Source organism: Stenotrophomonas sp. 22LJNL06-5-1, assembly GCF_056861455.1.
Genome location: NZ_JBSPUE010000005.1, coordinates 229,039 through 286,709 on the forward strand (window position 1 = coordinate 229,039; position 57,671 = coordinate 286,709).

Annotated in this window: 49 protein-coding genes, 1 tRNA gene and 1 other RNA gene (2 of these 51 only partly in view); 27 read left to right on the forward strand and 24 right to left on the reverse strand. The window is 66.2% G+C overall.

Annotation, left to right across the window (positions count from 1 at the left end; genetic code table 11):
* The 6 genes from AC13GF_RS12905 to AC13GF_RS12930 all read right to left on the reverse strand — a co-directional run.
* On the reverse strand, positions 1-666 hold the 5' portion of the coding sequence (locus tag AC13GF_RS12905) for an AAA family ATPase (RefSeq protein ID WP_483004860.1). The gene continues 360 nt to the left of window position 1, outside the view; the window shows 666 of its 1,026 coding nt (coding positions 1-666); it begins with the start codon at positions 664-666; its stop codon lies off the left edge, out of view.
* A 231-nt stretch (positions 667-897) separates the two neighbouring features.
* Entirely contained in the window at positions 898-2,871 is a 1,974-nt protein-coding gene (locus AC13GF_RS12910; RefSeq protein ID WP_483004861.1) for a type IV pilus secretin PilQ, read from the reverse strand.
* 21 nt (positions 2,872-2,892) lie between these two features.
* Positions 2,893-3,399 carry a pilus assembly protein PilP gene (locus AC13GF_RS12915; protein ID WP_010484064.1) on the reverse strand — a complete coding sequence of 169 codons (507 nt, stop codon included), beginning with the start codon at positions 3,397-3,399 and terminating at the stop codon, positions 2,893-2,895.
* Positions 3,400-3,425: 26 nt separating this feature from the next.
* Entirely contained in the window at positions 3,426-4,082 is a 657-nt protein-coding gene (locus AC13GF_RS12920; protein ID WP_483004862.1) for a type IV pilus inner membrane component PilO, read from the reverse strand.
* Positions 4,079-4,975 (reverse strand): PilN domain-containing protein, encoded by an 897-nt coding sequence (locus tag AC13GF_RS12925; RefSeq protein ID WP_483004863.1) that lies wholly within the window; start codon positions 4,973-4,975, stop codon positions 4,079-4,081. The genes AC13GF_RS12920 and AC13GF_RS12925 overlap by 4 nt, the downstream gene beginning before the upstream one ends.
* Complete coding sequence (locus AC13GF_RS12930) at positions 4,975-6,033, reverse strand: pilus assembly protein PilM (protein ID WP_006388916.1); 1,059 nt, start codon at positions 6,031-6,033, stop codon at positions 4,975-4,977. The genes AC13GF_RS12925 and AC13GF_RS12930 overlap by 1 nt, the downstream gene beginning before the upstream one ends.
* Before the next feature lie 219 nt (positions 6,034-6,252).
* On the opposite strand from AC13GF_RS12930, the gene AC13GF_RS12935 reads away from it, so the two are divergent.
* Together AC13GF_RS12935 and AC13GF_RS12940 are read left to right on the forward strand one after the other, a co-directional pair.
* The gene (locus AC13GF_RS12935; RefSeq protein WP_483004864.1) at positions 6,253-8,676 is read left to right on the forward strand and encodes a penicillin-binding protein 1A; all 2,424 of its coding nucleotides are present in this window, start codon (positions 6,253-6,255) and stop codon (positions 8,674-8,676) included.
* 286 nt (positions 8,677-8,962) lie between these two features.
* On the forward strand, positions 8,963-9,607 hold the full coding sequence (locus AC13GF_RS12940; protein WP_483004865.1) for a hypothetical protein: 645 nt from the start codon (positions 8,963-8,965) through the stop codon (positions 9,605-9,607).
* A gap of 117 nt (positions 9,608-9,724) precedes the next feature.
* Here AC13GF_RS12940 and AC13GF_RS12945 read toward each other — a convergent pair whose 3' ends face one another.
* The 7 genes from AC13GF_RS12945 to AC13GF_RS12975 all read right to left on the reverse strand — a co-directional run bounded on the left by AC13GF_RS12945 (position 9,725) and on the right by AC13GF_RS12975 (position 21,189).
* Positions 9,725-10,468, reverse strand: coding sequence for a hypothetical protein (locus tag AC13GF_RS12945; RefSeq protein WP_483004866.1), 744 nt, complete (start codon positions 10,466-10,468; stop codon positions 9,725-9,727).
* 69 nt (positions 10,469-10,537) lie between these two features.
* Positions 10,538-14,731 carry an ESPR-type extended signal peptide-containing protein gene (locus tag AC13GF_RS12950; protein WP_483004867.1) on the reverse strand — a complete coding sequence of 1,398 codons (4,194 nt, stop codon included), beginning with the start codon at positions 14,729-14,731 and terminating at the stop codon, positions 10,538-10,540.
* A 62-nt stretch (positions 14,732-14,793) separates the two neighbouring features.
* On the reverse strand, positions 14,794-15,504 hold the full coding sequence (locus tag AC13GF_RS12955) for a pilus assembly protein (RefSeq protein ID WP_483004868.1): 711 nt from the start codon (positions 15,502-15,504) through the stop codon (positions 14,794-14,796).
* A gap of 18 nt (positions 15,505-15,522) precedes the next feature.
* Positions 15,523-16,668, reverse strand: coding sequence for a CfaE/CblD family pilus tip adhesin (locus AC13GF_RS12960; RefSeq protein WP_483004869.1), 1,146 nt, complete (start codon positions 16,666-16,668; stop codon positions 15,523-15,525).
* Positions 16,665-19,394, reverse strand: a complete 2,730-nt coding sequence (locus AC13GF_RS12965) for a TcfC E-set like domain-containing protein (RefSeq protein WP_483004870.1) — start codon at positions 19,392-19,394, stop codon at positions 16,665-16,667. Before AC13GF_RS12965 ends, AC13GF_RS12960 begins: the two co-directional genes overlap by 4 nt.
* Before the next feature lie 60 nt (positions 19,395-19,454).
* Positions 19,455-19,952 carry a CS1 type fimbrial major subunit gene (locus AC13GF_RS12970; protein WP_483004871.1) on the reverse strand — a complete coding sequence of 166 codons (498 nt, stop codon included), beginning with the start codon at positions 19,950-19,952 and terminating at the stop codon, positions 19,455-19,457.
* Between the two features lie 448 nt (positions 19,953-20,400).
* On the reverse strand, positions 20,401-21,189 hold the full coding sequence (locus AC13GF_RS12975; protein WP_483004872.1) for an alpha/beta fold hydrolase: 789 nt from the start codon (positions 21,187-21,189) through the stop codon (positions 20,401-20,403).
* A 92-nt stretch (positions 21,190-21,281) separates the two neighbouring features.
* Here AC13GF_RS12975 and AC13GF_RS12980 point away from each other — a divergent pair, with 92 nt between their 5' ends.
* Positions 21,282-22,055: an AraC family transcriptional regulator gene (locus tag AC13GF_RS12980; RefSeq protein WP_483004873.1), complete on the forward strand. Its 774-nt coding sequence runs from the start codon at positions 21,282-21,284 to the stop codon at positions 22,053-22,055.
* Positions 22,056-22,180: 125 nt separating this feature from the next.
* Here the strand turns inward: AC13GF_RS12980 and AC13GF_RS12985 are convergent, their stop codons facing one another.
* From AC13GF_RS12985 to AC13GF_RS12995, 3 genes are all read right to left on the reverse strand, one after another.
* A complete protein-coding gene (locus AC13GF_RS12985) occupies positions 22,181-23,458 on the reverse strand; it encodes a citrate synthase (RefSeq protein WP_126928523.1) in 1,278 nt (425 codons plus the stop codon).
* Positions 23,459-23,754: 296 nt separating this feature from the next.
* Complete coding sequence (locus tag AC13GF_RS12990) at positions 23,755-23,997, reverse strand: type B 50S ribosomal protein L31 (RefSeq protein WP_005418951.1); 243 nt, start codon at positions 23,995-23,997, stop codon at positions 23,755-23,757.
* Between the two features lie 88 nt (positions 23,998-24,085).
* The gene (locus tag AC13GF_RS12995) at positions 24,086-25,024 is read right to left on the reverse strand and encodes a nucleoside hydrolase (protein WP_483004874.1); all 939 of its coding nucleotides are present in this window, start codon (positions 25,022-25,024) and stop codon (positions 24,086-24,088) included.
* A 227-nt stretch (positions 25,025-25,251) separates the two neighbouring features.
* Here AC13GF_RS12995 and AC13GF_RS13000 point away from each other — a divergent pair, with 227 nt between their 5' ends.
* Entirely contained in the window at positions 25,252-26,580 is a 1,329-nt protein-coding gene (locus AC13GF_RS13000) for a Fic family protein (RefSeq protein ID WP_483004875.1), read from the forward strand.
* Between the two features lie 53 nt (positions 26,581-26,633).
* Here AC13GF_RS13000 and recG read toward each other — a convergent pair whose 3' ends face one another.
* The 5 genes from recG to gmk form a co-directional block, all read right to left on the reverse strand.
* Complete coding sequence (gene recG / locus AC13GF_RS13005; protein WP_483004876.1) at positions 26,634-28,745, reverse strand: ATP-dependent DNA helicase RecG; 2,112 nt, start codon at positions 28,743-28,745, stop codon at positions 26,634-26,636.
* Positions 28,746-28,752: 7 nt separating this feature from the next.
* The gene (locus AC13GF_RS13010; protein ID WP_005410875.1) at positions 28,753-29,139 is read right to left on the reverse strand and encodes a RidA family protein; all 387 of its coding nucleotides are present in this window, start codon (positions 29,137-29,139) and stop codon (positions 28,753-28,755) included.
* A gap of 147 nt (positions 29,140-29,286) precedes the next feature.
* Positions 29,287-31,449, reverse strand: coding sequence for a RelA/SpoT family protein (locus AC13GF_RS13015; protein WP_483004877.1), 2,163 nt, complete (start codon positions 31,447-31,449; stop codon positions 29,287-29,289).
* Between the two features lie 106 nt (positions 31,450-31,555).
* The gene (rpoZ, locus tag AC13GF_RS13020) at positions 31,556-31,855 is read right to left on the reverse strand and encodes a DNA-directed RNA polymerase subunit omega (RefSeq protein WP_005410877.1); all 300 of its coding nucleotides are present in this window, start codon (positions 31,853-31,855) and stop codon (positions 31,556-31,558) included.
* A 110-nt stretch (positions 31,856-31,965) separates the two neighbouring features.
* Complete coding sequence (gmk, locus tag AC13GF_RS13025) at positions 31,966-32,631, reverse strand: guanylate kinase (RefSeq protein ID WP_014038334.1); 666 nt, start codon at positions 32,629-32,631, stop codon at positions 31,966-31,968.
* Between the two features lie 290 nt (positions 32,632-32,921).
* On the opposite strand from gmk, the gene fdnG reads away from it, so the two are divergent.
* The 8 genes from fdnG to selD all read left to right on the forward strand — a co-directional run bounded on the left by fdnG (position 32,922) and on the right by selD (position 43,455).
* Positions 32,922-35,990, forward strand: coding sequence for a formate dehydrogenase-N subunit alpha (gene fdnG, locus AC13GF_RS13030; RefSeq protein WP_483004878.1), 3,069 nt, complete (start codon positions 32,922-32,924; stop codon positions 35,988-35,990).
* A gap of 10 nt (positions 35,991-36,000) precedes the next feature.
* Complete coding sequence (fdxH, locus tag AC13GF_RS13035) at positions 36,001-36,918, forward strand: formate dehydrogenase subunit beta (protein WP_012481154.1); 918 nt, start codon at positions 36,001-36,003, stop codon at positions 36,916-36,918.
* A complete protein-coding gene (locus AC13GF_RS13040; protein WP_483004879.1) occupies positions 36,915-37,562 on the forward strand; it encodes a formate dehydrogenase subunit gamma in 648 nt (215 codons plus the stop codon). The genes fdxH and AC13GF_RS13040 overlap by 4 nt, the downstream gene beginning before the upstream one ends.
* Before the next feature lie 327 nt (positions 37,563-37,889).
* Positions 37,890-38,873: a formate dehydrogenase accessory protein FdhE gene (gene fdhE, locus AC13GF_RS13045; protein ID WP_483004880.1), complete on the forward strand. Its 984-nt coding sequence runs from the start codon at positions 37,890-37,892 to the stop codon at positions 38,871-38,873.
* 3 nt (positions 38,874-38,876) lie between these two features.
* The gene (gene selA, locus AC13GF_RS13050) at positions 38,877-40,301 is read left to right on the forward strand and encodes an L-seryl-tRNA(Sec) selenium transferase (RefSeq protein WP_483004881.1); all 1,425 of its coding nucleotides are present in this window, start codon (positions 38,877-38,879) and stop codon (positions 40,299-40,301) included.
* The gene (gene selB / locus AC13GF_RS13055) at positions 40,298-42,229 is read left to right on the forward strand and encodes a selenocysteine-specific translation elongation factor (protein WP_483004882.1); all 1,932 of its coding nucleotides are present in this window, start codon (positions 40,298-40,300) and stop codon (positions 42,227-42,229) included. Before selA ends, selB begins: the two co-directional genes overlap by 4 nt.
* A gap of 24 nt (positions 42,230-42,253) precedes the next feature.
* Positions 42,254-42,349, forward strand: a tRNA-Sec gene (locus tag AC13GF_RS13060).
* Positions 42,350-42,375: 26 nt separating this feature from the next.
* Positions 42,376-43,455, forward strand: a complete 1,080-nt coding sequence (selD, locus tag AC13GF_RS13065; protein WP_483004883.1) for a selenide, water dikinase SelD — start codon at positions 42,376-42,378, stop codon at positions 43,453-43,455.
* 57 nt (positions 43,456-43,512) lie between these two features.
* On the opposite strand, the gene AC13GF_RS13070 is transcribed toward selD, so the two are convergent.
* Positions 43,513-44,373, reverse strand: a complete 861-nt coding sequence (locus AC13GF_RS13070; protein ID WP_019661992.1) for a YicC/YloC family endoribonuclease — start codon at positions 44,371-44,373, stop codon at positions 43,513-43,515.
* A gap of 124 nt (positions 44,374-44,497) precedes the next feature.
* Here AC13GF_RS13070 and rph point away from each other — a divergent pair, with 124 nt between their 5' ends.
* From rph to pepQ, 7 genes are all read left to right on the forward strand, one after another.
* Complete coding sequence (rph, locus tag AC13GF_RS13075) at positions 44,498-45,223, forward strand: ribonuclease PH (protein WP_005410889.1); 726 nt, start codon at positions 44,498-44,500, stop codon at positions 45,221-45,223.
* Positions 45,220-45,609 carry a VOC family protein gene (locus AC13GF_RS13080; RefSeq protein WP_483004884.1) on the forward strand — a complete coding sequence of 130 codons (390 nt, stop codon included), beginning with the start codon at positions 45,220-45,222 and terminating at the stop codon, positions 45,607-45,609. Before rph ends, AC13GF_RS13080 begins: the two co-directional genes overlap by 4 nt.
* On the forward strand, positions 45,606-46,202 hold the full coding sequence (gene rdgB / locus AC13GF_RS13085; protein ID WP_483004885.1) for an RdgB/HAM1 family non-canonical purine NTP pyrophosphatase: 597 nt from the start codon (positions 45,606-45,608) through the stop codon (positions 46,200-46,202). Before AC13GF_RS13080 ends, rdgB begins: the two co-directional genes overlap by 4 nt.
* Before the next feature lie 56 nt (positions 46,203-46,258).
* The gene (hemW, locus tag AC13GF_RS13090; RefSeq protein WP_483004886.1) at positions 46,259-47,491 is read left to right on the forward strand and encodes a radical SAM family heme chaperone HemW; all 1,233 of its coding nucleotides are present in this window, start codon (positions 46,259-46,261) and stop codon (positions 47,489-47,491) included.
* A gap of 165 nt (positions 47,492-47,656) precedes the next feature.
* Positions 47,657-49,936: a DUF1631 family protein gene (locus AC13GF_RS13095; protein ID WP_483004887.1), complete on the forward strand. Its 2,280-nt coding sequence runs from the start codon at positions 47,657-47,659 to the stop codon at positions 49,934-49,936.
* A complete protein-coding gene (locus tag AC13GF_RS13100; RefSeq protein ID WP_010484030.1) occupies positions 49,933-50,307 on the forward strand; it encodes a PilZ domain-containing protein in 375 nt (124 codons plus the stop codon). Before AC13GF_RS13095 ends, AC13GF_RS13100 begins: the two co-directional genes overlap by 4 nt.
* A gap of 75 nt (positions 50,308-50,382) precedes the next feature.
* Entirely contained in the window at positions 50,383-51,714 is a 1,332-nt protein-coding gene (pepQ, locus tag AC13GF_RS13105; RefSeq protein WP_159360537.1) for a Xaa-Pro dipeptidase, read from the forward strand.
* Between the two features lie 536 nt (positions 51,715-52,250).
* On the opposite strand, the gene AC13GF_RS13110 is transcribed toward pepQ, so the two are convergent.
* Complete coding sequence (locus AC13GF_RS13110; protein ID WP_483004940.1) at positions 52,251-53,573, reverse strand: aminopeptidase P N-terminal domain-containing protein; 1,323 nt, start codon at positions 53,571-53,573, stop codon at positions 52,251-52,253.
* 5 nt (positions 53,574-53,578) lie between these two features.
* Positions 53,579-54,127, reverse strand: coding sequence for a YecA/YgfB family protein (locus AC13GF_RS13115; protein ID WP_483004888.1), 549 nt, complete (start codon positions 54,125-54,127; stop codon positions 53,579-53,581).
* A gap of 153 nt (positions 54,128-54,280) precedes the next feature.
* Here AC13GF_RS13115 and AC13GF_RS13120 point away from each other — a divergent pair, with 153 nt between their 5' ends.
* The 8 genes from AC13GF_RS13120 to AC13GF_RS13155 all read left to right on the forward strand — a co-directional run.
* Positions 54,281-54,502, forward strand: a complete 222-nt coding sequence (locus tag AC13GF_RS13120; protein ID WP_005410898.1) for a TIGR02449 family protein — start codon at positions 54,281-54,283, stop codon at positions 54,500-54,502.
* Positions 54,499-54,795, forward strand: a complete 297-nt coding sequence (locus AC13GF_RS13125) for a cell division protein ZapA (protein WP_005410899.1) — start codon at positions 54,499-54,501, stop codon at positions 54,793-54,795. Before AC13GF_RS13120 ends, AC13GF_RS13125 begins: the two co-directional genes overlap by 4 nt.
* Before the next feature lie 152 nt (positions 54,796-54,947).
* A non-coding RNA gene (gene ssrS / locus AC13GF_RS13130) (6S RNA) lies at positions 54,948-55,133 on the forward strand.
* Between the two features lie 83 nt (positions 55,134-55,216).
* On the forward strand, positions 55,217-55,810 hold the full coding sequence (locus AC13GF_RS13135) for a 5-formyltetrahydrofolate cyclo-ligase (RefSeq protein WP_483004889.1): 594 nt from the start codon (positions 55,217-55,219) through the stop codon (positions 55,808-55,810).
* Positions 55,807-56,286 (forward strand): EVE domain-containing protein, encoded by a 480-nt coding sequence (locus AC13GF_RS13140; RefSeq protein ID WP_049446548.1) that lies wholly within the window; start codon positions 55,807-55,809, stop codon positions 56,284-56,286. Before AC13GF_RS13135 ends, AC13GF_RS13140 begins: the two co-directional genes overlap by 4 nt.
* Before the next feature lie 22 nt (positions 56,287-56,308).
* Positions 56,309-56,956 (forward strand): ribose-5-phosphate isomerase RpiA, encoded by a 648-nt coding sequence (rpiA, locus tag AC13GF_RS13145; protein ID WP_006389802.1) that lies wholly within the window; start codon positions 56,309-56,311, stop codon positions 56,954-56,956.
* A 21-nt stretch (positions 56,957-56,977) separates the two neighbouring features.
* Positions 56,978-57,421: a DUF192 domain-containing protein gene (locus AC13GF_RS13150; protein WP_154264322.1), complete on the forward strand. Its 444-nt coding sequence runs from the start codon at positions 56,978-56,980 to the stop codon at positions 57,419-57,421.
* 180 nt (positions 57,422-57,601) lie between these two features.
* Positions 57,602-57,671: the beginning of a SirB1 family protein gene (locus AC13GF_RS13155; protein WP_483004890.1), read on the forward strand. 776 nt of this gene lie beyond the right edge of the window; 70 of the gene's 846 nt are visible here — the first part of the coding sequence; it begins with the start codon at positions 57,602-57,604; the stop codon falls past the right edge of the window.

Sequence of the window (57,671 nt, forward strand, 5' to 3'; positions counted from 1 at the left end):
CTTCTCCGGTGCCGGCGCGGCTTCGCCCAACGCGCCACGGGCGCGCTCGCGGGCCAGGCGCAGGATCTCCGATTCGGCGGCCTGATCGGGGTAACTGATGCGCACATGCATCAGGAAGCGGTCCAGCTGCGCTTCGGGCAGCGGGAAGGTGCCTTCCTGCTCGATCGGGTTCTGCGTGGCCATCACCAGGAACAGCGGCGGCAGCGCGTAGGTGTGGCGACCAACGGTGACCTGGCGCTCGCCCATTGCTTCCAGCAGCGCCGACTGCACCTTGGCCGGTGCGCGGTTGATTTCGTCGGCCAGCAGGATCGGGTGGAAGATCGGGCCAGGTACGAATTCGAAGCGACCTTCCTGCGGGCGCCAGATCTCGGTGCCGGTCAGGTCGGCCGGCAGCAGGTCCGGGGTGAACTGCACGCGGGCGAAGTCAGCCTCCAGGCGCGAGGCCAGCGCACGGATCGCCGTGGTCTTGGCCAGGCCCGGAGCGCCTTCCACCAGCAGGTGGCCATCGGCCAGCAGCGCGATCAGCAGGCGTTCGACCAGTGCCGCCTGGCCGACGATCTCGGCCGACAGGGCATCGCGCAGCTGGGTGAAGGCGCCATGCAGGCGGGAGGCGGCCGGCGCGGGCGGCGGCGTGGCGGATTCGGGCATCGGCGGTGGCAGGTTCATGGGGGCCTTTGACCGGCGCGGGACGGCACGGGTTCCCGACATCATCGCAGGGTGCTCTGCGATTGGCATCAAGAACGGCTGAACGGCCCATCCACGCATGGCGTGGATCTACTGGGCTATCCACGCATGGCGTGGATCTACTGGGCTATCCACGCATGGCGTGGATCTACTGGCGGAAACGCAGAAGGGCCGCGCATGGCGGCCCTTCTGCGTTTCGCGGGTGGCGCGGGCTCAGTTCTGCTTGGCCACGCGCAGCACCTTCGGGGTGACGAACACCAGCAGCTCGGCCTTGTCCTTGTTGCGGCCACGCTTCTTGAACAGGTTGCCCAGGAACGGCACGTCACCCAGGAACGGCACCTTGCTGATGCTGCTGCGGTCGGTGAACTCGTACACACCACCGATGACCACGGTCTGCCCATCCTCGACCAGCACCGCGGTGTTGACCTCGCGGCGGTTGATCGACGGCACCGTGCCGTAGCCCTGCAGTTCGATCAGGCGGTCGACTTCGTCCTTCTTCACCTGCATGTTGAGGAACACGCGGTTGTCGTTGGTGATGGTCGGGGTCACCCGCAGTTCCAGCACCACTTCCTTGAACTGCACGTTCGGGGTGGAACCGGCGCCACCGGCAGCACCGGTGCCGCTGATGGTGACGTAGCCGATTTCCTTGCCCTGCTTGATCATCGCCTCGCGCTGGTTGGTGGTGACCACGCGCGGGTTGGAGATCACCTCACCTCGCGACTCTTCCTGCATGGCCGACAGCTCCACGTCCAGCAGGTAGCCTGCGTTGAGGATCGACAGCGCCAATGAGCCCGGATTGCTGGCCGTAGCCACCGGCAGGTTCCAGTTCAGGCCGCGTTTGATGGTCGGGCCACTGGGAATCGGCGCCGGGCCGACACTGCCACCGGCCTGCCACTCACGGACCGCCTTGGCGTTGGCCAGTGCAGTATCGACCTGCGACTTGCGGGTTTCCTCGTTGGCAGCGAGGCTGCCGCTGAAGTACACATTGTCGCGGCTGCCGCTGATGCCGAACTTCGCACCCAGCTCGCGGGCGAAGGTGTCGGTCGCGATGACGATGCGGCTTTCGATCAGCACCTGGTCGACCGGGCGGTCGATCACACCGATCAGCTCACGCATGCGCGCGATCTTCTTCGGGATGTCGCTGATCATCAGCGTATTGGTGCGCTCGTCGGCCACGATACGGCCACGCGAGGACAGGAAACCACTGTCTTCCTGCGACGAGCCGCCACCACCGCCATTGCCGCCACCGCTGCCGCCACCGATGCCCTTGGCCTCGGTCAGCGCTTTGAAGATCTGCGTGGCGCTGTGGTAGTTGATCTGGACGTAATCGGTGACCAGGTCTTCGCGGTTCTCGATGGCGATGCGCGCGTCTTCCTTCTCCTGCTCGAACTTGGCCAGCTCAGCCTGCGGAGCAACCCAGATCACGCTGCCATCGCGACGCTTGTCCAGGCCCTTGGCGCGCAGCACGATGTCCAGCGCCTGGTCCCACGGCACGTTGACCAGGCGCAGAGTCACATTGCCCTGTACCGAATCGGAGGCGACCACGTTGAGGTTGGACTCCTCGGCGATCAACTGCAGCACGGTGCGCACCGGCACGTCCTGGAAGTTGAAGGTCACCGGCTTGCCGGTGAAACCGCGCTGGCCGACAGCCTTGGCCGCCTGGGTGACGCTGCCGGCAGTGACGGCACCGACCGCGGCCGGAGCCTGCCGCGGGCTGATCTCCACCACGTACTCGTTGCCGCTCTGGTAAGCCAGCGACTCCACCGCGCCACCGGTGCTGAGCACCAGCTGGGTACCGGCACCGGACGGCTTGGCGTCGATGCGCTGCACCGGCGTGGCGAAGTCGGTGACGTTCATCGGCTTCTGCAGGTTGGCCGGCAGTCGGGCATTGCCGACATCGACCACCACGCTGTTGCCCTGCGTACGCAGGTCCGGGACCGCGCCCTGGCCGTCGAACTGGACGATCAAGCGCCCGGCGCCATCATCGCCGCGCTTGAAATCGATCTTGGCCACCGACAGGCCCGCCGGCGCTGCCGCCGATGCCACAGTGGCGCCCACCGGCTTTTCCGCCGGTGCGGCGGCCAGCGCCGGAGCGCAGGCCAGCATCAGCGCGACTCCCAACGCGCTGACACGGTTCAAGGTAGAGCGCCGGATGGGACGCAGCCCCTTGGCTTGGTGAAAGGTCATCGTGCTATCCCCAGTAAACGATCATTGATCTTCAAGCGAGAGCGTTGCCGGCCGTTCCAGCCAGCCACCCGCGCCATCCGGCACCAGTTCGATCAGCTCCACGTGGTCCTCGAAGACCGCCGTGACCCGCCCGTCGCTCTGCCCAAGGTACCCACCCGGGCGTACCCGGTAGGTCACCTTGTCCGGCCCCATCACCAGCGCCACGGTGGCGGCTCCGGTGCCGATGGTGCCGACCATGTCCAGTGCGTCCAGCGGGAAGCCTTCCAGCGGCTCCTTGCGCCGGTTCGGATCCGGACGCAATCCGCCATTCCCCTGCTGCGGATTGGTCCAGGCATCGGTGAACGGGTCGCGCAGACCCTGTGCGGAGTACTCGAAGGTTTCGAACTGCTGCATCACCGGCAGCGGCTCCAGCGGCTGCGCCGGTCGCGCACGCTCGCCTTCCACCCACTTTTCAAGATTCGGCGCATCACCCGGCGTGCTGGTCACATCGCGGCCGCACGCGGCCAGCATCAGCACGACGGCAGCCATCCCACAACGCGCAAAGAGGGAACGGATCACTTCTTGTCCTCCTTGCCGGCGTCAGCCGCCTGCTGTGCCTGTACCTCGGTCTCGTCCAGGTAGCGATAGGTCTTGACCGTGCCGGACAGCTCCAGCGCACCGCTGCGGACGTTGCCGCTGGTCTTGTCCTTGGGCTTGAGGTTGATGTCGTGCATGGTCAGGATGACCACCCGCGGCAGCGACGCCACGCCACTGACGAAGGCACCGAACTGGTGGTAACTGCCCACCATGCGCAGCTTGATCGGCTTTTCGGCGTAGAACTCCTTGACCTGCTCCTGCTCCGGCTCGAACAGCTCGTTGGTCAGGCCGCTGGACAACGCAGTCTGCGAGATGTCGATGATCAGGTCAGGCATTTCGGTCTTGCTGGGCAGCTGCCGCAGCATCTGCTGCAGTACCTGTTCCATCTGCGCCAGCTGCTGCTTCAGCGGCGCCAGGTTCACCGCGCGCTCCTGCTGCTTGGTGAACTCGGCACGCAGCTCGACTTCCTTCGATTCCAGGCCGGCCAGTTCCTCGCGCTTGCCACTGATCAGCAGCATCCACGCCACGAACATGATCACCAACGCCAACAGCGAGCAGAAGACGATCTTGGCCTTCTGCGGCCAGTTGCCGATGTCGTTGAAATCCAGGTTCTTCAGATCGATTTTCTGGCTCATGCGCGATCCCCCTGCAGCGGGGCGTTGAAGGCCTGCGGCGGCTGCGCCAGGCGGCTGCCCTCGGGCTTCGGCGCAGGCTTGGCAGCCGGAGCTGCCGGCTGGTTCGGCGTGGCCGGGGTGGCCGCAGGTGCGTTGACCGGAGCGGCGGCGGGTGCAGGTGCGGGTGCAGCCGGTGCAGCAGCGGGCTGGCCTGCGGCCGGTGCAGCGGGTGCCGCTGCGTCTGGACCAGCTGCAAGCGGTGCCACTGCGGGCGCGGCCGGCATTGCCACCGAACCATCCGCGTTGAGGCCTGGCGTACCGGCCACTTCCTCACTCTGTGCCGGCAGCTTCACCTTGACCACGAACACGTAGGGCAGCGCCTTGATGTCCGCAACCGGGCCGGTCTTGCCGTCCTTGTCCTTCTCGGGATCACGCGCTTCGATGATCGACAGTTCCGGGTTGGTCATCCAACCGGAGGTCTCCAGGTTGCGCATGTACGCCGAAACACGGGCGTTGGACTGGGTGCGGCCTTCCAGGGTCAGCACGTCGCCTTCCTGCTTCAGCGCGGTCAGCACCAGGCCATCAGGAATCGTGCGCACCAACGCATCGAACAGGTGCACCATCTGCGAGCGCTTGGCCTGCAGCTCCTCGATCACCTTCTTGCGGGCCAGCAGGCGTTCCTTCTGCGCGTCGAGGCGGTCGATCTCCTTGTTCTGTTCCTTGACCTTCTCGATCTCGGCTTCCAGATAGGCATTGCGGTCCATCTGGCCGCTCACCTGGCGGTCGTAGTAGAACCAGATCACCAGCGACAACAGCAGGCCACCGATCGCGGCCATGCCCAGCATTGCGTAGAACTCGCGCTGGCGTTGCTTGCGCCGCTCGGCGCGCCAGGGCAATAGATTGATGCGTGCCATCAGTCGAAGCTCCTCAGCGCCAGACCGGTGGCGATCATCAGCGCGGGGGCATCCTGGGCCAGCGCATGCGCGTTCACCTTCGGCCCCAGGGTCATCTGTGCCAGCGGGTTGGCGATCACGGTCGGCACGCCCAGCTGCTCCTCGACCATTTCCGGCAGCCCGCCCAGCACGGCGCAGCCGCCGGCCAGCACGATGTGATCAACGCGGTTGAACTCACTGCCTGCATAGAAGAACTGCAGCAGGCGGCTGATCTGCTGGACCGTGGCCTCCTTGAACGGCTCCAGCACTTCCATCTCGTAGCTTTCCGGCAGCCCGCCCTGGCGCTTGGCCAGGCCGGCCTCCTCGTAGCTCAGGCCGTAACGGCGCATGATCTCGTCGGTCAGCTGCTTGCCACCGAACACCTGTTCGCGGCTGTACAGGCTGCGGCCGCCGCGCAGGACGTTGAGGGTGGTCATGGTGGCGCCGATATCGACCAGCGCGACCACGCCCTCGATGGACACCGGCAGCTCGCTGGCGACCAGGGCATAGGCGTTCTCGACCGCGAAGGCCTCCACGTCCATCACCTTGGCCTGCAGGCCACCCAGTTCCAGGGCCGACTGGCGCAGTTCCACGTTTTCCGAACGCGACGCGGCCAGCAGCACCTGGACCATCTCCGGGTTGTTCGGGATCGCCCCGATCACCTCGAAGTCCAGGTTCACTTCCTCGATCGGGTACGGAATGTAGTTGACCGCTTCCAGCTCGATCTGGGCTTCCATGTCGTTTTCGTCGAGCTCGGCCGGCATCGGGATCACCTTGGTGATCACCGCCGAACCGGCGACGGCGGCAGCAGCCAGCTTGGCCTTGCTCCCCGAGCGGTTCATCGCACGGCGGATGGCCTCACCCACGGCCTCCACTTCCACGATGTTCTTCTCCACCACCGCATTCGGCGGAAGAGGTTCCACAGCGTAATGTTCCACACGAAAACGGTTGCCACTGCGGGACAGCTGCAAAAGCTTTACCGCAGTCGAACTGATGTCGACGCCTACAAGCGGCGACTGACTTTTTGGGATGAGCCCCACGGTTTCTCCCCTGCCGACGGGCACTTGGACGCAAGACCTGCGCCCGAGCATTAATAACGTATTCTTAGCAAATGGCAACGGCCCTGCTGTGAAGTCCCTCACGGATTCACCATGCAGCCCCTGACTGTTCCCCTTGCGCTCCCCGGCGACGACCCCAGCCGCCACCTTGCGTAATCTATACTCTGCGACCACGAAATTCGCAATCGGAATCTGAACCCGATGACTCGACTCCGCCGCTGGCTGCGCTGGATCTTCCTGATTGTCCTGGTCCTGGCGCTGATCGGCGCGGCCGCTGTGGGCGGTCTGTACTACGCCGTGTCCTCCAAGCTTCCCGACGTGCAGACCCTGCGCGACGTGGAAATGCAGGAGCCGATGTACGTCTACGCTGCCGACGGCAAGCTGATGGCCGTGTTCGGCGAGACCCGGCGTACCCCGATCACCATGAAGGACGTGCCCGAGCGCCTGAAGCAGGCGTTCCTGGCCACCGAGGATGCCCGCTTCTACGAGCATGGCGGCGTGGACTACATGGGCATCGGCCGTGCGGTGTGGCTGCTGGCCACCACCAACGACAAGCGCGTGCCGGGTGGCTCCACCATCACCCAGCAGGTGGCCCGCCAGTTCTTCCTCAGCTCCGAGTACAGCTATACCCGCAAGCTGGCCGAGATCCTGCTGGCGCGGAAGATCGAGTCCGAGCTGAGCAAGGACGAGATCTTCGAGCTGTACCTGAACAAGAGTTTCTTCGGCAACCGCGCCTACGGCGTGGCTGCTGCTGCCGAGTTCTACTACGGCAAGAAGCTGAACGAGCTGGACCTGGACGAGATGGCCTCGCTGGCCGGCATCCCCAAGTTCCCGTCCTCGGGCAACCCGATCTCCAACCCGGAACGTGCCCGCCAGCGCCGCGACAACTACGTGCTGCAGCGCATGGCCGACCTGAAGTTCGTCAGCCAGGCCGAGGCCGACGCGGCCAAGGCCGTGCCGATGCACGCCACCGCGCATGAGCCGCCGGTGCAGGTCGATGCCCCCTACGTGGCCGAGCTGGTGCGCCAGGAAATGATCGCCCGCTTCGGCGGCGATGTGGTCAACAAGGGTTACCACGTCACCACCACCATCGATGCCACCCTGCAGGCTGCGGCCAACCAGTCGGTGCGCGACGGCCTGCTGCTGTACGACCACCGCCACGGCTGGCACGGCGTGGAGAAGCAGGTGCAGGTGGGTGCCGGCGAAGACGCTGCCGCCCTGGCCGAGCACCTGCGTGGCATGTACGGCCAGGCCGGCCTGCTGCCGGCCATCGTCGCCAGCACCGGTGCCGATGGCAGCGCCACGGTGGTGCTGGCCAACCGCAGCGAGATCGTGCTGCCGGCCGGCGCTGCCAAGTGGACCAACAAGACCCCGGGCAAGCTGGTGCAGCGCGGCGACATCGTGCGCGTGCGTGCCGGTGCCAAGGAAGGTGAGTGGCTGCTGGACCAGATCCCGCGCGGCCAGTCCGCGCTGGTCTCGCTGGATGCCCACAACGGCGCACTGAAGGCGCTGGTCGGTGGCTTCAGCTTCTCCGGCAACAAGTTCAACCGCGCCACCCAGGCCCGTCGCCAGCCGGGTTCGAGCTTCAAGCCGTTCGTCTACGCGGCCGCCTTCGACAAGGGCTACAACCCGGCCTCGATCGTGCTCGACGCCCCGGTCGTGTTCCGCGACCGCCGCGGCAAGACCTGGGCCCCGCAGAACGACGGCGGCGGCTTCCGCGGCCCGATGCGTCTGCGTGAAGCACTGGTGCAGTCGCGCAACCTGGTCTCGGTGCGCCTGCTTGATGGCATGGGCGTGGACTATGCGCGCAAGTACATCAGCGAGTTTGGCTTCGCCGAATCGGAACTGCCGCCGAACCTGTCGATGTCGCTGGGTACCGCCTCGCTGACCCCGCTGTCGGTGGCCCGTGGCTACGCCGTGTTCGCCAATGGCGGCTCGCGCGTGGACACCTGGCTGATCGACCAGGTCAATGACCGCGACGGCAACCTGGTGTTCAAGGAAAACCCGGCACTGGCCTGCCGCGACTGCGCCGGCAGCAGCGACCAGCCGGTGAACCAGGTGGTGGACGGCTTCAACTTCGGCGCCCCGGCCCCGAAGGTGGACCCGGCCGCTGCGGCCAAGGCCGAAGCCAAGACCGAAACCCCGGCCGCGCCGGTCAACCCCGATGCCCGCACCGCCCCGCGCGCGATCGACGCCCGCACCGCCTACCAGCTGGTGTCGATGATGCGCGACGTGGTCCAGCGCGGTACCGGTGCCCAGGCCAAGGTGCTCGGCCGCGAGGACGTGGGCGGCAAGACCGGCTCCACCAACGACCACCGCGACGCCTGGTTCTCCGGCTTCGGCGGCCCGTACGTGACCACTGTGTGGGTGGGCCGCGACGATTTCCGCTCGCTGGGTTACCGCGAATACGGTGGCAAGGCCGCCCTGCCGATCTGGATCGACTACATGCGCACCGCGCTGAAGGACACCCCGATCGCGCAGAACGAACCGCCCAGCGGCATGGTCCAGGCCACCCTCAACGGCGCGACCGAGTGGGTAAAGGTGGAAGACATGGACCGCCTGACCGACTACGACCTGAACCTCAATACGCCGCAGGCCGACGCCGCCGCGTTCGATATCTTCTGAGGAAGGGTGCAGTGGGCGCCAACCTTGGTTGGCGTCCTGTGCCGACCAAGGTCGGCACCTACCAAAGCGTCGGTGGGTGCCAACCTTGGTTGGCACCGATGCATCCGCCGGGCACAGCCCCGCGCTGCTCCGGTAGATGCCAACCTTGGTTGGCACACCGATACAGCCCGGCACCTACCAAAGCGTTGGTGGGTGCCAACCATTGATTGGCATCTCCGCGCCATACCCACGCAGATGTCACATCCGTGCGCTAGTCTGTAGCCAGGTCGCAACAGGGAGTCATCGCATGCATCGCGCCCGTCAGCATGCTGCCAGCCAGACCCGCGAGCGGCGCCACCGCCTCGCCCACGAAGCCGCCCGCCTGATGGCCGAAGGCGGCATCCGCGACTACCACCAGGCCAAGTTGAAGGCCGCCAGCCGGCTCGGCATCCACGACGATGCCTCCCTGCCCCGCAACACCGAGATCGAAGACGCCCTGCGCGAGTACCAGCGGCTGTTCTCCGGGCCCCAACACGGCAACGAGCTGCAGCGCCGCCGAGAGGCCGCCATGCGTGCGCTGGAGTTCCTGCACGGCTTCGCCCCTCGCCTGGCTGGCCCAGTGCTGGATGGCACCGCCGACGCCAACAGCCCCGTGCAGCTGCATCTGCACAGCGACGACCCGGAAGCCGTGCACCGCTTCCTGGATGAGCACGGCATTCCCGCCGAATCGCGGACGCGTCGCCTGCGCATGGACCGCGAACGCTGCCTGGATGTACCGGTGTGGGTGTTCAGTGCCGAGGAGCTGACCTTCGACCTGGCCGTGCTGCCGTACGACGCCCTGCGCCAAGCCCCGCTGTCGCCGGTGGATGAAAAGCCGATGCGGCGCGCGTCTGTGGCGCAGTTGCGGCAGCTGCTGGCCGAAGCGGAGATCACCGCGTACATCGGCGGGTGACGGTAGCGCAGCGGTGCCTGCCTTGGGTAGGTGCGGACCCCGGAGAGCAGTCGAGCAAGCTCGACTCTACAAAAGCGGTGTTACCTGCTTTGCCAGATGATGCCCATCTTGCTCCCGCTACCAGACAAAACGAGTATCGCGCAGCGGGTCACTGAACAACCGCGGCAACCACGGGGCAGGAGCTCGCTGCGGATACTCCCGCATCATCTGTGCGTGCATGGCCTGCAGATCCCGCAGCAACCAGGACTGGTAATAGATGTCGTTGAACCCATCCGACCAACCACTCTTCACGCGCTCATGCTCGTCTGCCTCCAACGGCGGCATCTGATCCAGCGACACCTCCAGGATTGTCGACAGCGCCGCGTTGATCTGCGCATTCTCAGCACCCGCCTGGCGCACGTAGTCCAATCGATCGAGGACCCGACGGCAGTCATAAGGGAAGCACCCGCCCGTGGCGGTGATGTAGTCGGCGATGTCCGCCAGCATGTCGGCTTTCAGCCGCCACACCACTTCGCTGTCCATCACCTGGCGTACCCGCATCGTGCGCAGCGTGCTCGCCCGCACCTCCTCCGGCGTGGTAAACGGGGCACCCGGCGTGCTGCCAGCATGGCGTACCAGCACGATGCGATGAATCGCCTCGCTGGTGACGCCGTCGATGCGCAGCGCCGCTGCCTGCGGGTGCACGCGCGGCGGCGGCACACCCAGCATCTGCCACAGGTACCACAGCGCCAGCAGCAGACCGGCGATGCACAGCCCGCTCATCAGCGTCCACATATCCAGGTTCCGTGTGTAGTAGCGATAGCGCGCCCGCCAGATATAGAACGTGCGATAGCTGACGATTCCACTTACCCATCTGTACATTGCCTTCTCCTCGGCAAGGACCCCGGCGCGGCGGGGTTCATTACGCGCACTACGCCGGGGCTGCATGGCTTACCAGCCGATGCCCACGCCGACGCCCATGCTGCGCTCACCGCTGTTGGTGAACGCACCATTGAGGCTGAAGGTGGCCGAACCCTTCTCGTTCAGCACACGCTGGTAACCCACCGCCATCGCCGACTCGCCCTCGCTGTAGCCCACGCCCGCACCCAGGCGGTTGTAGGTGGCCAGGCCGGCGGTGTTCATCGCCATCGCACTCTGCGCGCTGCTCATTGCCGCCATGCGGTTGAAGCGCTTGTCCATCTTGTCCAGGCGTCGCTCGAAGTTGCTGATCGCACCGTCGGTGTACTCGTTGGCACGGGCCAGCATCTTTTCCAGGTCTGCGGTGTCGACCTGCGGCTTGGGCGTGTCGTCCTGCTTCGACTTTGGCTGCGGCGTCGGCTTGTCACCTTTACCGGTAGAGGCGATCTGCGGCGAGCCGCTGGTTTCCGGCGTCGGCGCGATCTCTTCGGTGGATGGCGAAGGCGTGGACGCTGCGGCCATGGCGCGGGCCTGCGGCTGATCGTCAATGCGCTGCTCCAGCCCATCCATGCGGCCATTGAGCTGCTGCTGCATCGAATGCAGCTGGCCACCGTTGACGGCATCGCGGCTGCCGGCCGCGATCAAGCCGTTGGCCACGTTGGAGATGACCATGCCGTTGGCACCGGCCAGGGTGAGCTGCTGGGTACCGTCTGCGCGTGCCGAGGGGGTTTCCTGGAACACGGAGCGGAGCTGGGATTCGACCTGGTTCACGCGCGAGGTGGTGCTGACCACTGCACCGTCGAGGGCTTCCAATGCGCCATTGAGGGTGGACTGGGACTGGCCCTGCACGTTGAAGCTGGGGCCGACGATGTTGCCGTTGGCATCGACATCGCTGCCGAGTGCGGAGAGCGCGCCGCGCAGCTGGCCGACGGTTGCGGCGTTGTGGTTGGCGGTGCCGTTGGCGATGTTTATGAGGCGACGCTGCATGCCACTGTTTCCGAACGATGCAACTCCGGCTTCATTTGCCTGAGCGCTGCTTCCAAGTGCCAGCGACCCGTGAGCCCCGCTTCCAACTCTTGCGCCAGCACCAATCGCGACACCTTCATTCGCACCGCCCGCGCCTCCACCGACCTGCGCACCGACTCCCATTGCGAATCCATCCGCAGAATCCACAGAGACAGCCGCCGCTCTACCAATTGCGGTCGAGTTCTTTCCCATGGCCTCCGCAAATGTGCCTACCGCAGTTCCTCCCTCCAGTCCCGTCTTTGCTGAATTTCCCAACGCAACGCCCGCAGCACCTGCTTCTGCGCGTTCACTGAAGGGGGCTGACCCGATACTCATGAACTGCGCGACATCCTCAAGTTCCGAAACACGGCTGTTGGTCTCATAGAGCTGACTGCCACGCACAACATCCGAGCTATCAGCCGACAGCGTCGCCTCCGCTACACCAGTCAAACGCGCACCGCCGAAATCGATCGGGCCGCTCGCATCCAATCCACGCATGGCCTGCTCGCCCATCTCCCGCTCCTTGCGCATCGCCTCCACATCATTCCGATTCTGCGAGATCTTCTGCTCTGCGGCGTACAACTGGCTGCCCGTTACGGCATCACGGCTTCCTGGCGCCACTCGGCCGTCAGCCAGGTTGGTCAGCACCATGCCATTCACGCCATTCAGCGCGATCTGGTTCGTGCCGTCGGCACGAGTCGAGGGCGATTCCTGGAAGATTGAACTCAGCTGGCCTTCCACCTTGTCCGTGCGACGGCCTGCGGTGATGACGGCGCCATCGAGTGCCATCAGCGCGTCCTCGACGCTGCTCTGCGTTCCGCCCTGCACCGCGTAGGTCGGAGCGATGATGTTGCCATTGGCATCCATGCCTGCGCCGCCGCCGAGGGTGGCGAGGGAATCCTTGAGCTGAGAGACAGTGGTGGCGTTGTGGTCGGCGGTGCCTCGGGCGATGTTTACAAGGCGGCGCTGGATGCCGACACTCCCGAATGACGCAACCCCAACCTCATCAGCTTGGGAACCCATTCCAAGTGCTAGCGAGTTGAGAGCTCCACCTTCAACGCTTGCGCCAGCACCGATCGCCACACCTCCACGTGCACCGCCAGTGTCTCCGCCGACCTGTGCACCGACTCCCAATGCGAACCCATTCTCGGAATCCACAGAGACAGTTGCCGCTCGACCAATTGCGGTGGAGTTCTTCCCCATTGCCTCCGCAAACGTGCCTACCGCAGTACCTCCCTCCAGTCCCGTCTTTGCTGAATTTCCCAACGCAACGCCTGCCACACCCGCTTCGGCGCGTTCACTGAAGGGCGCTGAGCCGATACTCACAAACTGCGCGATATCCTCAAGATCTGAGACGCGTGAATTGGTTGAATGCAGCTGCCTACCAGACACAGCCTCATCACTACTGGCGCTCAAGAGCCCATCCGCTACACCACTGATCTTCCGATTGGCATTGGCGCTGTTGCGCACGTCCAACGTCGCACCGTTGTTCTTCCCGCCCAGGCGCACATCGCCGGACGCGGAAACCTGCGCCACCAGCCCGCCCAGCGCCGCGGTCTCGGCCAGCGCCTTGGTTGCATCCGTCTTTGCCACACCAGCATCTGCACCCGCAGACCTAGCGATACCCTCCACCGTCGTCACCTTGTCATTGGTGGCACTGAGCTGCCTGCCGTTGACGGCCTCGTAGCTGCTGGCGCTGACCACGCCATCGGCCACGCCGGTCAGCTTCCGGTTCGCATTTGCACTATTGCGCACATCCAGCACGGAGCCACTGTTCTTCTCACCCACGCGAACATTGCCGCTGGCACTGACCTGATTCAGCAGTCCGTTGAGCGTCCCCACCTGCGTCAGCGCGGTGTTCGCTGCGGTCTTGGCGGAACTAGCATCGCTCATCGCAGTGCTGACGTTGCTGTTGGTGGTGTTGAGCTGCCGACCGGTCACCGCATCGGTACTCGCCGAGGACAACGTCGCGTCCGCAACACCCGTGATCCTGCGGTTGGCGTTGGCACTGTTCCGCACGTCCAGGACCGTACCGCTGTTGGATGCGCCCAGACGGACGTTCCCCGAGGCTGATGTCTCGCTCAGGAGGCCCGAAAGCGTGTTGGCCTTTGCCAGTGCGCTGTCAGCATTGGTCTTCGCGGCGTCGGCGACGGAGCGCGCGGCCGCCACATTGCTGTTGGTGGAATTCAGCTGCTTGCCTGAAACAGCATCCGTACTGGTTGCGTTTAGCGTGCCATCCGCCACGCCCGTGATCTTTCGATTGGCGCTGGCGCTGTTGCGGACGTCCAGCACAGTTCCGCTGTTGCTGGCGCCCACACGAACATTGCCTGAGGCTGAGGTCTGACTCAGAAGACCGGAGAGGATGTTGGCCTTCGACAGCGCGCCATCCGCAGTCGTCTTGGCGGTGTTGGCCGTGGTCCGTGCGGCGTTTGCCGTACTCTGAGCTGCGTCTGCCACGGACTTGACGTTTGCTATGTCCTGATTGGTCTTGTAGAGCTGTTTTCCAGAGACCGCGTCACTGCTGCTGGATGTCAATCGCGCATCCTCGATATTGACGATGCGGCGCTTTGCAGCGGCCGTCCCCACGGACACAGTGTTGGCTTCGGTTGCTACGGAGTTGGCGCCCAGCGCGACGGAGTTCGCGACGCGCGACGATGCTCCGCTACCAATGGTGACAGCGTTCTCAGCTCTCGCCTCGGATCTGTTCCCGATGGCCGTGGCACCGATGTACGCCGCATAAGCGTTTGCACCAAGCGCGACGTTATGACCGCCGTTGGCACTCGTCCGTGCGTTGTATCCAATGGCGATACTGTCCACATCGTAGACGCTGGCCTTGAATCCAAATGCTGCGCTGTTCTGCCCGTCAATTCTGGTCCCGTGACCAAAGGCAAAAGAATTCTGGCCGTTGACACGCGCACCGGCGCCCATGGCCATAGCGTTCACAGCAGTGGTGTTGGCATACGGCGTGAATACCTTCTCGTCATAGTGGCCAGCATGTGGCGTGCAGTTCAATAGATCCCCAGATGAGAATGGATTACATCCAAGGTAAAGACCCGCACTGGCGCTGTTCATCCCTCCGCCAAGCATCAGAAAGCCGAGCAGCATCGTAACTCTGCGATCAATCAAGGAACGCGACCGCTTGCCACGTATGGCTACAAGCTCGCTGCCCACTACCCAGCAGTTCTTGGCAACACTCCAGATACGACGGTAGATGTGGTTCATGCTCTTTCTCCTTAACAGGACATCGGAAATGAGGCCCTGCACATGACGCAGGGCCAGAACGTTCAGGCGCTCGGCGCCAGGGTTGTTGTGTGTTCGCGGTGACCGTCCGTGGACAGGCGGTAGTGCAGCTTCAGGGTGCTGCCCGGCTGAGGCTGGAACGGCAACTTCAGCTCCGCGTCGGGGTATAGGCTTTTGGCAAAGTCGTGGGATGCGCAGGCACCGCTGGCACTGCACTCGGCCAGCCCGGTGATTCCCACGCGCAGGGTCCCTACATTGCGCAGGGTGTCGCCTTGAAACTGCAGATCCACGCTGCCGTTGGTGGGCAGCACGTTCACCAATGCTCCCCAGACCAGGCTGACGCCCACGTTGGCCTGGGCAGCCTGCTCGTCGCCTTCGAGCAGGGTTCCGTCCGGCCCCCTGACGCCCTCGAAGTAGACGCGGTAGGCCGCTTCCTTCTCGACATTACGCAGCGGAATGACGCGGATCAGGCGGTTGCCGCCGCCACTGAGTGCGAACTTTCCAGGCGTGATGGCAATGGCTGCCTCGGCGGCCTCCACTTCCATCTCTTCCTCGCCGGCCTGCGCGGGATTAGAGATGCGCAGCAGGCGTGCCTGCACGTACTGTGGCTGGGTGGAGTACGAGTACACGCGGATCTGCCCGCCACGCTTGGCATCGACGGCTGCGCGCATCGGATGGATGGAGAGGTTGGCATGTGCCACCGGCGGGGCCAGCAGCGCGCTTAACGGCAACAGGCAAAACAGCAGCTTCTTCATGATGTGGCTCCGTAGGAATCAGGGTTTCGCGGTTGGCACGCGCAGCTCAACCGTCAGCTCGCCGTCGTAGAGGCCGGGACGCTTGCTGGCGATGGGCGTAGGCGGGGTTTCCAGCGTCAGCGGTGTGGGCACGCAGTACACGGGCTGACTGAAACCCGGCAGCATCACCAGTCGCAGCTGTGCACTGTCGATGCCGCGCAGCAGCTGCTCCTCGCCGTTCTTCATCGCCAAGCGGTTGCCGGCGTAGTTCAGGCTGACCTGGTAGTCGAGGCGCTGGGTGTCATCGCTGCCACCGTCCCCGTGCCAGACCGCGTAGTCACGCCCTGGAGGTGGTCGTGGACCGCTGTCGCGCACGGTGACGCCGAGGAACTCGCTCTGCGAGCCCACGCCGTCGTACAGGCACATATCCACTTCCTTGTAGCCGCCGACCACCTTGCGGATGGGGTCGTAGCGCAGGTCCATGTTGACCAGTGGGGCAATGCCGTCGAAGCCGGGGAAGTAGATCGAGATCGCGTCATAGTCGGTGACGGTGAAGTCGAAATTGAAGACAGCCGCTGCAACCGGCGCTGCGGCCGGATCAGCTTTGATGTTCAGGCGCATCGTGGCCTTCCAGTGGCCTGCCACGAGTCGCGAAATCTCGCGTTGCGGCAGGATCATCTCGACGCCGGTTCCGAGCGGCTGATCTGCCCCGCTCCCTATGCCGCATGTGTACCAGAATGCTGAATTCAGAACACGCGGTACTGAGTCCCAGTAATCTAAAGTGCAGCGATACCCCGACATAGCTCGCTGTAGGTTTCCTACTGCACGAATCTCGGTACGCAGGCCAGTTCTGATTTCAACGAGACGCAACGTTATCTCTGTTGTTCCCCCTGACGAGCTCAGATCAGCGTCCGTCGGGCACCGCCCAAACTCACTATCAGAAGCAGACCCACAAACCACATGTATCTGCCCATACTTCATCGCTAGATCGTGACTGAAGCCCAGCACTGTGCGCGGCGCCCACAGCTCCACATCACCCGGCACCGCCGAGCGATCCCAAGTCATCACGATGTCCCTGCTCTGGTCCGTCGGATGCGTCTCCGGCGGCCACTGCGCCCACGCCCGTGGCATCACCAGCACCAGCGCACACACCAGCATCAACACACACATCCAACGCCGGCTCATGGCGTACCTCCTGCAGCAGCGGTCTGGGGCATGGCGGCAATCAACGCGCGTTCCTGCAGCAGCCGGGTCACGCGGGCCTGCTGGCGGATCTCAGGCGGCAGCTGGGCCACGGCCAGCGGCTCGCAGTGCACGGCGCCGACCAGCAGCACCACCTGGCGGCGCTCGCGCACCTGCAGCGGGCAGTGCAACAGGCGGTCGTCCTGCAGCAGGTACAGCGTTGTTTCGCGACGCGGGAAATCGGCAACGAAACTGCCGTTGGCGCTGGTGCCGGGCACCGGCGCGTTGAGGATGCGGGCACCGCCCAGCGGCGACCCCGCAAGGTCCCTGGCGCTGCCGATGAAGGTGTAGGTCACTTCAATCGGCACCGGCATGCGCATCAGTTTGCCGGGCGTGAGGAACATCGGCCGTGCACCGCCCACGCCGGTCACGCGGATCGCGGCGATGCTGTCCAGCGTGCTGGCGTCCTGAACTTCGGCGCGATGCGACTGGTACGACGACAACGGCAGCAGCCGACGCTCGCCAATCTGCAAGCGCTGTCGGCGCAGTCCGCCCACCTGCAGTTCGGCGGCCACACCACGCAGGTCCACGTCGTCGGAGCCGTCCACCTGCACGGCCAGACCGGCCTCGGCGCCGTTGGCGCCGCTCCAGTAGACGCCACGGCGGCCCAGGGCGAAGCCGGAACTGTGGCTGCCGCTGTAGCCCGTCTCGCCGCGTCCGCGCTGCTCATAGTGCGCAATGCTGGCGGTGATATTGCCGATGCCGTTCTGCAGTTGGCCACTCAGCGAGGCGCTGTAGCGCTCATTGTTGTTGGCACGCAGTTCGGCGTTCAGCTCCCGATAGTGCGTATCCCGTTCCTGACGCAGGCTCTGGCCCATGCTGTAGTCGATGGCCGGACGCTGATGCTGCGGCTGGCGCACGTCCACCGCATAGCGGCGCTGGCCGCTGCTGGCATGGTTACGCTGCAGGCGGGTCAGGCTGAGGTTGAAGTAGATGCCACGGTCACGCTCGTTGCTGCCGCGCACACTGTCGGTGCTGCGCTGTTGCCAGAGGCCCACGCGCGTGGACACGCTGAAGTCCTGCCAGCGATGGCTGCGGCTGAAGCTGGCCTGCCAGGTGCGGCTGAGCACGGGTTCGCGGCGCGGCTCCAGCGGACCGGGCGGCAACAGCGGATCGAGCCCGAACAACGGGTCCTGATCGAATTCGGGCCGATGCCAGCCGGTGCGCCAGGTCTGGCGCCGGGTGTAGCCCACGTAGACGTTGCCACCGGCCAGCGGCAGCGACACCGAGCCGCTGAGTGAGTTGGTGCAGCCCAGCTGGTCGCGCGCATCGGCCTCGAACTGGCAGGCCTTGCCGCGCATGCGCTGCTGGTAGAGATTCCACGACGCCTTGCGCCGGTACGACAGCTGGTGCTGCTGGCCATTGCTGCCATCGCTGCCACGCATGCCGCTGAGCGTGGCACGCATTTCCTGGGTGGCCAGCACGCGCCGCAGGTCCAGGCGCAGCTCGCCGTAGCTGTGGCCGCCGAGGTTGGCCGCACCGGCGGTAAGGGCGGCATCGCGGCCCAACGGCACGCGCACGCCGGCCATTGCCACGCTCTCTCCATCGAAGCGGTCGCTGCGGCGCTCGTTGCGGCGGCCGCCCTGCACGAACCACTGCCACTGGCTGTTGCTCCAGTCGCCGCCCTTGTCGAACGGCGCTTCCTCGGTGCGCACCAGTACGCCGTCCTCGTAGATGCGCATGCGTACCAGGTAGTTGCCGAATGGGAAATTGCGGGTGTCGATCTGGTTGATGCCGGCCTGCAGGTAGAAGGTCTGCAGCAGGCGTTCGCCGTCGAACACATCGACGCGGGCATCGCGCGCCAGCAGCACGGTCAGCGGTGTGGCCTGCACGGCGGCATCGGTATCCACATAGGCCTGGGTGGTGCCCACGCGCGCGCCCTGGAAGCGGTCCAGCGGCAGCATGCTGAAACTGAAGGTGCCGCCCTGCGGGCTGGACAGATTGCGGCGGTCCATGCGCCCGGCCTGCAGGTAGTGCGCCGGCCCCAGGTCATGGCGGTAATAGACGTTGTCGAACTGGAAGTCGTCGTTGCTGCTACGGCCGCGGTAGCGCTGCTGGGTGTAGTACCAGTCGGCGGACAGATGGCCGCGATCGAACAGGCCCAGCGTGCCCACACCACGCGCGGACAGCGCCTGGTAGTCGCGGCCGCCGCTGACGTTGAGTGTCTGCTGGTGCAGAAAGGCGTTCTCGGCATTGGCCGTGACCTTGTGGTAACGCTCAGCCGCCGGTTCACCGGGAACCCACTGCCGCGCCACGAACAGGCGCACGGCGCCCTCGCCTTCGTCGTACAGCGCGCGCGCGGCGGTGGGGTCTTCGGGTGGGTCGAGATAGCCGCAGCCGGCCGTGGCGCCGCCAAAGCGGCAGGCCAGGTGGCTGTTGCGCGGCAGGGGTTGCGACAGTGCCGGCAGCAGTGCCGCCTGCGCTTCCGCCGGCAGGTCCAGCGCCTGCAGCACGCGCGCAGGATCTTCCAACTGCACGTGCTCCAGCGTCACGCGCACCGGCGACAGCCCGGCCGAGCGGCCGAACAGCTGGATGTCGAGTTGTTCGGTCTGGCCTTCAACCAGATCCTCGAAGCCGGCGGGGACGCCGTGGGCCGCTACCAAGGGAGCAGCCATTGCCAGGGCGAGCGCGACCGCCAGCCGGGTAACGGCGGGGGCGTGTGGGGTCATGGGGGTACCGCTGCAGAAGCGGCCGGCCCGCAACGCGGGCCGGCGCGGGGAAGCCGTGAATCAGGGCTTCTGGTTCATGATGATGTAGACCATGCCTTCGTAGCGGCCCTGTACGGTAAGCGGGCCGCCGGTACCCGCCTGGGCGATGGTCAGCGGCATGGCGATCGAGGCACCCGGGGTCGAGCTGGCGCCGTTGAACAGGTCGGCAGCCTTGAACTCGGTGACCGAGGTGCTCAGCGCATCGGCATTGAGGCTGACGGCCAGCGGCACGCGGGTGCTGCCATTGAGCAGTACCGGATCGTGGCCGAGGCGAACTTCGATGTCCGCGGTTTCGTCATTGGAGTGGATACGCACCTGCTGCGTCGACGGCAGCAGGCCACGCAGCGGATCGTGGGTCATCTGCACGGTATCCGGCAGCGGGGTGCCATCGTCGCGCAGCAGCGCCAAGGTCGGGTCGACGTCGGCGTAGACGGTGATCTTGGTTTCCAGCGCGTGCGCGGACAGCGAAGCGGTGGCCAGCGCTGCAGCGAGCGCGGCCTTCTTGAGAATGGCGTGCATGGGTGTCTCTCTCGGACAGGGGGAATATGAAAGCCCCCCTCCCCTAAGGAGAAAGGGAGGGAGGCGCCGCCCGCAGAGGTGGTTGCAGGCGACGGAGAGAATGTTAGGAATCCACTGCCATGCAGACTATTCAAGCATTCCTAAAACGTTGGACGTTAAGAAGAATCCTTGAAGGTGTTCAATGTTTGAGGGTTATGCAAACTCCCTCACTGCTTGAATGCAACAAACCCCATTGTCTTGCCCTTGTAGAGTCGACTGTTAGTCGACTGCTCTTCCGACACTGCGCGAAACACCCGCGCTGCGCGCGTGAGTCGAGCACGGCTCGACTCTACAATGGGTCATCCACGCATGGCGTGGATCTACTGGATGGGGTTATGCAATTTTCCTCATCCATTGAATACAACAAACCTCATTGCCTCGCCTTTGTGGTGTCGAGCACGGCTCGACTCTACAGTGGTTCATCCACGCACGACGTGGATCTACTGGATGGGGCCAGGAAGGACTCCATGGCCGCCACCAATGCCAAGGGTGCCTCATTCATCGGGTAGTGCCCTGCACTTTCGATGACCTCCAGCGTTGCGTGCCGATAGCGGCACAGATAGGTCTTCTCCATCAGCGACCGGTTGAACGTTGGATCATTCCCACCCACTACCACCTTCAACCGATGCTCGCCAACGATCTCGTTGCTGAAATCCGTATCTGCCCACGCGGAAAGATAGGCGGCAAACGCGCCGGGCGTGGAGCGCTCCATTGAGTATCCGGCCTTCCAGTCCAACCAGGCTGCTGGCAGCCGCCCGCCGGTGCTGCGGTCGATGATGGCCCGCCGGTTGGCGAGGCTGCCTGCGGCACTCTCCAGCAGGCGCCGCGTGGGCGCGTCATAGGCAATGCCGCCGCAGGGAACGGGCGCGATGGCCAGCATGGACCGCACACGATGCGGCGCGAGCACGGCAATGCGCTCGATCGCCATGCCTCCCATGGAGTGCCCCACCACGCTGAAGGTATCGATCCGCAGCGCATCGGCGAGCGCCAAGGCATCATGTGCCACCTCGTCGATGCTGAACTGACCCGTCGCATCGCGCATGCCTCCGTAGCCACGGCAATCCATGAAAACGTAGCTGAAGTGATCGTGCGACAGCCACGGCTCGATCGGCTCGAACGCATGCGCGTCGCCGAACCAGCCATGCAGGACCAGGACGAAGTGAGGCCCCTGCCCCACGCGATGAAAAGTGTTGGCCATGAAAATCGCCACAGTCAGAAGGAATACAGATGCTAGGCAGCGCAGGTGCGGCCCGCCGTCGATGGCGGGTCAACCGCTATAGAATCCGGGCCATGCGCAATTCGCTGCTCGATCCCTACGAAGACCTGCCGCGCGATGTCGTGGTCACCTCGAACGACTACGCGGCCGCGTCCACGTTTCCCCGCCATGCCCACCGACGCGGTCAGTTCGCGTTCGCCGCGCGCGGCACCATCAGCGTGACGACACCGCAGGGACGCTGGCTGGTGCCGCCACGGCGCGCCTGCTGGGTACCGGCCGGGCTGGACCACGAGATGACGATGCGCGGGCCGGTGACGATGCTCAACGCCTTCCTTTCCATCGAGGCGGCCACTGCTGTAGCACTGCCAGCGCACTGCCGCGTGTATGCGGTCTCTCCCTTGCTGCGACAGCTGCTGGAGGATGCAGTGGACCTGCCGCCGCTCTACGACGAGGACGGGCGTGCGGGCAAGCTGATGCAATTGCTGGTGGCGGAGATCGCGTCGATGTCGACGCTTTCCCTGCATGCGCCATTGCCTGCCGATGACCGCCTCGCGCGCGTCTGCCGAGCGCTGTTCGATGCGCCTTCGCTCGCCATCGGGCTTGATGAGGTGGCTGCGGATGCGGGCATGAGCCGTCGCACGTTCACGCGGATGTTCCGCGCGGATACCGGGGTGAGTTTTGCCGAGTGGCGGCAGCAGGTGTGCCTGCTGGTGGCCATCGAGCGGCTGGGGCAAGGTCAGGCGGTGACACGCGTGGCACTGGACCTGGGATATGCGAGCCCGAGTGCGTTTTCTGCGGCATTCCGGCGTGTGCTGGGGAGTTCGCCGAGCCAGTATTCGGAGGTGTAGCAAGAGCAGTCGAGCATGGCTCGGCTCTACAGAAGCGTGCCAACCAAGGTTGGCACCCACCAGGGTGGCGGCAAAAAAAACGCCCCGCGGATGCGGGGCGTTCTCGGCACAACCTACGCGGGCGATCAGCCCTGGTAGTCGCGCACGTCGCTGCCGGTGTAGACCTGGCGCGGACGGCCGATCTTCATTTCCGGATCAACCTGCTGTTCCAGCCAATGCGAGACCCAGCCGGAGGTACGGCCCAGGGCGAACATGACGGTGAACATTTCGGTCGGGATCTGCAGCGCCTTGTAGATGATGCCGCTGTAGAAATCGACGTTCGGGTACAGCTTGCGGGCGACGAAGTACTCGTCCTGCAGCGCGGCCTGTTCCAGCTTCACGGCCACGTCCAGCAGCGGATCCTGCACGCCCAGCTGCTTGAGCACCTTGCTGGTCATCTCGCCGATGACCTTGGCGCGCGGATCGAAGTTCTTGTAGACGCGGTGGCCGAAGCCCATCAGGCGGAAGCCGGAGGTCTTGTCCTTGGCCTTGACCACGGCGGACTCGACGTTGTCGGCGCTGCCGATCTCTTCCAGCATCTTCAGCACGGCTTCGTTGGCACCGCCGTGGGCCGGACCCCACAGCGCGGTGACGCCAGCGGCGACCGACGCATACGGGTTGGCACCAGTCGAGCCGACCAGGCGCACGGTCGAGGTCGAGGCGTTCTGCTCGTGGTCGGCGTGCAGGATGAACAGCAGGTCCAGCGCCTTGACCACGTCCGGGTTCAGATCGTACTGGCCATCAGCCGACTCGAAGGTCTGCTTCAGGAAGCGGCTGACGTAGTCCAGCGAGGTGTCCGGCTTGTTGGCCGGCAGGCCCTTGCCGTGGCGGTAGATCAGCGCCGACAGGGTCGGCACCTTGGCGATCAGGCGCACGGCAGCCTGGCGGCGCTGTTCGGCGTCGGACAGGTCCAGCGAGGCGTGGTAGATGCCCGACAGCTGCGCGATGGCGGCGGTCAGGATGGCCATCGGATGAGCATCCTTGGCGAAGCTGCCGATCAGGGTGTTGATCGAGGCATCGACATCGGCTTCAGCGGCCAGCTCGTCGGTGAAGGCCTTCAGCTGCTCGGCGCTCGGGCGCTCGCCGTTGATCAGCAGGTAGGCCACTTCGACGTAGCTCGACTTTTCCGACAACTGTTCGATCGGGTAGCCGCGGTACAGCAGCACGCCCTTGTCGCCGTCGATGTAGGTGATGGCGGACTTGCAGCTGGCCGTCGCGGTGAAGCCGGAATCGTAGGTGAAATACCCCGTTTCCTTGGTCAGCTTCGCGATGTCGACGCAGTCGTTGCCAAGGGTGGGTTTGATGACGGGCAGAACGACCGACTTATCGCCGGCGTTGAGCGTGACCTGATCAAGATCGGACACTGTGTGCGCTCCTTCATGGGAAGGCGCCTGCCCAAGCGCATTGGTCAGGCACGTGAATGACGTCCTCGGCCTGTGCCGGGGATCAGGTCATTATCGCACAGCAGCATTTGCCCGGCGCTAGACAGAAGTCGTATACGACAGGCGGCCAGACGCCGGCCGTTGAGCGGCCCGGATCGGCAAAAGCGTTGTCACACGAACGCAGTGTTCCGTCCATCCAAACGCCCGTTGGGTTGGCGTTGGGGAAAAACAAACGGCCGCGCAGAGCGCGGCCGTCGGTTCGAAGCTGGATCGACAGATCAGCGCGCGTAGCGCTTCTGGAACTTGTCGATACGGCCCGAGGTGTCGATGACCTTGTGCTTGCCCGTGTAGAACGGGTGCGAAGCAGAGGAAATTTCAACCTTGACCAGCGGGTATTCGTTGCCGTCTTCCCACTGGATGGTTTCCTTCGTGCCCATGGTCGAGCGGGTCAGGAACTTGAAATCGGAGGTGACGTCATGGAAGACGACGTCGCGGTAGTTCGGATGGATATCGGCCTTCATGGGCTCACACCGTAAATGGGCTGGTGGTCAAGAGCGGCATTATAAGCACCGGTTGCCGCTCGGGGCAACCGGTGCGGGTCAATCGACTTCAGTTTGCGCCCAGGGCCTGGCGCACCAGGGCCTCGAAACGCTGCTGGTCGTAGGCCATCAGCAGATCGCAGTTGTCCGGCTGGCCGGTCTGGCGGTTCCAGTCGACGATGGTGGCGCCGCGGCTGAACGTACCGTTCAGCTCCACGTTCAGCGGCCGCGACTCGACCTGCAGCTGCCCTTCCGGGTTCAGCGCCCAGGCCATGGCCACCGCATCGGCGGTGTACCAGCGCCCGCCCTTGCTGTCTTCGGACAGGCCACGGGTCTTGCGCGAGATCAGCTCGTAGAAGCGGGCACGATCGGAATCGGCCTGCAGCCACTTCTCGGCGTCCTGCAGCGGCAGGCCATGGGCGACGGTGGCCTCCCAGTCCGACACCAGCAGGTGCTTGAACGAGGTGAACACCACGTGCGCCGCTTCCGGATCGAACGCAATGTTGAATTCGGCCGCCGGGGTGATGTTGCCGTGGCAGGTGACTGCGCCGCCCATCACCACGATGCGCTTGATGCGCTCGGGCAGTGTCGGGTCCAGCTTCAGCGCCAGGGCCAGGTTGGTCAGCGGGCCGAGCATCACCAGCATCAGTTCGCCGGCGTGCTCATGCGACAGGCGCAGGATGGCCAGTGCAGCGTGCTCGGCTTCAGCCTGACGGCTCGGCGGCGGCAGGTCCACGTCGCCGTAGCCATCACGGCCATGCACGTGGGCAGCGTCAACGGAGGGATGCAGCAGCGGATCCGGGCTGCCGGCAAACACCGGTACGTCGGCGCGGCCGACGATGTCGCAGAGCTTGAGCGCGTTGCGGACGGTGTACTGCAGGCCGACATTGCCGGCGGCGATGGTCAGGGCGACCACGTCATGCCGTTCATCGGCAAAGGCCATCAGCAGGGCCAGGGCGTCGTCCACACCGGGGTCGGTGTCGATCAACAGGGGGATCTTGTGGGTCATCGTTGCCGTCTTCAGATCGGCAACGAAGTGTGGACCGGGATGATGACCGTTGCAATACCGCACTCTCCCAACGGCAAAGATGTCGAGGAGCGGGCTAGATCCCTTGCCTCGCCTCTAACAGCCCCGCCCGACTCGCTCACGAACATGAACAGATTTTGATTGGGCACACTTGGAGCGCTCAACATCATTTGCTATAAAAAGTAATGCATATTTTATAGAAAACCACCATGAAGCTGCCCATGCCAGCTCCCGATCTGGCAACCCTCACCCGGAAGTACATCGAGACCCTCGGTATCATCCTGGATGCCCGGATTGGGCCCGAGGTGAACGGCGCCTATGAGCACTGGGACAAGGTGCGCCACAGAGCGCCACCAGCAGGCCTGAATGCGGAACAGTGGTGGCTGGGTATCACCTGGACGCGCGCAGCATTGCTGAAGCCGCTACCGCTGTTGCTGGACAAGACGCAGCAACCCTTCAAGCTCGCTCTTACCGATTCAATGCAGCGGCACCTGCATTACATCGACCGGGAGGCCGCAGGCTCGGTGAAGGGGGTGGATGCCGCCAGCGGGCAAGGGCGGTTCCTCATCCGCTCGCTGATTGAGGAAGCGATGACCTCATCGCAGTTGGAGGGCGCCTCGACCACGCGGGCCGTGGCGAAGGAAATGCTGAGCACGGGCCGCGCGCCGCGCGACCAGTCCGAGCGCATGATCTACAACAACTACGTAGCAATGAACGTGATCCGCGAGCGCGGCGTACGCCCGATCACTCCCGGCGAGATTCTGGAGCTGCACAGCATCCTCACCGACGGCACGCTGGAACTGCCAACCGACAGCGGGCGTTTCAGAACCGCCGAAGACAACGTTGCGATCTTCGACCGCGGCTCACCGCCTACGCTTCTGCACACCCCTCCTCCGGCCGAGGAAGTGCCTGCACGGATCGAGCGGCTGTGCACGTTCATCAATGAAGAAAGCACGCCGTTCGTGCATCCAGTCGCCAAAGCCATCGCACTACATTTCCAGATTGGCTACGACCATCCTTTCGTGGATGGAAATGGCCGTACGGCGCGCGCACTGTTCTACTGGGCAATGATGAATTCGGGGTACTGGATGACCGAATACTTCTCCATTTCCAGCGTGCTGAAGAAGTCCCCAGGCAAGTACATGCGGGCCTACCTGTACACCGAAAGTGACAACCGGGATCTTGGCTACTTCGTTGCGCAACAGCTGGAGGCCATTGAGCAATCGATCCAGGGACTGCATGCCTACATCGCCAGGAAGCAGGCAGAGGATCAAGCGGCGCGACGTATGCTGCGAACCGCCCGGCTTGGCGGCATGCAGCTCAATCACCGTCAGCGCGCGTTGCTGGCCAACGCGCTGAAAGATCCTGATCGGACCTACACCATCGCCAGCCACCAGGCGGCACACACCATTACCTATCCGACCGCGTTGAAGGATCTGAATGGATTGGTGGCGTCTGGGCTTGTCAGCAAAGAGCGCGTCGGGAAGGCCTCCGAGTATCTCGTGCTTCCCGGCCTGTCGGAACGCTTGGTGTTGTAGATCCACGCCATGCGTGGATGTGTGGACCAAGGTCCACTCCTACCAAGGTGACGTTACGCCGAGGCGTAACGCACGGCGGTGCCGATCCAGCGCTGCACCACACGATCGGCCAGCGCGGGTTGCTGGTCCAGCAGGCGCTCGGCCAGGTCGTGCACGCCGGGCAGCAGGCCGGCGTCGCGGGCCAGATCGGCGATGCGGAAACCGGCCAGGCCGGTCTGGCGGGTGCCGAGCAGTTCGCCGGGGCCGCGCAGCTCCAGATCCTTTTCGGCGATGACGAAACCATCGTTGGTTTCGCGCATGGTCTGCAGGCGCTCGCGTGCCATCTGCGAGAGCGGTGCCTGGTACAGCAGCACGCAGCGCGACACGGCAGAACCACGCCCCACGCGGCCGCGCAGCTGGTGCAGCTGGGCCAGACCCAGACGCTCGGCGTTCTCGATCACCATCAGCGAGGCGTTCGGCACATCCACGCCCACTTCAATCACCGTGGTCGCCACCAGCAGGTCGATGTCGCCGGCCTTGAACGCCACCATCGTCGCCAGCTTTTCGGCGGCTTTCAGGCGGCCATGCACCAGCCCCACGCGCACGCCCGGCAGCAGCGCCTGCAGCGATTCGTAAGTGGCCTGCGCGGGCGTTGCATCCAGCTCTTCGCTTTCCTCGATGAGCGTGCACACCCAGTACACCTGCCGCCCTTCCTGGCAGGCCAGTGCGATGCGCTCGATCAGCTCGGGACGGCGATCATTGTTGAGTGCCACGGTCTGCACCGGGGTGCGCCCCGGCGGCAGTTCGTCGATGGCCGACACATCCAGGTCCGCGTACTCAGACATCGCCAGCGTGCGCGGAATCGGCGTGGCGGTCATCACCAGCTGGTGCGGCACGCTGTGTGCGCCCGCGCCCTTGTCGCGCAGGGCCAAGCGCTGGTGCACGCCGAAGCGGTGCTGCTCATCGACGATGGCCAGGGCCAGGTCCTGGAACACCACCGCCTCCTGCATCAGCGCGTGGGTACCGACCACCACCTGCGCCTCGCCGTTGGCGACCTGCTCCATCACCTTGGCGCGCGCCTTGCCGGTGACCTTGCCGGCCAGCCAGGCGATGCGCACACCGAGCGGTTCCAGCCAGCCGCGCAGGTTGTTGAGATGCTGTTCGGCCAGCAGCTCGGTGGGGGCGGCCAACGCGACCTGCTTGCCCTGCTCCACCGCCAGCATGGCGGCCAGCGCGGCGACCACGGTCTTGCCGGAGCCGACGTCGCCCTGCACCAGCCGCAGCATCGGGCTGGGGCGCGCGAGGTCTTCGCGGATCTGCTTGAACACGCGCGCCTGTGCGCCGGTCAGCGCGAACGGCAGCTGCTTCAGCAGCGCCTTGGCCAGCTTGCCGGGACCGGCCAGCGGCGGCGCATGGTGCGCCTGCAAGGCAATGCGCTGCCGACGCAGGCTGAGGTGGTGCGCCAGCAGCTCTTCCATCGCCAGGCGGCGCTGCGCCGGGTGGGTACCGGCAGCCAGCGCGGCCAGATCGGCATCCGGCGGCGGCCGGTGCACGGTCAGCAGCGCGCTGCGCAGCGACGGCAGGCCCAGGCCATCCAGCCAGCCGCTGGGCAGCAGCTCCAGCGTGCTTTCCTCGGGCAGGCGGTCCAGGGCCTGGCCGATCAGCTTGCGCATGGTCATCGGACCGACGCCTTCGACGGTGGGATACACCGGGTCGAGGCGGTCGCCGAGTTCGGGATCGTCGTTGCGGCCCAGCACCTGGTAGCTGGGGTGGACGATTTCCAGGCCGAGGTGGCCCGGTTTGGGCGTGCCGAAGCAGCGCAGCCGGTTGCCGACCGCGAACTGGCCGACCTGCTGCTGGCGGAAGTGGAAGAAGCGCAGCACCAGGGTGCCCTGCCCTTCGTCTTCCACCGCCACTTTCAGCATCGGCCGGTAGCGCATGCCGCGCTCGACCGCGACCACCCGCCCTTCCACCTGCGCCGGTACACCATTGCGCAGGTCTTCGATGCGGGTCAGCCGGGTCCGGTCTTCGTAGCGCAGCGGCAGATGAAGCCAGAGATCCTGCAGGGTGGCCAGGCCACGCGCCTGCAGTTTGGCGGCCACGGCCGGACCCACGCCGGCAAGCATCGCCAGGGATGCTTCGCCGGACGGTGACAGGACCGGGGTGACCGCCGCCTTGCGTGCCACGTGGCGGTCAGTCGATGACCATCACCGCGTCGACCTCGAAGTTGGCGCCCTTCGGCAGACCGGAGACTTCGATGGTGGAACGGGCCGGGTACGGGGCCTGGAAGTAGTCCTGCATGACCGCGTTGACCTTGGCGAACTCGCCCAGATCGGTCAGGTACAGGCCCAGACGCACGACCTTGTCCAGCGAGCCGCCAGCGGCTTCGGCCACGGCCTTGAGGTTGTCGAAGGCACGGCGCGCCTGCGCTTCAACGTCGCCCGCGCCGACGATGTCGCCGGTGGCCGGGTCGAGCGGGATCTGGCCGGAGAAGTACACGGTGTTGCCGGCGCGCACGGCCTGCGAGTACGGGCCGATGGCGGCGGGAGCCTTTTCGGTGTTGATGATCTGGCGGGACATGGGTCGCTCCGGTGCTTGGGGGAAAACAGAGCGGTGATTGTACCGGGTGGGCGCGGCATCGGCTGGGGTCGGATCCGTTTCCCGGCGGGAAACGGATCCGACCCCGTGCGTCGTGGGCGCGGAACGTCATCCACGCATGGCGTGGCTCTACTGGCGGCGCACCGATTGCACGACCGACAGGCGGCGCAGGCGGCGCATCACTTCGGCCAGGTGGTTGCGGTCACGCACCTGGATGTTGAACGCCAGCACGGCGGCGTTGAAGTCGCGGTCCAGGTAGTCCACGCGCTCGATGTTGGAATGGCTCTGCGCGATGGCGGCGGCCAGCTGCGCCAGCACGCCGGTGCCGTTCTCCACTTCCACCACCAGCGAGGTGTCGTAGTCGCCGGAAACGGTGGTGTCCCAGCCGATCGGCACCCAGCGCTCGGGCGACTTGCGCAGTTCGGCCAGGTTCGGGCAGTCCATGCGGTGCACCACGATGCCCTTGCCGGCGGTGTGGTAGCCCATGATCTCGTCGCCGGGAATCGGCTGGCAGCAGCCGGCGAAGGTGACCACGCCGCGCTCGCTGCCGTTGATCAGGATCTTTTCCTGCGAGTGGTGGCGCGAATGCGGGCCGCCACGCAGTTCGGCGTAGGCCATCAGCGCCTGCGCGGCCTGGGTCGGCATCCAGTTGCCCAGTGCGACCTCGGCCAGCAGCGCCTCCAGGCGCGGGAAGCGGTGTTCGGCCAGGAACGCATCCAGGCGCCCCTTCGGCAGCCGCTCCAGCGACGAATCCATCGCTTCCAGCGCACGGTCGAGCATGCGGTGGCCCAGCTGCACGGCGTCTTCGTGCTCCAGCTGCTTGAGCTGGTGGCGGATGGCGGTGCGCGCCTTGCTGGTGACCACGAATTCCAGCCACTGCGGTTTCGGCGTGGCCGAGCGCGCGGTGATGATCTCCACCGACTGCCCGGACACCAGCTTGGTGCGCAGCGGCACCAGCTTCTTGTCGACGCGCGAGGCCACCGCCATGTTGCCGACGTCGGTATGCACGGCGTAGGCGAAATCGAGTGCGGTGGAGTTGCGCGGCAGGGCCAGGATCTTGCCCTTCGGGGTGAACAGGTAGACCTCGTCCGGGAACAGGTCGACCTTGACGTTGTCGAGGAACTCCAGCGAGGAACCGGCGGCACGCTGCGAGTCGATCAGTTCAACGATCCAGGCGTGTGCGCGGCTCTGCGCGCTGTTGGGCGAATCGCCACCGAACTTGTAGGTCCAGTGCGCGGCCACGCCGCGTTCGGCGATCAGGTCCATTTCCTCGGTACGAATCTGCACTTCGATCGGCGAACCGTAGGGCCCGAACAGCACGGTGTGCAGCGACTGGTAACCGTTGGCCTTGGGAATGGCGATGAAGTCGCGGAAACGGCCATCCAGCGGCTTGAAGGTGGCGTGCACCGAGCCCAGCGCGTGGTAGCAGCTGGGCACGCTGCGCACGACCAGGCGGAAGCCGAACACGTCCATTACCTGGTCGAAGGTTTTGTTCTCGTCGCGCATCTTGTTGTAGATGCTCCACGGGGTCTTGATGCGGCTGACCAGGCGGTGCTCGATGCCCTCCTTCGCCAGCCGCTGCGACAGCTGTACTTCCACCTGCGCCAGCGCTTCACGGCGTACCACCGGCTGGCTGCGGATGTGCTTTTCCAGGATCGCGTGGCGCCACGGATACAGCGCCTTGAAGCCGAGGTTCTGCAGCTCGCTCTTGACCAGGCTCATGCCCAGGCGCTGGGCGATGGGCGCGTAGATCTCCAGCGTCTCGCGGGCGATGCGGCCGCGCGCTTCGCGGCTCTGCGCGCCCAGCGTGCGCATGTTGTGCAGGCGATCGGCCAGCTTGATCATGATCACGCGCAGGTCGCGCGACATCGCCAGCAGCATCTTGCGGAAGCTCTCGGCGGCCGCTTCCTGGCGGTCGCGGAACTTCAGCTTGTCCAGCTTGGTGACGCCGTCAACCAGTTCGGCCACGGCTTCGCCGAACTCGGCGGCCAGCGCCTCACGGGTCAGCGGGGTGTCTTCGATGGTGTCGTGCAGGATCGCGGCGATCAGCGCTTCCACGTCCAGGCCGAGCTCGGCCAGCACCTGGGCCACGGCCACCGGGTGGGTGATATAGGGCTCGCCCGACTTGCGCGTCTGCCCAGCGTGCGCGGAAGCTCCGACTTCCCAGGCACGGCGCAACAGCGGCAGCTGTTCCGGCGGCAGGTAATGGGCGGCGCGTTCAAGCTGGAGGACGTAGTCGGGTACGGCGGCAGCGGGGGCTGCGGCGACCTTGGCAGTGGGGCCTGGGTTCATGCCCGAAGCCTATTCCAGCGCGACGTTTACGGCAAATCCTGAATGCGAAACAGCCCGCACGGGGCGGGCTGTTCGGCACATCCAACAATTACGTTGATCGATGCGATCAATCGTCGTTCTTGGACATGTCTTCGTCGGCGACCACTTCCGCGGCAGCCCACTCCAGCGCTTCGCGCTCGGCGCGCTCACGCTCGGCCTTCTCGACTTCGTCGATCAGCGCGTTGTCGATCTTGCGGGCGGCGATTTCGCGCAGCGCCAGCACGGTCGGCTTGTCCTCGGTCTCGCTGTTGTCCAGCGTGGCCTGCACGCCGTTGGCGAGCTGGCGGGCACGCTTGGAAGCCATCATGACCAGTTCGAAACGGTTGTTAACGACTTCCAGGCAATCTTCTACGGTGATGCGGGCCATACGGGCTCCCGGCGACCGGTCGGCCGCTCAGTCGAATGAGGGAAAGGGGACGGAGTGTACTGGCAGGGGCTGGACAAAATCAAGCCAACCCCTACCCGATTCTTTTGGAATCAGTCAGTTGCGCCCGGATCGGGGGTCAACAGGGCCTGGATCAGGCCGGCGTGGCGGACCTTCTGGGCCTCCCGGCGCAGGCGGCTGGCGGTGAAGATGGCGCACAGCTCGTCCACCGCGGTGTCGAACACCTCGTTGACGATGACGTAGTCGAACTCGTTGAAGTGCAGCATTTCATCGCGGGCCGCACCCAGGCGCTGGGCAATGACCGCCTCGCTGTCCTGGCCGCGCTTGCGCATGCGGTCCTGCAGGGCCTGCTTGGACGGCGGCAGGATGAACACGGTGACCGTACCCGGCACCAGCTGGCGCACCTGCTGCGCACCCTGCCAGTCGATCTCCAGCAGCACGTCCTGGCCGGCGGCCAGCTGCGGCTCCACCGACTGCCGCGCCGTGCCCTTCCAGTCGCCATGCACCCAGGCATGCTCGAAGAAGTCGCCGGCGGCGATCATTTCCTCGAACTTCTCCGCAGAGACGAAATGGTAGTGCTGGCCGTTCACTTCACCGGGGCGCATCGCGCGCGAGGTGAAGGAGATCGACAGGGCGATCTGCGGGTCACGCGCCAGAGTGGCATTGACGATGCTGCTCTTGCCAGCGCCGGACGGGGCGGCAACGATGTACAGCGTGCCGCGCGCAACGGCGTCCGACGGCTTCGACGGGGCGCTCATGCGGGGGATCCAACGGGTTGATTTCGCAAAATTTTTCCTCGGTGTTCCAGATCCGGCGCGGAGGATCGCGCCAGGACGGCGGGGGCTGCGCGGAACATCCTGGAACCAGGCCCGGCAGACGCTTCCCCGGGGTGCGGGCACGCAACTTTACCAGAGCGGCCCCGTTGCGCGCCCGCCCGGCAGGCGCCGGGCCTTGTGCCACATGGGCGTGCGGGGGCCTGTGCTATAACCGGGCCGTACCCAACGACAGCCCGGAGGCCTGCGCCTCCCCGCCATCCCAGGAGAACGGCATGCCATCGATGAGCCGCCGCCAGTTCCTGAAAGTGACCGGGACAACCCTGGTCGGCTCCAGTCTGGCATTGATGGGCTTCGCGCCCGGCATCGCGCTCGCGGAGGTCAGGCAGTACAAACTGACCCGCGCGACCGAGACCCGCAACACCTGTACCTACTGTTCGGTGGCCTGCGGCATCCTGATGTACAGCCTCGGCGATGGCGCCAAGAACGCCGAGCCGAGCATCTTCCATATCGAGGGCGACCCGGACCATCCGGTCAACCGCGGCACGCTGTGCCCGAAGGGTGCCGGCCTGGCCGACATCATCCACAGCAAGTCGCGCCTGCTCTACCCCGAGTACCGCGCGCCGGGCTCGAACGAGTGGAAGCGGCTGAGCTGGGACGATGCGCTGGATCGCATCGCGCGGCTGATGAAGGAAGACCGCGATGCCAACTTCGTGCAGAAGAACGAAGCCGGGCAGACGGTCAACCGCTGGCTGACCACCGGCATGCTGGCGGCCTCGGCCACCAGCAACGAAACCGCGGTGCTGACCCACAAGGTCGTCCGCTCCCTTGGCATGTTGGCATTCGACAACCAGGCACGTGTCTGACACGGCCCGACGGTGGCAGGTCTTGCCCCGACGCTAGGCCGTGGTGCGATGACGAATCACTGGGTCGACATCAAGAATGCCGACCTGATCCTGATCATGGGTGGCAATGCCGCAGAGGCGCATCCGTGCGGGTTCAAATGGGTGACCGAGGCCAAGGCACACAACAAGGCCCGGCTGATCGTGGTCGATCCGCGCTTCAACCGCTCGGCTGCGGTGGCCGACGTGTATGCGCCGATCCGCACCGGTACCGACATCGTGTTCCTGGGTGGCCTGATCAACTACCTGTTGACCGAGGACCGCATCCAGCACGAGTACGTGCTGAACTACACCGACATGTCGTTCCTGGTGAAGGACGAATTCGCCTTCAAGGACGGCCTGTATTCGGGCTACAACGAAGAGAAGCGCAGCTACGACCGCTCCAGCTGGGACTACGCCTACGGTGACGATGGCTTCGTGCGCAGCGACCCGACGCTGAAGGACCCGCGCTGCGTCTACAACCTGCTCAAGCAGCACTACGCGCGCTACACCGTGGAGATGGTCGAACGCATCTGCGGCACGCCGGCCGACAGCATCCGCCAGGTGTGGGAGATGATCGCGTCCACCGCCGGCAAGGACAAGGCGATGACCATCCTGTACGCGCTGGGCTGGACGCAGCACTCGATCGGTGCGCAGAACGTGCGTGCCGGCACCATGGTGCAGCTGCTGCTGGGCAACATCGGCGTGGCCGGTGGTGGCATGAACGCGCTGCGCGGGCATTCCAACATCCAGGGCCTGACCGACATCGGCCTGATGTCCGACCTGCTGCCCGGCTACCTGACGCTGCCGAAGCAGGACGAGCAGGACTACGACGCCTACATCGCCAAGCGCACGCAGAAGCCCCTGCGCGCCAACCAGATGTCGTTCTGGCAGAACTACCCGAAGTTCCACGTCAGCCTGATGAAGTCGTGGTGGGGCGATGCCGCCACCGCCGACAACAACTGGTGCTTCGACCACCTGCCCAAGCTCGACAAGCCGTACGACATGCTGCAGGCGTACGAGCTTATGAACGAGGGCAAGATCCACGGCTACATCTGCCAGGGCTTCAATCCGCTGGCCTCGGCGCCGAACAAGGGCAAGCTGATCAGTGCGTTCTCCAAGCTGAAGTTCATGGTCAGCATGGACCCGCTGGAAACCGAGACCATCGCCTTCTGGCAGAACCATGGTGCGTTGAACGACGTCGATCCGGGCACCATCCAGACCGAAGTATTCCGCCTGCCGACCACCTCCTTCGCCGAAGAGAACGGCGCGGTGGTGAATTCCTCGCGCTGGCTGCAGTGGCACTGGAAGGGCGCCAATCCGCCGGGCGAAGCGCGCAGCGACATCGAGATCATGTCCGAGCTGTTCCATCGCATCAAAGCGATGTACGAGAAGGACGGCGGTGCGTGGTGGGAGCCGGTGCGCGACCTGGCCTGGAAGTATTCCAACCCGGAACTGCCGACGCCGGAAGAACTGGCGATGGAATACAACGGCAAGGCACTGGCCGACGTGTTCGATCCGAAGGACCCGACCAAGCTGGTGCGCAAGGCCGGCGAGCAGCTGGCCGCATTCGGCGACCTTCGCGACGACGGCAGCACGTCATCCGGCTGCTGGATCTACATCGGCGCCTGGGGCCCGACCGGCAACATGATGGCGCGGCGTGACAACAGCGACCCCACCGGCATCGGCAATACGCTGGGCTGGGCCTGGGCGTGGCCGGCCAACCGCCGGGTGATGTACAACCGCGCCTCGTGCGACGTGGCCGGCAAGCCGTTTGATCCGCGGCGCACGCTGCTGGCCTGGAACGGCAAGAACTGGGGCAGCGTGGACGTGCCGGACTTCAAGGCCGACGAGGATCCGGCCGGCGGGATGGGCCCGTTCATCATGAACCCGGAAGGCATTGCGCGCTTCTTCGCCAAGGCCGGCATGGCCGAAGGACCGTTCCCGGAGCACTACGAGCCGTTTGACACGCCACTGCGCAGCAACCCGCTCAGCCCCGGCCAGGCACTGACGCTGAACAACCCGGCAGCACGCGTGTTCGCCAGCGACCGTGCCCAGATCGGTTCGCCGGACGAGTTCCCGCATGTGGCCACCACTTACCGCCTGACCGAGCATTTCCACTTCTGGACCAAGCACGGCAAGTTGAACGCCATCATCCAGCCCGAGCAGTTCGTCGAGATCGGCGCGGCGTTGGCCGATGAGCTGGGCATCAACAACGGCAGCCGCGTGCGGGTCAGTTCCAAGCGCGGCCACATCGAAGCGGTCGCCATGGTGACCAAGCGCATCAAGGCCCTGCAGATCGATGGCCGGACCGTGCACCAGGTGGGCGTGCCGATCCACTGGGGCTTCCTCGGTGCGGCCAAGCCCGGATACATCGCCAATACGCTGACCAACGCCATCGGTGACGGCAACTCACAGACGCCCGAATCGAAGTGCATCCTGGTCAAGGTCGAGAAGGTGTAGGAGACACGCCATGTCACTGCAATCCCTGGACATCATCCGCCGCTCGGCCACCACCACGCCCTCGCCGGAGGCGCGTGGCGCGCACACCGGCCAGGTCGCCAAGCTGATCGATGTAAGCAAGTGCATCGGCTGCAAGGCCTGCCAGGTCGCCTGCATGGAGTGGAACGACCTGCGCGACGAAGTCGGCAGCTGCGTCGGCAGCTATGACAACCCGCCCGACCTGAGCGAACAGTCGTGGACGGTGATGAAGTTCCGCGAGTACGAGGACGAGAAGGGCAAGCTGGAGTGGCTGATCCGCAAGGAAGGCTGCATGCACTGCAGCGACCCGGGATGCCTGAAGGCCTGCCCGTCGCCGGGCGCGATCATCCAGTACGCCAACGGCATCGTCGACTTCCAGGAAGAGAACTGCATCGGCTGCGGCTACTGCGTGACCGGTTGCCCCTTCGACGTGCCACGCATCTCCAAGAAGGACCACAAGGCCTACAAGTGCACACTGTGTTCGGACCGGGTGGCGGTGGGCCAGGAGCCGGCCTGCGTGAAGACCTGCCCGACCGGTGCGATCACCTTCGGCAGCAAGCAGGCGATGACCGAGCACGCGGCCGGACGCGTGGAAGACCTGAAATCGCGCGGCTACGAGAACGCCGGCCTGTACGACCCGCAGGGCGTGGGCGGCACCCACGTGATGTACGTGCTGCAGCACGTGGACAAGCCTGAGCTGTATGCCGACCTGCCCAAGGACCCGCGCATCAGCCCGATGGTGGAAGTCTGGAAGGGCGTGGCCAAGCCACTGGGCGTGCTGGCGATCGCCGCCACCGCCTTCGCCGGCTTCCTGCATTACATCGGCATCGGCCGTAATACGGTCAATGACGAGGAAGAAGAGGAAGCCGAACACGAGGCGAAAAAGATCGAAGAGGAGCAGCGGCCATGAAGTACGCCCCGCACCCGCGCCAGATCATCCGCTACCGCGCGCCGACCCGCATCAATCACTGGATCGTGGCGATCTGCTTCGTGCTGACGGCGCTGTCCGGGCTGGCGCTGTTCCACCCTGCCCTGTTCCCGTTGACGCAGCTGTTCGGCGGCGGCCCGTGGACGCGCATCCTGCATCCGTTCATCGGCCTGGCCATGGTGGTGGGCTTTGCGCTGCTGGCGTTCCGCATGTGGCGAGACAATCTGCCGACCGCCGACGATGGCAAGTGGATGCGCGGCATGCGCGATGTACTGCGCAACGAGGATGAGAAGCTGCCGCCGGTGGGTCGCTTCAATGCCGGCCAGAAACTGCTGTTCTGGGCCATTATCGGTTGCCTGTCGGCGCTGCTGCTGACCGGCTTCGTGATCTGGCGGCAGTACTTCAGCCACTTCTTCCCGATCGGGGTGATCCGCTTCTCGGTGCTTGCCCACGCGCTGTTCGGCTGTGTGCTGGTGTGCGCGATCGTGGTGCACATCTATGCAGCGATCTGGATCAAGGGCTCGGTGCGGGCGATGACCCAGGGCAAGGTGACCTACGGGTGGGCGTACAAGCATCACCGGCAGTGGTTCCGGGACATCCTGCGCGGACGTCGGGAAGAGGGGTAGCGGCAGGGCCTGCGGCCCTGCACCCGCAGAGGCAACGTCAACGTCAAAAGCTGGCTTCCTGAGGGGAGGCGGGGTGGGTCCGGTTGCGGGGGACGCTGCAAGTACGTCCGACAGTTTCCTGCGATCTGATGGTGGGTGCCGACCGTTGGTCGGCACTGATCGAATCCCGGCCAACGGTCGGGATCCACTTTCAACCAGCCGATGGGGTCAGATCCGTTTTCCTATGGAAAACGGATCTGACCCCAACCTTTCAAATGGCCGGCAACGCGCTGGACGCCAGCGCTGACAACGGCGAGGATGGAGGCTGGTTCTTCTGGCTGGCCCTGCATGGCGCAACGCATCCTTGAACCCGGTGAGATCGAGACGCTCGCCTCGCGCGATGTGCCGCGCATCATCCTGCCCGATGTCACATCACTGTTTGCTGAGCGCGCGGCGCGACTGCGCAGCCTGGCTGCGCACAGTGCCATCGGCGGCTACCTGCAGCTGCTCGCGGCATTGGCCGATGCACAGCAGGCGCTGCTGGACGAACTGACACCGCAGCAACGCGAGGCGCTGCAGTCGCAGGCACGTGCGCAGCAGTCCAGTGCGGCGGCCGGTGCCGGCATGCCGTTGCGGCCGGCCAACACACTTCAGCTGGATGGACGCTGGCGCGACTGGCTGCGCACGCTGTGCCAGCACTGTGCCGACGAAGCGGGGCTGCCGGTGGAAACCCGCCAGGAGCTGCAACGCGTCGCCGCGGCCGACGATGCCTGGCTGGATGCGCAGGCGCACGCCGTGCTGGAGCGCGATGATGCGCCATCGGTGGATGCGGTCGCTGCGCTGCTGGTGATGAACGCACTGCAAGTTTACTGGGCGGTGCTCGCAGCCAGCTTCCGCCCCACCGACCTGAAGCCGCTGGCCGATGCACCCGGCCTGTGCCCGTTGTGCGGCTCGCTACCGGTGGTCAGCGTGGTGCAGGCACGCCCGCCCTATGCGTCTTACCGTTACCTGTCGTGCTCGCTGTGCGCCTGCCAGTGGCACTACGTGCGCGTGCAGTGCAGCCAGTGTGGTACCGCCGGCAAGGACATCGCCTATCGCGCCCTGGCCGATGTGGACGGCGACAGCGGCGAGGCAGTGCGCGAGAGCGCGGTGCGCGCCGAGACCTGCGACCATTGCCACAGCTACCGCAAGATCCTGTATCTGGAGAAGGACCCGTCACTGGAGCCGGTCGCCGATGACCTCGGCACGCTGGCGCTGGATCTGCTGCTGGCCGAGGAAGGCTATGCGCGTGCCAGCCAGAATCCGCTGCTGTGGCAATCCGACGGCGACTGACCGATGCCAGCCATGCCCCCCGCCCCGGCATCGGCCGCCGCCCTGCCCTCGCTGGACCGGGTGCTGCGCCTGCCTGCACTGGCGGCGCTGATCGAAGGCCACGGCCGCAGCCGCATCACCCAGCTGCTGCGTTCGCACCTGCAGGTGCTGCGTGAGCGTGTCGGCGCCGGCCAGTTGTCGACCGCGCAGCTGCAGGAAGCGGTTGAAGGTCCGGCGCTGGTTGCGGCGGTCGAGGCCGCACTGGCGGCCGATGCACAGCTGGACCTGCAGCCGATGTTCAACCTGACCGGCACCGTACTGCACACCAATCTTGGCCGCGCATTGCTGCCCGAGGCCGCGGTGCAGGCCGTCACCCGCGCGATGACCGCGCCGGTGGATCTGGAGTTCGACGTCATCCGTGGCCGTCGCGGCGACCGCGATGCGCGGGTACAGGCACTGATCTGCGAGCTGACCGGTGCCGAAGCCGCCACCGTGGTCAACAACAATGCGGCAGCGGTCCTGCTGCTGCTCAACAGCCTGGCCAACCGCCGCGATGTGGTCGTCTCACGCGGCGAGCTGGTGGAGATCGGGGGCGCGTTCCGCATCCCGGATGTGATGCGCAGCGCGGGCGCGCGACTGCTGGAAGTGGGTACCACCAACCGCACCCACCCGGCCGACTTCACCAGCGCCATCGGCGCGCGCACAGCGCTGCTGATGGAGGTGCACGCCAGCAACTACGCGATCACCGGATTCACTGCCAAGGTCGACACGGTGGCGATGGCCACGATCGCGCACGAACATGGCCTGCCGCTGGTGGTGGATCTAGGCAGTGGCAGCCTGTGCGATCTGGCCACGTTCGGCCTGCCGCACGAGCCCACCGTGCAGGAAACATTGAAGGCCGGCGCCGATCTGGTTTCGTTCAGCGGCGACAAGCTGCTGGGTGGTCCCCAGGCCGGCATCATCGCCGGCCGCGCCGACCTGATCGCACGCATCAACCGCAACCCTCTCAAGCGCGCACTGCGCATGGACAAGATGGGACTGGCCGCACTGGAAGCGGTGCTGGCCCAGTACCGCGAACCGGAGCTGCTGGCACAGCGCCTACCCACCCTGCGCACGCTGTCGCGCACGCAGGATGACATCGATGCACAGGCCGAGCGCCTGCTGCAACCGATGCGTGCCTCGCTGGCGGCGGACTACACCCTCGAGCCTGCGTCGATGCACAGCCAGATCGGCAGCGGTGCGCAGCCACAGGCGCAGCTGGCCAGCGCCGGACTGCGCATTGCAAGCGCACGCCGTGGCGGACTGGATCGCCTGGCCAAGCGCCTGCGTCAGCTACCGCGCCCGGTGCTGGGCCGCATTGCCGATGACGCGTTGTGGCTGGACCTGCGCTGCCTGGAACCCGGGGACGAAGCGGCCTTCCTCGCCCAATGGAGCGCGCTGCAGGCATGATCGTCGGCACCGCCGGGCATATCGACCATGGCAAGACCAGCCTGGTGCGGGCACTGACCGGCATCGAAACCGATCGCCTGCAGGAAGAGCGTACGCGCGGCATATCGATCGAACTGGGCTACGCCTATGTCCCCGTGGAAAGCAGGGACATCGAAGGCCCGGCCGCGATGCTGGGTTTCGTCGACGTGCCCGGCCATGAGCGCTTCGTGCACACGATGGTGGCCGGCGCCACGGGTATCGATGTCGCCCTGCTGGTGATCGCCGCCGACGACGGCGTGATGCCACAGACCCGCGAGCATCTGGCCATCCTGCAGCTGCTGGGCGTGAACCGGGGTGCGGTGGCGCTGACCAAGATCGACCGTGTGGATGCGGCGCGCGTCGCCCGGGTCGAGATCGAGATCGCTGCGCTGCTGGCCGCCACACCGCTGCAGGATTCCCCTCTGTTCGCCTGCAACAGCACCGCACCCGACGATGCCGGCATCAGCGCACTGCGCACCCAGCTGCACGCGTGGGCGGCGGACGACGCCAGCACGCACCAGGCCGAACTGCGCAGCGAACTGTTCCGCATGCCGGTGGACCGCGTGTTCTCGCTGGCCGGCCACGGCACGCTGGTGACCGGCGCGGTGCATGGTGGCATCGCCGCGGTGGGTGAGCATCTGCAGCTGATGCCGGCCGCCACTGAAGTGCGCATACGCAGCATCCACGCGCAGAACCAGGCCAGCGACCACGCGATGGCCGGGCAGCGCTGCGCGCTGAACCTGGCGGCCATCGGCCGTGACGACATCCGCCGTGGTGACTGGATCGCCGACGCGCGTGCCCTGGTGGCGACCACCCGAGTCGATGTGCGCCTGCGGCTTTCCCCGTTGGCCGCACCGTTGCGCGACTGGGCGCCGCTGCACATCCACTGGGGCACGATGCACCGGCAGGCCCATGTGGTGCTGCTGGAGGACGACGATCACGGCAATGGGCAGTTGGTGCAACTGGTGTTCGATGCACCCGTCTGTGCGATGTGTGGCGATCGCTTCATCGCCCGCGATTCAGCGGCGACCCACACGCTGGGCGGTGGCATCGTGCTCGATCCGGACCCGCCACAGCGGCGCCGGCGCAGTCCTGCACGGCTCACGTGGCTGGGAGCACTGGAGCAACTGGCCGCGGGTGCGGGAATCGGCCCACTGTTGCAGCAGGCGCCCTTCGGCATTGCCATGGCCGCGCTGCAACGCTACTGCCGGCGCGCCGCCGACCAGATCAATCTGCCTGCAGGCGCACAGCGCATCGTCACCCGCGAAGACACGGTGGTCATCCTTGCCTCGCACTGGCAGGCGCTGCGCGAGCAGGTGATCACATCGCTGCGTAGCTGGCATGAGCGACGCCCGGACGAACCCGGTGTCGACAGCGGACGCCTGCAGCGCAGCACCCTGCCCTCACTTGCAGGCAGCCTCTGGAATGCTCTGCTGCAGGACCTGCTCGCCGACGGCAGCGTGCAACGCGTGGGCGCCTGGTGGCGCCTGCCCGGGCATGACCATGCGCCACCGGAACGCGAACGCCTGCTGCTGGAACGCGTGCTGCCGCAACTGCACGCCGGTGGCTTCGATCCGCCGTGGGTGCGCACCCTGGCCGCCGACTTCGGACTGGCCGAGGACGAGGTCCGCGCCGTCCTGCGTCGCGCCGCGGCACGCGGTGAACTGTTCCAGGTGGTACCGGACCTGTTCTATGCACCGGTCCGCATTGCCGAGCTGGCCGCGATCGTCGCGCAGCTGTCACAGGCCAGCGGCACGGTGGATGCGGCAGCCTTCCGCGATGCCATCGGCCTGGGCCGCAAACGCAGCATCCAGATCTTGGAGTTCTTCAATCGCGTTGGCTACACTCGACGCGTCGGTGACCAGCATCGGCCGCGCGGCGACCTGCAGTGGAACGCAGCCCGCGACTGAGCCCACCGGTACCGCGGTACTTTCGGAAGGCATGCGCATCCGGGCATGCGGCTGGGCTTCAAACCCAGTAGGGGGCGTCGATCGTTCCCTGGTAGGTTCGACTCCTGCTGCCTTCCGCCATTCGTGTTTCCGCAGGAGATGTCGGCATGGCCACGCACGCGCAGTCCCCCGCCCCTTCAACGGCCGATGCCCCGCAACGACTGACCTCGCTGGCACACGGTGGTGGCTGCGGCTGCAAGATCGCGCCGGGCGTGCTGAGCGAACTGCTGCGCGGCGTTCCGGCGCTTCCGGCGCCGGCTGAACTGCTGGTCGGCCGCGAGACCAGCGACGACGCGGCGGTGTACCGCCTCGATGATCGCCAGGCAATTGTCGCCACCACCGATTTCTTCATGCCGATCGTCGACGACCCGTTCGACTTCGGCCGCATCGCCGCTACCAACGCGTTGTCGGACCTGTACGCGATGGGCGCCCGGCCATTGTTCGCACTGGCCATCGTCGGCATGCCGATCAACACCCTGCCGCAGGACACGGTCCGCGGCATCCTGCAGGGTGGCGAACGCGCCTGTGCCGATGCCGGCATCGTGGTGGCTGGCGGCCACAGCATCGATTCGGTGGAACCCATTTACGGCCTGGCCGCGATCGGCGTGCTCGATCCGCAGCGGCTCAAGCGCAATGCCGATGCCCGCGCCGGCGATGTGCTGGTGCTGGGCAAGCCGTTGGGCGTGGGCGTGTACTCGTCAGCACTGAAAAAAGAAGTGCTGGATGCCGAGGGCTACCGGCAGATGATCGCGTCGACCACCCGCCTGAACACCGTGGGCGTGCCGCTGGCCGCGCTGGACGGTGTGCATGCCATGACCGACGTCACCGGCTTCGGCCTGCTCGGCCACCTGCTGGAAGTGTGCCGCGCCAGTGGCGTGGCTGCCGAGGTGGACAGTGCACAGGTGCCGCTGCTGCCGCAGGCGCTGGAGCTGCTGCAGCGTGGCTGCGTGACCGGCGCCTCCAACCGCAACTGGGCCTCCTATGGCACCGAGGTGCGCTTCGCCGAAGGCTTGGCCGCCCACTGGCAGCCGCTGCTGACCGACCCGCAGACCAGCGGCGGCCTGCTGGTGTCGTGCGCTCCGGAGGCGGTGGATGCAGTGCTGGCCTGCTTCCACGGCGCGGGGTTCGGCCAGGCAGCCGTGGTCGGGCGATTGGGCGAAGGCGCGCCGGGCGTCAGCGTGCGCTGATGCGCTGAAACGACAAGGGCGCCCGAAGGCGCCCCTGCTGCATCGCTGGATGCAGCATCACTCGATGTTCTGCACCTGTTCGCGGATCTGGTCGATCAGCACCTTCAGCTCCACCGCGGCATTGGACGTACGGCTGTCCACCGACTTCGAGCCCAGCGTGTTGGCTTCGCGGTTGAACTCCTGCAGCAGGAAGTCCAGGCGTCGACCGACCGGCTCGCGCTGCTTGAGCACGCGGCGGATCTCAACGATGTGGCTGCCGAGCCGGTCCAGCTCTTCATCCACGTCCAGCTTCTGCAGCCACAGGACCAGCTCCTGCTCGGCACGGCCGGGGTCGACCGGGTGCGGCAGGTCAGCCAGGCGTGCGGCCAGCTTGGCGCGCTGGCCGTCGCGAATGGCCGGAATCAGCGTGCGGACTTCAGTGGCGATGCGTTCGATGCCGTCCACGCGCTCGCTGATGGCCGCCGACAACTTGCCGCCTTCGCGCTCACGGGCCTCGACGAAGCCGTCCAGTACCTGGTCCAGCAGCGCCAACGCCTCGACCTGCAGGGCGGCGGCATCGGTGGCCTCGCCACGGGTCACGCCCGGCAGCTGCAGCAGGTCGGTGAAGCTGACCTGCAGGTTGGGGAAATCGGAGGTCAGGCGGTGCGCCAGGCGGCCCAGCTGGCCCAGCAGGGCCTCGTCCACCTGCAGGTTGGCCGCCGCTTCCGGCGCGCGCAGGCGCATCACCAGATCCAGCTTGCCACGGCTCAGGCGCGCGGCGATGCGCTCGCGCAGCTGCGGCTCGAGCGCCCGCAGTTCCTCGGGCAGGCGGGTGCCGACCTCCAGGAAGCGGTGGTTGACCGAGCGCAGCTCGCAGCCCAGCGTGCCCCACGGGGTGACCCGCTCGCCGCCGGCATAGGCGGTCATGCTTCGAATCATGGATTGTGTCCGGTGCGTGCAAAGGGGGAATGGTACCCTAGCGCCCTCACCAGAGCCCCCTTGCCCGCCCCGTGAAGGCTGCGGGCGTGGCGGCGTACTCCCTCGCCATTACGGAACCCGCACCATGTCCGATTCCCGCCCCAGCGGCCGCCAGCCCGACCAGCTCCGCCCGGTCGTCATCCAACGCGGCTTCACCCGCCACGCCGAAGGTTCGGTGCTGGTGTGCTTCGGTGAAACCCGTGTGCTGTGCACCGCCAGCGTCGAGAACCGCGTGCCGGGCTTCCTGCGCGGCAAGGGCGAAGGCTGGGTGACCGCCGAGTACGGCATGCTGCCGCGCGCCACCCACACCCGCAGCGACCGCGAAGCGGCCCGTGGCAAGCAGGGCGGCCGCACGCTGGAGATCCAGCGCCTGATCGGCCGCAGCCTGCGTGCCTGCGTGGACCGCAACGCGCTGGGCGAACGCACCATCACCCTCGACTGCGATGTGCTGCAGGCCGACGGTGGCACCCGCACCGCTGCCATCACCGGCGCCTACGTGGCCCTGGTCGATGCGGTGAACGTGCTGATGAAGCGCGGCGACATCAAGCGCAATCCGATCCTGGGCGCAGTGGCGGCGGTGTCGGTGGGCGTGTACCGCGGCACCCCGGTGCTGGACCTGGACTACGCCGAAGACAGCGACTGCGACACCGACATGAACGTGGTGATGAACGACGGCGGCGGCTTCATCGAGCTGCAGGGCACTGCCGAAGGGCACGCCTTCCGCCGCGATGAACTGGACGCGCTGCTGGGCCTGGCCGAAAAGGGCGTGGGCGAACTGCTGGCCGCACAGCAGGCGGCGCTGTCGGCATGAACCGGTGCATCGCCCTGACCACCCTGGTGGTGGCCGACTATGACGAAGCCATTGCCTGGTACACCGGCAAGCTCGGCTTCGCCCTGTTGGACGACATCGACCAGGGCAGCAAGCGCTGGGTGGTGGTCGGGCCGACCGACGGCAGCGCCGCCGCCCTGCTGCTGGCCCGCGCCAGCAACGAGGAACAGCGCAGTCGCATCGGCAACCAGACCGGTGGCCGGGTCGCCTTCTTCCTCAACACCGACGACTTCCACCGCGACCACGCGGCGATGCTGGCCGCCGGCGTCGAGTTCCTGGAAGCGCCGCGCGAAGAACCCTATGCAACGGTTGCGGTGTTCCGCGATCTGTATGGCAACACCTGGGACCTGCTGGAGCCCCGTCAATGAAGAAACTGGTACTGGCCAGCCACAACGCTGGCAAGCTGGTGGAGATGCAGGAGATCCTCGCCGACCTGCCGCTGCAGATCACCTCGGCCGCCGAGCTGGGCCTGGGCGATGTGGAAGAGACCGGCCTGACCTTCGTCGAGAACGCGCTGCTGAAGGCACGCGCAGCCTGCGAAGCGACCGGCCTGCCGGCGCTGGCCGATGATTCGGGCCTGATCGTCGATGCCCTCGGCGGCGCACCGGGCCTGTACAGCGCGCGCTATGCCGGCCACCCGACCAACGCCGCGGCCAACAACGCCAAACTGCTGGAGGCGATGGCCGACATTCCCGATGGCCAGCGCAGCGCCCGCTTCTATGCGGTGATCGTGCTGCTGCGCCACGCCACCGACCCGCAGCCGCTGATCTGCGAAGGCCGCTGGGAAGGCCAGATCATCCGCGAGCTGCGTGGCACCAATGGTTTCGGCTACAACCCGGTGTTTCTGGACACCGCCCACGGCCTGACCGCCGCGGAAATGGAGCCGGCGCTGAAGAACGCCATCAGCCACCGCGCCATTGCCCTGCAGCAGCTCAAGCAGCAGCTGGCGACGCTGTACTGACGCCACCCGATCGAACCAGGGAAGCCGGCCAGCGGCCGGCATTACCGAAGAAGCCCATGCCGCACGCCCACGACCACGACCACTGCAACCACCTGCCCGGCGAAGCCTGCTCCGCCGACCACGACAGCCCGCCGCGGCTGGTGCCGCCACCGCTGTCGTTGTACGTGCACCTGCCGTGGTGCGTGCGCAAGTGCCCGTACTGCGATTTCAATTCGCACCAGGCCAAGGGCGAGCTGCCGTTCGATGCCTACATCGATGCACTGCTGCGCGACCTGGACCAGGACCTGCCGCTGGTCTGGGGCCGGGTGGTGCACAGCGTGTTCTTCGGTGGCGGGACGCCCAGCCTGTTCCCGCCGGAGGCGATCGACCGCTTCCTGCAGCAGGCCAGCGCGCGCCTGCGCTTTGCCCCCAACGCCGAAATCACCCTGGAAACCAACCCGGGCACGGCCGAGCATGGCCGTTTCGACCGCTACCGCGTGGCCGGCGTCAACCGCCTCAGCTTCGGCATCCAGAGCTTCGACGATGCCATGCTCAAGCGCCTGGGCCGCATCCACGACAGTGGCGAAGCCGAGCGCGCGGTGAAGATGGCCCAGGACGCGGGCTACGACAACTTCAACATCGACCTGATGTACGCGCTGCCGGAACAGACCCTGGCCGGTGCCGAGACCGACCTGGAACGCGCGTTCGCGCTGCAGCCGGCGCACATCTCGCACTACCAGCTGACCCTGGAACCGAACACGGTGTTCTTCGCGCGGCCGCCGCAGGGCATTCCCGATGAAGACAACGCCTGGGACATGCAGGAACACTGCCAGGCCCTGCTGGCGCAGGCCGGCTTCGGCCAGTACGAGGTGAGCGCTTACGCGCGCCCCGGCCGGCAGAGCGCGCACAACCTGAACTACTGGCGTTTCGGCGATTACCTGGGCATCGGTGCCGGCGCGCACGGCAAGATCAGCTCGGGCGCCGAAGAGCACGTGCTGCGCCGCTGGAAGCTGAAGCATCCGCAGGCCTACCTGGACAGCGCCGGCACTCCGGCCTCGTTCGGTGGCGATGATGTGATCGCACCCGAGCGCCTGCCGTTCGAGTACATGCTCAACCTGCTGCGCCTGCACGAAGGTTTCGGCCTGCGCGATTTCGAGTCGCGCACGGGGCTGCCGCGCAGCGTGCTGGACGCTCCCCTGGCCGAGGCCGTCCAGCGCGGCTGGCTGGACGTGACGGATGGCCATGTGCAACCGACCGAGCTGGGCCGCCGCTTCACCAACGACGTGGTGAGCCTGTTCCTGGAAGATTGATCCTCGCCTGACAGAGCGTCGTGCCGGCCAGCGGCCGGCACGACCGTTCATCGGTCGGGCCATGCCCGGCGAACGGTATGCACATCCACCCTAAAGTAGCGCCGACAGCGGCCGACACGGTAGATTCACCAGATCGATCCGCGGGAATCCGGGTACCGCCTGCCGATGTCAGCTGTCTTTTCCATCACTCCTGCCGACAAGAACCGCCTGGCCGCCAGCGACCTGCCACCGCGGGTACGTGAGCTGCTGGGCGCGCTGATCGGCCTGTGCCGGCAGACGCTGGCCGCGCCCCTGATCCTGACCGTCGAGGCGCTGGAGCAGACCCTGCTGCACGACGCCGACCGCGCACGCAATCCGCAGCAGCAGGCCGAGCTGATGGCCCAGCGTGGACAGCTGCACGCCTTCGCCGGCCATTTTGCCGATCGCATGCTCGATGCCGTGGCCGACGCCCTCGCGCGGTTGCGCGAACCGGTCAGCGGTGTCAGCACCAGTGCTAGGCCGCCAGCGCTGCCGGGCATGCTCGGGCTGTCGCTGGTTGATGAGCACGAAGTGGATCGCGACCTGCTGCTGACCGAGATGGTGCGGCGCGAAACCCTGCGTTCAACCAACACACTGAACCTGCTGGGCCAACGCCTGGGCGTACTGGCGGCGGCGCCGGCCTTCGAGGCCGACACCCTGCCGCTGGCACCGCAGGCACTGTGCGCGATGGTGCGCCGGATTGCCGAACAGGACGCGCTGAGCGTCGAGGTACAGCTGGCGCTGTATCGCAGTTTCGAACGACAGGTGCTGGAACGGCTGGGCGATATCCTTGACCGTGCCAATGCCCTGCTGGCCCAGTCCGGCGTACTGCCGGGGCTGGTCTACACCCCCTACCTGGCACGCTCGTCGAGCACGCGGCGGATCATCACCCAGTCGGTGGGGGGTGGCCGCACCACGCAGCCGGCCAAGCGCACCGCAGCCCCCCTGACCGGATGGAACGGCTCGGCACCGGCCGGCTCCTGGTCCAGCCTGGTACAGGACGCCTTCCACGAGGGCGGCGCAGCCGGCCCCGCCACGCCGGGCGTGACCACATCCACCGGCAGTGCATTGCATGAACTGCTGCAGCAGGCGCGGCATGCCAGCCCTGCCCCGGCGGACAGCAGCGCGGTGCCCAGCGCGGCAGTCGACGCGGTACTCGCGCGCCTGCAGGCCCAGTCCAGTGCGGCAACCGGTGTGGCCGACCTGCAGGCTGCCGTGGTCGCACAGCTGCGCAGCGAGCATGGTGCGCAGGCCCAGCTGGGCAGTCACGACCGGGACAACCTCGACCTGCTGCGCATGCTGATGCAGCAGGTGCAACAGCAGCAGCGTCCCGATCCGGTGCCGGCCGCGCTGCTGGCCCGCCTGCAGGTACCCCTGGCACGCGCTGCCATGGCCGATCCGGGCTTCTTCGTGCGCGACGAACACCCCGCGCGTGAGCTGCTCAACCAGATCGCCGAAGTCGGCGCCAACTGGCTGGGCGATGAGGATGTCGACCCGCAGCTGCTGCAGCGCATGGCGCAGAGCGTGCAGGGCCTGCTGGGGCAGGATGCGCGTACGCCGGAAGCCTTTGCCGCCGCCAACGAAGACGTGCAGCAGCACCAGCGCGCGGCGGCCCATCGTGCCGAACTGGCCGAGCGCCGCCATGTGGAAGCCGCGCGCGGCAAGGAACGATTGGAACTGGCCCGTCGCCAGGCCACCGCACAGATCGACCAGTGCTGCGACACGCAGTCGCCACCGCGCTTCGTGCAGACCCTGCTGCGCCAGGCCTGGGCCGATGCACTGACCCTCACCCGCCTGCGCCATGGCGACGATTCGCCACAGTGGCAGGAACGCCTGCAACAGACCGAGCGCATCGCTGCCATCACCGCACAGGCCATCGACGCCCCCGGCGGCACCGATACCGCGTTGGCAGCGGACGTGGAGGCCGCATTGCTGCAGGTCGGCTACCACGCCGAGGAAGCCGCCGCCGTCGCGCGCAGGCTGGCCACGCCCGGCGGCGAGGATGAAAGCACCTCACGTACCGAGCTCAGCGCACGCCTGAAGGCACGTGCGCGCCTGGGCGAGCACGCCGGCACGAACAGTGGCGCCGCGCCTGCCACGCCGCGCAGCAGCGCCGAAGAAGCGGCCTACCAGCAGCTGTCCAGCCTGCCGTTCGGCAGTTGGTTCGACATCGACACGGGCGATGGCACGATGCGCCGCCAGCGCCTGTCCTGGTACAGCCTGCTGACCGGCCACGCCTTGTTCGTCAATGCGCGCGGGCAGAAGATCACCGATACCGACCTGGATGCGCTGGCACGGCAGATCAGTGCCGGGCGCGCGCAGCTGGTCACCGAAGACAAGGGCCGGCTGGTCGACCGTGCCTGGGAAGCCAGCCTCGGTGCGCTGCGCGCACTGGCCACGGCTCGCGCACAGGAGACCCCCGCATGAAAGCCGTACCGCCGCAGGACACCCGCCGCGCGCCGCGCCGCCAGGTCTCGGACCTGGTGCCGGTTACCGACCAGATGCGCGAGTGCGTGGTCGGGCGCCTCGGCAATGTCTCCGAAACCGGCATGCTGATGCTGGCCAGCGTGCCGCTGCGCGAGGATGCGCTGTACCAGCTGCGCTTCCCGCTGCCACTGGGTGACGGCCGCCAGCAGGCCATCGACGTGGGCGTGCACCTGCTGTGGAGCGAGCCCGCGCACGTTCCCGGGCAGAGCTGGACCGGCTTCCGCTTCCTGACCCTGTCACGCGAACATCGGCAGCTGCTGCGCCAGTGGGTGGGCGAGGACAGCGACGAGGGACCGGTTTCGACGGCCTGAGTGCCGGTTCCGGCACAGCGGTTTTTCGCGGTATGCGGCAGAATCTAGGGCCGTTTTCCGTGTCGAGCCACCGCAATGATCCAGCAAGACCCCGGCGCCCTGTATTCCGACCACCTGGCCGTGCTGTGCCGACGTGCCGAACAGGCGCTGGCCCGCGGTGGCTTCGATCACCTGGTGGTGCCCAGCGGCACCCTGCACTACCAGGTGTTCGACGACCGCGACTACCCGTATGCGGTCAACCCGCAGTTCAAGGCCTGGCTGCCGCTGACCCGCGTGCCCAACAGCTGGATCGTGTTCACCCCGGGCAAGCGCCCGGCAGTGATCTTCCACCAGCCCTTCGATTACTGGCACGTGGTGCCGGACGCCCCCAGCGGCTGGTGGGTGGAGCACTTCGACATCCACATCATCCGCAAGCCCGAAGAGGCGCTGGCCCTGCTGCCCGCCGACCCGGCGCGCTGCGCGATCCTCGGCGAGCCGCAGAGCGCGCTGGGCAACTACGTGCCGAACAACCCGGCGCCGGTGGTGAATTACCTGGAATGGCACCGCGGCAGCAAGACGCCGTATGAAATCGCACTGATGCGCCAGGCGCAGGTGCTGGGCGTACGCGGCCACCGCGCGGCCGAAGCCGCGTTCCGCAACGGCGCCGACGAGTTCAGCATCCACATGGCGTACTGCCAGGCCGTGGGCCAGGATGCCAACGAGCTGCCCTACGGCAACATCGTGGCGTTGAACGAGCACGCCGCCGTGCTGCACTACACCGAGCTGGGCCGCAAGGCACCGCAGCCGCTGCGCAGCTTCCTGATCGATGCCGGTGCCAGCGCGTACGGCTACGCCAGCGACATCACCCGCACCTACGCCGCGCAGGGCCACGACGAATTCGCCGCGATGATCGCCGCCGTTGACGCCGCCCAGCAGCAGATGTGCGCAGCGGTGCGCCCGGGCTTCGACTACAAGCAGCTGCACGTGGACGCACATCTTTCGCTGATGGGCGTGCTGAAGGACTTCGGCGTGATCAAGGTGTCGCCGCAGACCGCGCTGGAGACCGGCGTCAGCGCCGCGTTCTTCCCGCACGGCATCGGCCACCTGATCGGCCTGCAGGTGCACGACGTGGCCGGCTTCGCGGCCAGCGACGAAGGCGGCCGCATCGAGCGCCCGGCCGGCCACCCGTACCTGCGCCTGACCCGCGTGCTGGAACCGGGCATGGTGGTGACCATCGAACCGGGCCTGTACTTCATCGACATGCTGTTGAACGAAGTGAAGGACGCCGGCCATGGCGATGCGATCAACTGGGACCGCGTGGACTTCTTCCGTCCGTATGGCGGCATCCGCATCGAAGACGAAGTGCTGTGCACCGAGGGCGAAGCGGACAACCTGACGCGGCCGGAGTTTGCGGCGGCGAACGGCTGAGCCCCTTGTGGTTGGCCGCTTGGAGCAAAAGCCGCGCTTGGCGGGGCGGGGTGGGTTTGCAGGACACGCCGTAAACCCATCCATGGGGGCTCGATGGCGCCATCCATGGCGCCAACGGTCCTGCAAACCCACCCCGCCCGGCCTTTGACAGTTTCCTGCGCGCGTCCAACCACGGAAAAGACAAAAGAAAATCAAAAGCGGGTCGCTCGCTACGCTTGCTCTGTGTCGACCAAGGTCGACACCTACCAACAGCCGCAATTGCCAGTAGATCCACGCCATGCGTGGATGATTCATTCGATATCTGACAGGTGTGCCGACCAACGGTCGGCACCCACCAACAGCCCCGTGAACCTGTCGAAGGCGAGGTACTGTGGGTTTGCGGGGTGTGAGCCGCATGGATGCGGCGACCAAGCCTCCAGGGATGGATTCACGGCGTCCCCGCAAACCCACAGTGCCCCGCCATCCCACGGATAGCCCGCTGTTGCTGTTGCCCTGGCTTGAAGCAGGTGCAGGGCTGCAAGCCCTGCCGAAACCCCTTACCCCGCCATCACCGCTTCGATCTCGTCGGCGCTGCGCGCCAGGCCTTCGGTCAGCACGCGATGACCATCATCAGTGATCAGCACGTCATCCTCGGTACGGATGCCGATACCGCGCCAGCGCGGTTCCACCGTCGTATCGTCCACGCCGATGTACAGCCCCGGCTCGATGGTGAACGCCATGCCCGGCTCCAGCAGGCGCGAATCGCCTGCCAGGCGGTAGTCGCCCACGTCGTGCACATCCATTCCAATCCAGTGCCCGGTCTTGTGCCGGTAGAAGCGCTGGTACAGGCCTTCGGACAGGTTCTTTTCCAGCGTGCCCTTCAGCAGGCCCAGCCGCAGCAGGCCTTCGGTCAGGGTCTGCACCGCCGCGAGGTGGCCGGCCTCGTACGGCACGCCCGGCTTGGCCTGGGCCAACGCAGCGGCCTGCGCATCGCCGACCAGGTCGTGCAGTGCACGCTGCTCGGCGCTGAAGCGACCGTTCACCGGGAACGTGCGGGTGATGTCACTGGCATAGCCACGGTACTCGGCACCGGCGTCGATCAACACCAGTTCGCCATCGCGCGAACGTGCGTTGTTATCGCGGTAATGCAGGATGCAGCCGTTGCGACCGGCGCCGACGATGCTGCAATAGGCCGGCACGGCATCGTTGGCGCGGAACACGCGTTCCAGCTCCGCCTGCAGTTCGTACTCGTGGATGCCGGCCCTGGCCGCCTTCATCGCGGCCAGATGCGCATGCACGCTGATCTGCGCGGCGTGGTGCATCAATGCCACTTCGGCACCGGATTTGAACAGGCGCTGCTCGTGCAGCAGGTGGCCCAACTCCAGGAACTCATGCGGTGGCTGCGCGCCGTGGCGCACCTGCGAACGCACGCGGTTGACCCAGCCGATCAGCTTCAGATCGAAGTCGGCGTCGCGGCCGAAGTGGTAGTAGACGCGCGAACGGCCTTCCAGCAGGCCCGGCAGGATGTCGTCCAGATCATCGATCGGATACGCATCGTCCATGCCGAACTGCGCTACCGCACCTTCCTGGCCGGCACGGCTGCCGTCCCAGGCCTCGCGTTCGGCATCGCGCTCGCGGCAGAACAGGATGGCCTCGCCGTGGCGCCGGCCCGGGATCAGCACCAGCACCGCTTCCGGCTCCGGGAAGCCGCTCAGGTACTGGAAGTCCGAATCCTGCCGGAACGGGTAATGGGTATCGAGGCTGCGCACCTTCTCGGCCGCGGCCGGCAGCACCAGGATCGCGTCCTCGCCGGCCATGTCCATCAGCTGGCGGCGGCGACGCTTGTATTCGCCGGCCGCGATGCCGGTGCGCTGCTTGATGTCCATCAGTTCAGGCGCTGCCGATGGCGCGAGGCCAGCACCACGTCACCGTGCAGCAGCAGTACCGCCACGCGGATGAATTCCTCGATCTCCGACAGGGCTTCGTCGTCATCATCGCCACCGGCCTCGAAATCCTCGCTGGAGGCACGGGCCAGGCTGGCCATGTCGGTCAGCGCTTCTTCGCCCTCTTCGGACAGGGTCGGGCGACGGCCGCCGCTGCCGAGGCCGAAGCCGCCCAGGAAGGAACGGGTCCAGCTGAACATGGCATCGGCCTGCGCGGACACGTCATCGGTGTCGGTCAGCAGCAGCTCGAAGGCGAAGTCGCGGTCTTCCAGCTGCTTGATGGTGGCCTGCAGCAGCTGCGCCAGCACGCTGTCGGCGGCCACCGGCGGCAGGTTGTCGTCGGCCAGCACGCGCGCCGGCCAGTCGTTGCCAGGGGCGCCGCCGGCGGCCAGCCAGCCACATAGCGCGCCGTGCAGCTCGGCAGCGGTGGCGCCCAGGCCCAGTTCCTGGCTGGCGCGGGTAACGTCGTCGACGGAGGGAAGTTCGGTCATCGTGCGGCTCGTTCGGAAAGGAAACCCGGGGCGCGCACGCGCGCGCCCGTGAGACCCCGTAGTGTAGCAACCCGACGGCATCCTCTCCGCAGCCGTCCAGCCTTGCTGCGACAACGCTTGACCGCCCTTACCCGGCTTGCCTATCGTGCCCGTATGGAACCCGCTGATCCCCTTGCCCAGCTGCAGGACTTCGCCGCCCGCGTGGAAGCGTTGCTTGAACGCAACCAGCGCCTGGCCGAGGAGAACCGCAGCCTGCGCCACCAGCAGGAACAGCTGGTGGCCGAGCGCTCGACGCTGCTGGCCAAGAATGAGCAGGCACGTTCGCGGGTGGAAGCAATGATCAGCCGGCTCAAATCCCTGGAGCAGCACACATGAGCGCCGAACCGGTCAGTGTCCGCATCCTCGATCGTGAATACACCGTGGGCGTCGGCGGCGATGAACGCGACAGCCTGATGGCCGCCGCGCGCCTGCTGGATGCGCGCATGCGCGAGATCCGCGGCAGCAACCGCATGGCCGCAGTCGACCGCGTCGCCGTGCTGGCCGCGTTGAACCTGGCCCACGAACTGCAGCTGCTGCGCGACGAAAACGCCCGCCAGGCCGTGGCGCTGCAGCAGACCCTGGCCGACCTGAACCGGCGCCTGGACCGCGCGATCGACGGCACCCCATAGAAGAGGGGACGGAGGGAATCAAGGCGCATTCGCCCCTTCCGTGCCGGAAACGTCTTAATCCCCTCCGTCCCCTTTTCTCATATCTGAATTGGCACGGACTGTTGCCGACGAACGGCCTATCCAGATCCTGCACGCTGGCTATAATGGCCACGCGTTCTCTGCGGTACTCGACGGCATGTGCAAACATTCGCCTTGTCCCTTAAGAACGACACCGGGAGCGCGACAGCGCCGGGAGTGCAGGTCCGCCTTGTAGCGGGAAGCCCGATGGTTCTCCAGCGTTCCCACTTGAGCCCCCGGGTTCAAGGTCGTTTCGCATGCATCGACATTGCGGAGAATGCAATATTCCAGCAAGGGCGGCGTCTTCGGGCGTCGCCCTTGTTCTTTCCGGCACAATGACGGCTGATCCTTGCCGCACGCTGCCATGACCGACCCGCGCCAGGCCCTGCGCCACGACCTGCGGCAACGCCGCCGCGACCTTTCCGCCGCTGAGCGCATCGCCGCCGCCGAATCCCTCGCCGATGCCCTGCTGACCCTGCCGTTCGCCCCGCGCGAAGGCGCCGTGGCCGGCTACTGGGCGCTGGATGGCGAAATCGCCCTGCACCGCTGGCAGCTGCAGCTGCCCGAAGGACTCACCTATTGCCTGCCGGTGCTGGCCGGCGACGTGCTGCGCTTCGCACCGTGGCGGCCCGGGCAGCCGCTGACCAGCAACCGCTACGGCATTCCCGAGCCGGACGTGGCGGTGGAAGACACCCTGGAACCGGCGCAGATGGCGCTGGTGGTGACCCCACTGGTGGGTTTCGACACACAGTGCCGGCGGCTGGGCATGGGGGGCGGCTGGTATGATCGCAGCTTCGCCTTCCGCCATGATCGGCCGGCGCCGCCCTGGCTGGTCGGTGCTGCGTTCGCGGTGCAGCAGGTCGAGTCCTTGCCGGTGGCGTCGTGGGACGTGCCGGTGGATGCGATCTGCACCGAAGACGGCACCCTGTTCCCCACCGCTGCCCCCGTGAACGCATGACCGCCCGCAAGCGCTACTGGTTGATGAAGTCCGAACCGGACGCCTTCTCCATCGATGACCTCGCCAAGGTCAAGGTCGAACCCTGGAACGGGGTACGCAACTACCAGGCGCGCAACTTCATGCGCGATGGCATGCAGGTCGGCGACGGCATCCTGTTCTACCACTCCAATACCAAAGTGCCGGGCATCGTCGGTCTGGCCACCGTCGCCAGCCCGGCCTATCCGGACGACACCCAGTTCGATCCGAAATCCGACTACCACGACCCCAAGAGCACGCGCGAGAACCCGCGCTGGATGCTGGTGGACGTGGGCTTCGACCGCAAGCTCAAGCAGGTGATCGCGCTGGACGAGATCAAGCTGCACGCCGAAGAACTCGGCGAGGGCTTCCCGCTGGTTGCCAAGGGCAACCGCCTGTCGGTGTTCCCGGTGACCGCCGCGCAGTGGAAGCTGCTGCTGTCGCTGGAAAAGAAATCCTGATTCCCTGCCTGAGAGTTCTCCCATGTCCGAAGCCAAGCGCCTGGCCGCCGAGAAAGCCATCGAGTACGTTGAAGACGGCATGATCGTCGGTGTCGGCACCGGTTCCACCGTGGCCTATTTCATTGATGCCCTGGCCCGCATCCAGCACCGCATCAAGGGCGCCGTGTCCAGCTCCGAGCAGAGCACCGCGCGCCTGAAGCAGCACGGCATCGAGGTGATCGAGCTGAACCACAGCGGCAACCTGTCGCTGTACGTGGACGGCGCCGATGAGTGCGACGCCAACAAGTGCCTGATCAAGGGCGGCGGTGCCGCGCTGACCCGCGAGAAGATCATCGCCGAGGCCAGCGAGCGCTTCATCTGCATCGTCGACCCGAGCAAGCAGGTGCCGGTGCTGGGCAAGTTCCCGCTGCCGGTGGAAGTGATCCCGATGGCGCGCAGCCTGGTCGCCCGCCAGATCCGCGACATGACCGGCGGCCAGCCGACCTGGCGCGAAGGTGTGGTCACCGACAACGGCAACCAGATCCTGGACATCCACAACCTGCAGATCACCGATCCGGAAAAGCTGGAGCGCGAGCTCAACCAGCTGCCGGGCGTGGTCTGCGTCGGCCTGTTCGCGCGCCGCCGCGCCGATGTGGTGATCGTCGGTGGCGAGCCGCCGGTCGTGCTCTGACCCTTTCGAAGGATCCTGACGATGTCGCTGTTGCGTTCGCTGCTGATGCTTCCGCTGCTGGCCCTGGCCGGCTGTGCCACCGACGCGGCCCGCCACTGGGTCGAGCTGGATGGCGCCCGCTACCAGGTGGAGCTGGCCACCAACGATGAAACCCGCGCGCGCGGGTTGATGTTCCGCGACCAGATGGCCGCCGACCACGGCATGCTGTTCATCCACGACCGCGAGGAAATGCAGGCGTACTGGATGAAGAACACCAAGCTTGCGCTGGACATCCTGTACTTCGACAGCCAGCGCAAGCTGGTCAGCCAGCAGCGCGATGTGCCGCCGTGCTCGGCCGGTGACATGTGCCCGCCCTACCCCAGCGGTGGACCGGCGCGCTATGTGCTGGAGCTCAACGCCGGCCAGGCCGAGAAGCTCAAGCTGAAGGATGGCACCCAGCTGACCTTCGGCCCGGGCATCGAGTAGATCCACGCCATGCGTGGATGGGGAGGTAGGTGCCGACCTTGGTCGGCACAGGCCCTCTCCGGTCGATCAGGCCAGGGTGTGGACCAAGGTCCACACCCACCGGAAGCCCATCGACCCAGGCCGTGACTTTTTCACGCGACACCGCTTGAAACCGCCTGCAATTGACGCCAGTCTGTGGTCATGCAGGACCGGATCTCTCTCCCCGACTGGGATGCACTGGCCGACCTCGAAGACGAGGCGCTGCCACTGT

Bases quoted from the DNA above. Each gene is read 5' to 3' on its own strand.
- AC13GF_RS12960 (WP_483004869.1), bottom strand. From the start codon at position 16,668: ATGAGCCGGCGTTGGATGTGTGTGTTGATGCTGGTGTGTGCGCTGGTG.
- pepQ (WP_159360537.1), top strand. From the start codon at position 50,383: ATGATCCAGCAAGACCCCGGCGCCCTGTATTCCGACCACCTGGCCGTG.
- AC13GF_RS12970 (WP_483004871.1), bottom strand. From the start codon at position 19,952: ATGCACGCCATTCTCAAGAAGGCCGCGCTCGCTGCAGCGCTGGCCACC.
- AC13GF_RS13100 (WP_010484030.1), top strand. From the start codon at position 49,933: ATGAAAGCCGTACCGCCGCAGGACACCCGCCGCGCGCCGCGCCGCCAG.
- selB (WP_483004882.1), top strand. From the start codon at position 40,298: ATGATCGTCGGCACCGCCGGGCATATCGACCATGGCAAGACCAGCCTG.
- AC13GF_RS13070 (WP_019661992.1), bottom strand. From the start codon at position 44,373: ATGATTCGAAGCATGACCGCCTATGCCGGCGGCGAGCGGGTCACCCCG.
- AC13GF_RS13120 (WP_005410898.1), top strand. From the start codon at position 54,281: ATGGAACCCGCTGATCCCCTTGCCCAGCTGCAGGACTTCGCCGCCCGC.
- AC13GF_RS12920 (WP_483004862.1), bottom strand. From the start codon at position 4,082: ATGAGCCAGAAAATCGATCTGAAGAACCTGGATTTCAACGACATCGGC.
- AC13GF_RS13015 (WP_483004877.1), bottom strand. From the start codon at position 31,449: ATGAACCCAGGCCCCACTGCCAAGGTCGCCGCAGCCCCCGCTGCCGCC.
- hemW (WP_483004886.1), top strand. From the start codon at position 46,259: ATGCCGCACGCCCACGACCACGACCACTGCAACCACCTGCCCGGCGAA.
- AC13GF_RS12915 (WP_010484064.1), bottom strand. From the start codon at position 3,399: ATGGCTGCCGTCGTGCTGATGCTGGCCGCGTGCGGCCGCGATGTGACC.
- AC13GF_RS12945 (WP_483004866.1), bottom strand. From the start codon at position 10,468: ATGTACAGATGGGTAAGTGGAATCGTCAGCTATCGCACGTTCTATATC.
- AC13GF_RS12910 (WP_483004861.1), bottom strand. From the start codon at position 2,871: ATGACCTTTCACCAAGCCAAGGGGCTGCGTCCCATCCGGCGCTCTACC.
- AC13GF_RS12990 (WP_005418951.1), bottom strand. From the start codon at position 23,997: ATGAAGGCCGATATCCATCCGAACTACCGCGACGTCGTCTTCCATGAC.
- AC13GF_RS12965 (WP_483004870.1), bottom strand. From the start codon at position 19,394: ATGACCCCACACGCCCCCGCCGTTACCCGGCTGGCGGTCGCGCTCGCC.
- AC13GF_RS13115 (WP_483004888.1), bottom strand. From the start codon at position 54,127: ATGACCGAACTTCCCTCCGTCGACGACGTTACCCGCGCCAGCCAGGAA.
- AC13GF_RS13150 (WP_154264322.1), top strand. From the start codon at position 56,978: ATGTCGCTGTTGCGTTCGCTGCTGATGCTTCCGCTGCTGGCCCTGGCC.
- fdxH (WP_012481154.1), top strand. From the start codon at position 36,001: ATGTCACTGCAATCCCTGGACATCATCCGCCGCTCGGCCACCACCACG.
- AC13GF_RS12975 (WP_483004872.1), bottom strand. From the start codon at position 21,189: ATGGCCAACACTTTTCATCGCGTGGGGCAGGGGCCTCACTTCGTCCTG.
- gmk (WP_014038334.1), bottom strand. From the start codon at position 32,631: ATGAGCGCCCCGTCGAAGCCGTCGGACGCCGTTGCGCGCGGCACGCTG.
- AC13GF_RS12950 (WP_483004867.1), bottom strand. From the start codon at position 14,731: ATGAACCACATCTACCGTCGTATCTGGAGTGTTGCCAAGAACTGCTGG.
- fdhE (WP_483004880.1), top strand. From the start codon at position 37,890: ATGGCGCAACGCATCCTTGAACCCGGTGAGATCGAGACGCTCGCCTCG.
- AC13GF_RS13080 (WP_483004884.1), top strand. From the start codon at position 45,220: ATGAACCGGTGCATCGCCCTGACCACCCTGGTGGTGGCCGACTATGAC.
- AC13GF_RS13135 (WP_483004889.1), top strand. From the start codon at position 55,217: ATGACCGACCCGCGCCAGGCCCTGCGCCACGACCTGCGGCAACGCCGC.
- selD (WP_483004883.1), top strand. From the start codon at position 42,376: ATGGCCACGCACGCGCAGTCCCCCGCCCCTTCAACGGCCGATGCCCCG.
- AC13GF_RS12980 (WP_483004873.1), top strand. From the start codon at position 21,282: ATGCGCAATTCGCTGCTCGATCCCTACGAAGACCTGCCGCGCGATGTC.
- AC13GF_RS13000 (WP_483004875.1), top strand. From the start codon at position 25,252: ATGAAGCTGCCCATGCCAGCTCCCGATCTGGCAACCCTCACCCGGAAG.
- rdgB (WP_483004885.1), top strand. From the start codon at position 45,606: ATGAAGAAACTGGTACTGGCCAGCCACAACGCTGGCAAGCTGGTGGAG.
- rph (WP_005410889.1), top strand. From the start codon at position 44,498: ATGTCCGATTCCCGCCCCAGCGGCCGCCAGCCCGACCAGCTCCGCCCG.
- AC13GF_RS12935 (WP_483004864.1), top strand. From the start codon at position 6,253: ATGACTCGACTCCGCCGCTGGCTGCGCTGGATCTTCCTGATTGTCCTG.
- AC13GF_RS12995 (WP_483004874.1), bottom strand. From the start codon at position 25,024: ATGACCCACAAGATCCCCCTGTTGATCGACACCGACCCCGGTGTGGAC.
- rpoZ (WP_005410877.1), bottom strand. From the start codon at position 31,855: ATGGCCCGCATCACCGTAGAAGATTGCCTGGAAGTCGTTAACAACCGT.
- AC13GF_RS12925 (WP_483004863.1), bottom strand. From the start codon at position 4,975: ATGGCACGCATCAATCTATTGCCCTGGCGCGCCGAGCGGCGCAAGCAA.
- AC13GF_RS13040 (WP_483004879.1), top strand. From the start codon at position 36,915: ATGAAGTACGCCCCGCACCCGCGCCAGATCATCCGCTACCGCGCGCCG.
- selA (WP_483004881.1), top strand. From the start codon at position 38,877: ATGCCAGCCATGCCCCCCGCCCCGGCATCGGCCGCCGCCCTGCCCTCG.
- AC13GF_RS13125 (WP_005410899.1), top strand. From the start codon at position 54,499: ATGAGCGCCGAACCGGTCAGTGTCCGCATCCTCGATCGTGAATACACC.
- AC13GF_RS12955 (WP_483004868.1), bottom strand. From the start codon at position 15,504: ATGAAGAAGCTGCTGTTTTGCCTGTTGCCGTTAAGCGCGCTGCTGGCC.
- AC13GF_RS13095 (WP_483004887.1), top strand. From the start codon at position 47,657: ATGTCAGCTGTCTTTTCCATCACTCCTGCCGACAAGAACCGCCTGGCC.
- AC13GF_RS12940 (WP_483004865.1), top strand. From the start codon at position 8,963: ATGCATCGCGCCCGTCAGCATGCTGCCAGCCAGACCCGCGAGCGGCGC.
- rpiA (WP_006389802.1), top strand. From the start codon at position 56,309: ATGTCCGAAGCCAAGCGCCTGGCCGCCGAGAAAGCCATCGAGTACGTT.
- AC13GF_RS13010 (WP_005410875.1), bottom strand. From the start codon at position 29,139: ATGTCCCGCCAGATCATCAACACCGAAAAGGCTCCCGCCGCCATCGGC.
- AC13GF_RS13140 (WP_049446548.1), top strand. From the start codon at position 55,807: ATGACCGCCCGCAAGCGCTACTGGTTGATGAAGTCCGAACCGGACGCC.